The sequence below is a fragment of the Klebsiella sp. 141251 genome (genome assembly GCF_050600725.1).
Taxonomy (GTDB): Bacteria; Pseudomonadota; Gammaproteobacteria; order Enterobacterales; family Enterobacteriaceae; genus Klebsiella; species Klebsiella aerogenes.
Genome location: NZ_JAQIRG010000001.1, coordinates 1 through 57671, shown reverse-complemented (window position 1 = coordinate 57671; position 57671 = coordinate 1). Strand labels below are relative to the sequence as shown.

The 57671-nt window shown below is 55.1% G+C and carries 46 protein-coding genes, 2 tRNA genes, 1 rRNA gene and 2 pseudogenes; 23 read left to right on the top strand and 28 right to left on the bottom strand.

Annotated elements, in window-relative coordinates; all coding sequences use genetic code 11:
• Positions 1-339 precede the first annotated feature (339 nt).
• The 12 genes from PGR09_RS00255 to PGR09_RS00200 are packed head-to-tail and all read left to right on the top strand — an operon-like array spanning position 340 to position 13946.
• Positions 340-1743, top strand: a complete 1404-nt coding sequence (locus PGR09_RS00255) for an undecaprenyl-phosphate glucose phosphotransferase (RefSeq protein WP_047046076.1) — start codon at positions 340-342, stop codon at positions 1741-1743.
• A complete protein-coding gene (locus PGR09_RS00250) occupies positions 1733-3019 on the top strand; it encodes an outer membrane beta-barrel protein (RefSeq protein WP_430915712.1) in 1287 nt (428 codons plus the stop codon). The genes PGR09_RS00255 and PGR09_RS00250 overlap by 11 nt, the downstream gene beginning before the upstream one ends.
• A complete protein-coding gene (locus PGR09_RS00245) occupies positions 3016-3570 on the top strand; it encodes a polysaccharide biosynthesis/export family protein (RefSeq protein WP_020079549.1) in 555 nt (184 codons plus the stop codon). Before PGR09_RS00250 ends, PGR09_RS00245 begins: the two co-directional genes overlap by 4 nt.
• Position 3571: 1 nt before the next feature.
• Complete coding sequence (locus PGR09_RS00240; protein WP_430915711.1) at positions 3572-5659, top strand: GumC family protein; 2088 nt, start codon at positions 3572-3574, stop codon at positions 5657-5659.
• A 5-nt stretch (positions 5660-5664) separates the two neighbouring features.
• Entirely contained in the window at positions 5665-6882 is a 1218-nt protein-coding gene (locus PGR09_RS00235) for a lipopolysaccharide biosynthesis protein (RefSeq protein ID WP_045391116.1), read from the top strand.
• Positions 6873-8255 carry a capsular biosynthesis protein gene (locus tag PGR09_RS00230; protein WP_430915710.1) on the top strand — a complete coding sequence of 461 codons (1383 nt, stop codon included), beginning with the start codon at positions 6873-6875 and terminating at the stop codon, positions 8253-8255. The genes PGR09_RS00235 and PGR09_RS00230 overlap by 10 nt, the downstream gene beginning before the upstream one ends.
• The gene (locus PGR09_RS00225; protein WP_045391122.1) at positions 8248-9273 is read left to right on the top strand and encodes a glycosyltransferase family 2 protein; all 1026 of its coding nucleotides are present in this window, start codon (positions 8248-8250) and stop codon (positions 9271-9273) included. Before PGR09_RS00230 ends, PGR09_RS00225 begins: the two co-directional genes overlap by 8 nt.
• Positions 9254-10468, top strand: coding sequence for a glycosyltransferase family 4 protein (locus PGR09_RS00220; RefSeq protein ID WP_320482337.1), 1215 nt, complete (start codon positions 9254-9256; stop codon positions 10466-10468). Before PGR09_RS00225 ends, PGR09_RS00220 begins: the two co-directional genes overlap by 20 nt.
• Positions 10465-11565, top strand: a complete 1101-nt coding sequence (locus PGR09_RS00215; RefSeq protein ID WP_063414182.1) for a glycosyltransferase family 4 protein — start codon at positions 10465-10467, stop codon at positions 11563-11565. Before PGR09_RS00220 ends, PGR09_RS00215 begins: the two co-directional genes overlap by 4 nt.
• A gap of 11 nt (positions 11566-11576) precedes the next feature.
• A complete protein-coding gene (locus tag PGR09_RS00210) occupies positions 11577-11990 on the top strand; it encodes a hypothetical protein (protein ID WP_015704480.1) in 414 nt (137 codons plus the stop codon).
• A gap of 7 nt (positions 11991-11997) precedes the next feature.
• A complete protein-coding gene (locus tag PGR09_RS00205; protein ID WP_430915709.1) occupies positions 11998-13413 on the top strand; it encodes a DUF4832 domain-containing protein in 1416 nt (471 codons plus the stop codon).
• Positions 13414-13424: 11 nt separating this feature from the next.
• Positions 13425-13946: a serine acetyltransferase gene (locus tag PGR09_RS00200; RefSeq protein ID WP_045391132.1), complete on the top strand. Its 522-nt coding sequence runs from the start codon at positions 13425-13427 to the stop codon at positions 13944-13946.
• Positions 13947-14033: 87 nt separating this feature from the next.
• Here the strand turns inward: PGR09_RS00200 and crl are convergent, their stop codons facing one another.
• From crl to gpt, 3 genes are all read right to left on the bottom strand, one after another.
• Positions 14034-14432, bottom strand: coding sequence for a sigma factor-binding protein Crl (crl, locus tag PGR09_RS00195; RefSeq protein ID WP_045380819.1), 399 nt, complete (start codon positions 14430-14432; stop codon positions 14034-14036).
• 57 nt (positions 14433-14489) lie between these two features.
• Positions 14490-15734, bottom strand: coding sequence for an esterase FrsA (gene frsA / locus PGR09_RS00190; RefSeq protein ID WP_047067962.1), 1245 nt, complete (start codon positions 15732-15734; stop codon positions 14490-14492).
• 107 nt (positions 15735-15841) lie between these two features.
• Positions 15842-16300 (bottom strand): xanthine phosphoribosyltransferase, encoded by a 459-nt coding sequence (gene gpt / locus PGR09_RS00185; RefSeq protein ID WP_002889733.1) that lies wholly within the window; start codon positions 16298-16300, stop codon positions 15842-15844.
• A 257-nt stretch (positions 16301-16557) separates the two neighbouring features.
• On the opposite strand from gpt, the gene pepD reads away from it, so the two are divergent.
• Positions 16558-18015: a cytosol nonspecific dipeptidase gene (gene pepD, locus PGR09_RS00180; RefSeq protein WP_015368040.1), complete on the top strand. Its 1458-nt coding sequence runs from the start codon at positions 16558-16560 to the stop codon at positions 18013-18015.
• Between the two features lie 303 nt (positions 18016-18318).
• Here the strand turns inward: pepD and PGR09_RS00175 are convergent, their stop codons facing one another.
• Positions 18319-18780, bottom strand: coding sequence for a GNAT family N-acetyltransferase (locus tag PGR09_RS00175; protein ID WP_320482340.1), 462 nt, complete (start codon positions 18778-18780; stop codon positions 18319-18321).
• Positions 18781-18782: 2 nt separating this feature from the next.
• Entirely contained in the window at positions 18783-19838 is a 1056-nt protein-coding gene (gene dinB / locus PGR09_RS00170; RefSeq protein ID WP_015704475.1) for a DNA polymerase IV, read from the bottom strand.
• A gap of 158 nt (positions 19839-19996) precedes the next feature.
• Here dinB and PGR09_RS00165 point away from each other — a divergent pair, with 158 nt between their 5' ends.
• Positions 19997-20857: a glycerophosphodiester phosphodiesterase family protein gene (locus PGR09_RS00165; protein WP_063414188.1), complete on the top strand. Its 861-nt coding sequence runs from the start codon at positions 19997-19999 to the stop codon at positions 20855-20857.
• Positions 20858-20912: 55 nt separating this feature from the next.
• Here the strand turns inward: PGR09_RS00165 and nqrM are convergent, their stop codons facing one another.
• The 7 genes from nqrM to PGR09_RS00130 are packed head-to-tail and all read right to left on the bottom strand — an operon-like array spanning position 20913 to position 26976.
• Positions 20913-21128 (bottom strand): (Na+)-NQR maturation NqrM, encoded by a 216-nt coding sequence (nqrM, locus tag PGR09_RS00160; protein WP_015368113.1) that lies wholly within the window; start codon positions 21126-21128, stop codon positions 20913-20915.
• 2 nt (positions 21129-21130) lie between these two features.
• Positions 21131-22354, bottom strand: coding sequence for an NADH:ubiquinone reductase (Na(+)-transporting) subunit F (gene nqrF / locus PGR09_RS00155; protein WP_316423072.1), 1224 nt, complete (start codon positions 22352-22354; stop codon positions 21131-21133).
• A 12-nt stretch (positions 22355-22366) separates the two neighbouring features.
• Positions 22367-22963, bottom strand: coding sequence for an NADH:ubiquinone reductase (Na(+)-transporting) subunit E (gene nqrE, locus PGR09_RS00150; RefSeq protein WP_015368115.1), 597 nt, complete (start codon positions 22961-22963; stop codon positions 22367-22369).
• Positions 22964-22969: 6 nt separating this feature from the next.
• Positions 22970-23608 (bottom strand): NADH:ubiquinone reductase (Na(+)-transporting) subunit D, encoded by a 639-nt coding sequence (locus PGR09_RS00145; RefSeq protein ID WP_002889716.1) that lies wholly within the window; start codon positions 23606-23608, stop codon positions 22970-22972.
• The gene (locus PGR09_RS00140; protein WP_015704472.1) at positions 23601-24395 is read right to left on the bottom strand and encodes a Na(+)-translocating NADH-quinone reductase subunit C; all 795 of its coding nucleotides are present in this window, start codon (positions 24393-24395) and stop codon (positions 23601-23603) included. Before PGR09_RS00140 ends, PGR09_RS00145 begins: the two co-directional genes overlap by 8 nt.
• On the bottom strand, positions 24388-25626 hold the full coding sequence (locus tag PGR09_RS00135) for an NADH:ubiquinone reductase (Na(+)-transporting) subunit B (RefSeq protein WP_015704471.1): 1239 nt from the start codon (positions 25624-25626) through the stop codon (positions 24388-24390). Before PGR09_RS00135 ends, PGR09_RS00140 begins: the two co-directional genes overlap by 8 nt.
• Before the next feature lie 3 nt (positions 25627-25629).
• Positions 25630-26976, bottom strand: coding sequence for a Na(+)-translocating NADH-quinone reductase subunit A (locus PGR09_RS00130; protein ID WP_063414190.1), 1347 nt, complete (start codon positions 26974-26976; stop codon positions 25630-25632).
• 409 nt (positions 26977-27385) lie between these two features.
• Here PGR09_RS00130 and dpaA point away from each other — a divergent pair, with 409 nt between their 5' ends.
• On the top strand, positions 27386-28126 hold the full coding sequence (dpaA, locus tag PGR09_RS00125) for a peptidoglycan meso-diaminopimelic acid protein amidase (RefSeq protein WP_015704469.1): 741 nt from the start codon (positions 27386-27388) through the stop codon (positions 28124-28126).
• On the opposite strand, the gene PGR09_RS00120 is transcribed toward dpaA, so the two are convergent.
• Together PGR09_RS00120 and lpcA are read right to left on the bottom strand one after the other, a co-directional pair.
• The gene (locus PGR09_RS00120; RefSeq protein ID WP_015368120.1) at positions 28097-28864 is read right to left on the bottom strand and encodes a class II glutamine amidotransferase; all 768 of its coding nucleotides are present in this window, start codon (positions 28862-28864) and stop codon (positions 28097-28099) included. The two genes, dpaA and PGR09_RS00120, sit on opposite strands and share 30 nt — an antisense overlap.
• 209 nt (positions 28865-29073) lie before the next feature.
• Positions 29074-29655, bottom strand: a complete 582-nt coding sequence (gene lpcA, locus PGR09_RS00115; protein WP_004099149.1) for a D-sedoheptulose 7-phosphate isomerase — start codon at positions 29653-29655, stop codon at positions 29074-29076.
• A gap of 240 nt (positions 29656-29895) precedes the next feature.
• Here lpcA and fadE point away from each other — a divergent pair, with 240 nt between their 5' ends.
• Together fadE and PGR09_RS00105 are read left to right on the top strand one after the other, a co-directional pair.
• Entirely contained in the window at positions 29896-32340 is a 2445-nt protein-coding gene (gene fadE, locus PGR09_RS00110; RefSeq protein ID WP_430915708.1) for an acyl-CoA dehydrogenase FadE, read from the top strand.
• A 169-nt stretch (positions 32341-32509) separates the two neighbouring features.
• The gene (locus tag PGR09_RS00105; RefSeq protein WP_045391172.1) at positions 32510-33280 is read left to right on the top strand and encodes an amidohydrolase; all 771 of its coding nucleotides are present in this window, start codon (positions 32510-32512) and stop codon (positions 33278-33280) included.
• Positions 33281-33310: 30 nt separating this feature from the next.
• Here PGR09_RS00105 and eamB read toward each other — a convergent pair whose 3' ends face one another.
• Positions 33311-33901: a cysteine/O-acetylserine transporter gene (gene eamB, locus PGR09_RS00100; protein WP_045391154.1), complete on the bottom strand. Its 591-nt coding sequence runs from the start codon at positions 33899-33901 to the stop codon at positions 33311-33313.
• 103 nt (positions 33902-34004) lie between these two features.
• Here eamB and PGR09_RS00095 point away from each other — a divergent pair, with 103 nt between their 5' ends.
• Both PGR09_RS00095 and PGR09_RS00090 read left to right on the top strand, forming a co-directional pair.
• Complete coding sequence (locus PGR09_RS00095) at positions 34005-34931, top strand: LysR family transcriptional regulator (RefSeq protein WP_430915834.1); 927 nt, start codon at positions 34005-34007, stop codon at positions 34929-34931.
• Between the two features lie 512 nt (positions 34932-35443).
• A complete protein-coding gene (locus tag PGR09_RS00090; RefSeq protein ID WP_315712713.1) occupies positions 35444-35581 on the top strand; it encodes a SymE family type I addiction module toxin in 138 nt (45 codons plus the stop codon).
• 45 nt (positions 35582-35626) lie between these two features.
• On the opposite strand, the gene PGR09_RS00085 is transcribed toward PGR09_RS00090, so the two are convergent.
• The 6 genes and pseudogenes from PGR09_RS00085 to dnaQ form a co-directional block, all read right to left on the bottom strand.
• Complete coding sequence (locus PGR09_RS00085; protein ID WP_289578239.1) at positions 35627-35941, bottom strand: hypothetical protein; 315 nt, start codon at positions 35939-35941, stop codon at positions 35627-35629.
• A 632-nt stretch (positions 35942-36573) separates the two neighbouring features.
• A pseudogene (locus PGR09_RS00080) lies at positions 36574-43989 on the bottom strand (hemagglutinin repeat-containing protein); the annotation flags it as partial.
• Positions 43990-44850: 861 nt separating this feature from the next.
• Positions 44851-45654: pseudogene (locus PGR09_RS00075) on the bottom strand (filamentous hemagglutinin N-terminal domain-containing protein); the annotation flags it as partial.
• 12 nt (positions 45655-45666) lie between these two features.
• Positions 45667-47328 (bottom strand): ShlB/FhaC/HecB family hemolysin secretion/activation protein, encoded by a 1662-nt coding sequence (locus PGR09_RS00070; protein ID WP_213797323.1) that lies wholly within the window; start codon positions 47326-47328, stop codon positions 45667-45669.
• Positions 47329-47804: 476 nt separating this feature from the next.
• Positions 47805-47881, bottom strand: a tRNA-Asp gene (locus PGR09_RS00065).
• A gap of 133 nt (positions 47882-48014) precedes the next feature.
• Positions 48015-48746 (bottom strand): DNA polymerase III subunit epsilon, encoded by a 732-nt coding sequence (gene dnaQ, locus PGR09_RS00060; protein WP_015368125.1) that lies wholly within the window; start codon positions 48744-48746, stop codon positions 48015-48017.
• 64 nt (positions 48747-48810) lie between these two features.
• Here dnaQ and rnhA point away from each other — a divergent pair, with 64 nt between their 5' ends.
• Entirely contained in the window at positions 48811-49278 is a 468-nt protein-coding gene (rnhA, locus tag PGR09_RS00055) for a ribonuclease HI (RefSeq protein ID WP_015368126.1), read from the top strand.
• On the opposite strand, the gene PGR09_RS00050 is transcribed toward rnhA, so the two are convergent.
• Entirely contained in the window at positions 49275-49997 is a 723-nt protein-coding gene (locus PGR09_RS00050; protein ID WP_430915707.1) for a class I SAM-dependent methyltransferase, read from the bottom strand. The genes rnhA and PGR09_RS00050 overlap by 4 nt on opposite strands.
• A gap of 33 nt (positions 49998-50030) precedes the next feature.
• On the opposite strand from PGR09_RS00050, the gene gloB reads away from it, so the two are divergent.
• Complete coding sequence (gene gloB, locus PGR09_RS00045) at positions 50031-50786, top strand: hydroxyacylglutathione hydrolase (RefSeq protein WP_430915706.1); 756 nt, start codon at positions 50031-50033, stop codon at positions 50784-50786.
• 71 nt (positions 50787-50857) lie between these two features.
• Positions 50858-52225: a murein transglycosylase D gene (gene mltD / locus PGR09_RS00040; RefSeq protein WP_045397918.1), complete on the top strand. Its 1368-nt coding sequence runs from the start codon at positions 50858-50860 to the stop codon at positions 52223-52225.
• A gap of 54 nt (positions 52226-52279) precedes the next feature.
• On the opposite strand, the gene PGR09_RS00035 is transcribed toward mltD, so the two are convergent.
• The 3 genes from PGR09_RS00035 to PGR09_RS00025 all read right to left on the bottom strand — a co-directional run bounded on the left by PGR09_RS00035 (position 52280) and on the right by PGR09_RS00025 (position 55228).
• Positions 52280-53050 (bottom strand): class I SAM-dependent methyltransferase, encoded by a 771-nt coding sequence (locus PGR09_RS00035; protein ID WP_430915705.1) that lies wholly within the window; start codon positions 53048-53050, stop codon positions 52280-52282.
• 86 nt (positions 53051-53136) lie between these two features.
• Positions 53137-53934 carry an endonuclease/exonuclease/phosphatase family protein gene (locus PGR09_RS00030; protein WP_015704463.1) on the bottom strand — a complete coding sequence of 266 codons (798 nt, stop codon included), beginning with the start codon at positions 53932-53934 and terminating at the stop codon, positions 53137-53139.
• Positions 53935-54037: 103 nt separating this feature from the next.
• Positions 54038-55228, bottom strand: a complete 1191-nt coding sequence (locus PGR09_RS00025; RefSeq protein ID WP_047078712.1) for an MFS transporter — start codon at positions 55226-55228, stop codon at positions 54038-54040.
• Positions 55229-55332: 104 nt separating this feature from the next.
• Between PGR09_RS00025 and yafC the strand changes: the two genes are divergently transcribed.
• Entirely contained in the window at positions 55333-56235 is a 903-nt protein-coding gene (yafC, locus tag PGR09_RS00020; protein WP_430915704.1) for a DNA-binding transcriptional regulator YafC, read from the top strand.
• 49 nt (positions 56236-56284) lie between these two features.
• Here the strand turns inward: yafC and dkgB are convergent, their stop codons facing one another.
• From dkgB to rrf, 3 genes are all read right to left on the bottom strand, one after another.
• Complete coding sequence (gene dkgB, locus PGR09_RS00015; RefSeq protein WP_430915703.1) at positions 56285-57088, bottom strand: 2,5-didehydrogluconate reductase DkgB; 804 nt, start codon at positions 57086-57088, stop codon at positions 56285-56287.
• Between the two features lie 167 nt (positions 57089-57255).
• Positions 57256-57332: transfer RNA gene (locus tag PGR09_RS00010), tRNA-Asp, on the bottom strand.
• A gap of 56 nt (positions 57333-57388) precedes the next feature.
• A 5S ribosomal RNA gene (rrf, locus tag PGR09_RS00005) occupies positions 57389-57504 on the bottom strand.
• Between the last annotated feature and the right edge of the window lie 167 nt (positions 57505-57671).

Genomic DNA, 57671 nt, shown 5'->3' with positions numbered 1-57671 from the left:
GCATTTTGAGTTGGCCGGGGGCTAAGAATTCTCACTCTCCCGCTTTCGATTGTTTCACCTGCAATTAACCCTACACCCTGCATTTCTCTCTGCTTTTACGCTCAACAACACATAATACTTCGGTAGTAATACTTTTCTCTGCCGCTTAAATAAGTCTCATAAAGAACATTAAAAAGCAGTTTTATTTTTAAACTGAGATTTGTCGACACTACTCAACTCATAGTCTACAATGATGATTGATAACCATTTATTGCAAATGTGAATGATTATCAGGCTTTCCAGTTAGTTAAAAACAATAGCATAACGATGTTTAAATAACTCATTTTAAACGAGCAAAAAATGGCAGATAACAATATAAAAATTTATCACTCCCGTTATAGCAAGTTGATAAAACTACTGGACTTCCTTACCGTCAACATTTTGATTTTCATCTATTTAAAGTATTTTTACACCGAACCCTCTACCGCTTCCGCGCTCGTTGGAATTATCTATTCATTAGTATTCATAAGAATTAATGAGTATTTTCAATTGTACTCCGGGCAATTTAAAGGCCACTATTTCGCAAAATCAGCCGCGCTCATATTAAGCGTATGCCTAAGCAGTATTGTTTCATTTTTATTTTTCGTCGTTGCCGAGTGGTTAATTAACACGCAACCAGTGGTTAATTTTATCCCGCTGGCCGTCAGTCTGGCGAAATGCTCAATATTTATATTTCTGATTGTCTTCGTGGTGCGGGCAATCACTGCCCATTATCTGTTTAACTCGGTGTTACGGGTGGCGATTCTTGGTATTACGCCCGCGGGCCTGGCCATCGAGCAGGCTTTACAAAAAGAGTACTCACAGCGCGGTATCATCATCAGCTATTTTGAAGACCGCAACAACCATCGCGATAGCCGGTTGATGAGTATTGAAAGAAAAGGTAACTCGCGCGATCTGCTGGCCCTGGCGAAGACAGGCGGCGTTGATGAAATTTATATCGCGCTCCCCATGGTTGCACAGCAGCGTATTAAGCAGTTTCTAAATGAATTCTCTGATACGACAGTCGATGTATTCCTGGTACCGGATCTATTCTCTTACAGCTCGCATATTTCCCAGCTGCGCATGTTCGGCAATCTGCAGACCATCAGTATCTTCACTTCGCCTTTTGATGGCGAAGGGGCGATCATCAAGCGTATTGAAGATATCATTCTCGGCTCTTTCTTTACCTTAATTAGCCTGCCGGCGATGCTGTTCGTGGCGATTGGTATCAAGCTCACCTCGCCGGGGCCAATTTTATTTAAACAGAATCGTTATGGCCTCAACGGCAAGCAAATAGAAGTGTGGAAATTCAGGACCATGCGGGTCATGGAAAATAGCGCCGTGGTCACTCAGGCGACCCGCAACGATCCGCGCATCACCAAATTCGGCGCTTTTTTGCGTAAAACCTCACTGGATGAACTGCCGCAGTTTTTCAACGTGCTTCAGGGGCGGATGTCGATCGTCGGCCCGCGCCCGCACGCGGTGGCGCATAACGAGCAGTATCGCGTGCTGGTGGAGAACTACATGATTCGCCATAAGGTTAAACCAGGGATCACGGGGCTTGCGCAGATTAACGGCTTCCGCGGCGAGACCGACACGCTGGACAAAATGGAGAAGCGAATTCAGTACGATCTGGCCTACATCCAGTCGTGGTCGCTGTTCCTCGATCTCAAAATCGTCTTTTTGACTTTCTTCCGGGGCTTTGTTGGCAAAAATGCGTTCTAGGTTCGCCGTTCTGGCCGGTTTGCTGTCTGTGCCTTACGCACACGCCGACCTGCAGGCAAAACCGCATACCGGGGTTGCCGGCATCGATTTCGAGAGCCAGTTGGGTTATGACATCGGTTACGATGACAACGTGACCTGGCAGCGCTACGACCAAAATAAAATCGGTTCCAGCTACCAGAATATTAAACCTATCGTCAAAGCCATCGGCGAACGTTATGAAGACCGCTACCTGTTGATGTATTCCGGCGATTACCGCAACTATGGCAACGATAGCGCGGATAATCGCAACAACCATTTTTTTATGTTTAACGGCAAATGGCGATTTGGCAGCATGCACGGGCTGTCGCTGGATCTCAATGAGACGCTGGGTCATGAAGAGCGCGGCCGCGACACCACCGAAGGCTTTTTGCCCGAGCAGTTTAAAGAGTTTGGCATCAACAAGCCGATCGACACCCGCTTCTTTAACAGCGAATTGCGTTACAGCTACGGCGCGCCGGAAGGCCGCGGTAAAGTTGAAGTCGCGCTACTGCATAAACAATTGCGCTTTCGCAACCTCGACAGCATCAAAGACGCCAGCGATGACTTTAACTATTACATGCACGATCAGGAGTGGCATGAAAACAGCCTGGTGGCCGAACTGTTCGACCAGAAAGCCAAAACGCTGCGCTATCGCTATAGCTTTATCACCAACCAGCGCCGCTACGAGCTGAACCCGTTAAAAGACAGCAATGAGTATTATCTGCTAGTCGGCATGAAGAATCGCCTGTCGGGTAAAACGGAGATTAACGGTAACGTCGCCTGGCTCTACAAAGACTTTATCCATAACCCGGACTCGCAGGGTTTTAACGGCCTGAACTGGGATATCAACGCCGACTGGAAACCGCTGGAGCAAATGAAAGTTAATCTACACAGCTCCCAGCGCATCAAAGACCCCACCGACTCCGGCGGCTATATCCTGGTGTCGAATTTCGGCGTCGGCTATGAAAATCACTGGCTGGTGGATCGTTTCTCAACTCTGGTCGATTATTCATATATCACCGAAGACTATAAGCATCAGAGTAATAAGCGCAAAGATAAGTCCAATCTGCTGTCGCTGACCTTTAACTATGATTTCCGACCATCGGTTAACTTTAAGCTGAAGCTGCAATGGAACACCATGCACTCAAATAAAGATACGGACACTTTTTATATTGGCCCGGACTACTCGCATGTGGTTGACCGCACCCTGGGCTACGACGATTCGGCCATTATTTTTATGACGCAGGTACAACTATGACCTTTTTAAACAGGACCCTGGCGATGCTTCCACTGCTGGCGCTACTGCTGGCGGGCTGTTCGACGCCGCCGCAGACCATTAAAACGCCGCCGGACGCCGTCTACCTTTTGGACCAGGGCGATGAAGTGAATATTGCGGTCTCCGGGGAGCAGGATCTGACGATGCGGGTAAAAATCGATAATAGCGGCAGCATTGATTACCCCTATATCGGATCGCTGCTGTTAAAAGGCAAAACGCCAGAACAGGTGAGTAATGAAATCGCCGATAAACTGCGCGGTAACTACCTACAGGCGCCGATGGTCACGGTGAGCATCGCCGAATACCGCAAAGTTTATCTGCTCGGCGAAGTGAAAAAACCGGATGGATATGCCTGGGAGCCGGGTTTAACGGCGGAAAAAGCCATCGCCCTGGCCGGCGGTTTTACCGACCGTGCCGACCGTCATGATATTCAAATTCGACAGGCCCGCGGCGGAAGGCTGCTGGAAAATGTCGCCGCCGACTCCTCCGTGCAGGCAGGAGATACCATCATTATTGGCATGAGTTTCTTCTGATATGGCAATTTCACTGGTCGAAAACGCGAAAAAGAAAGAAGGCTTTATCGACTTCACGCCTTATTTCAACAAAATTAAGCACAAGCTTATCTGGTGCCTGGCGGTGGTGATTGTCGCCGCCGTGGCGTCATTTATTCTGACGCGCTTTATGTCCTCCAGCTACACGGCGACCGCTACCGTGCTGTTCAAAGCGCAGTCGCAGGACGTCTCTCCTCTGCCGCGGCTGGAAAACTACGATTCCACGCGCAGCGATTACTACGAGACCAAGTACGCGTTAATGGGGTCACGAGTAGTGCTCGATGCCGCGGTGCGTAAATTAAAGCTGGAGCAGGATAGCGAATTTAACGGCGGCGATAATCTTGATGAGGCCGCGCGCATCAATAATGCCATTCAGGCGCTGCAAAAAAGCCTGACCATTTCCGGCGTGCGCACCACCCAGCTGGTTGCCGTATCGATGGAAGCGAAATCACCGCAGAAAGCCGCCGATATCGCCAACGGCGTCGCCCAGGCCTTCATCGATTACAGCCTGCAGCAGAAGCAAAATACCTTGCTTCAGGCGCAGGGCTGGAACGAAAAAATGATGGACGACCTGAAAACCAAAATGGATCAGCAGAAGGCGGACATCGATAACTTCCTCAAGCAGAACGGATTACTAACCTTCCGCAGCATGGATGGTTATGAGACCGAGCGGCTGGGGATTGTGATTAACCATCTGGCCGACGCCACCCAGCGTCGTCTGAAAGCGCAGACGGTATGGGACAAGGTCCGTCGTCAGCAGGGTAAACCGGTAGAACAGATTATCTCGCTGCCGGAAATCTCTGGCCATCCGCAGGTGCAGGATTTACGCATTGCGCTCATCCAGACGCGGCGCAATCTTTCCGAAGCGGCGAAACACTACGGCCCGCAGCATCCGAAATATCTGCAGGCTCAGGCGCAGCTGCAGGCGGTCAATGCCCAGCTTGGCCAGGTGCTGGGCGAGCTGTTTAACGGCCTGCGCCAGCAGTATCAAATCGCCCTCGACGATGAGCAGCACTACCAAAAAATGCTCAACGATCAGAAGGCTGATTTCCAGGCGCTCGGCGCCAAGCGCGACCAGTACAACACCATGACCACCGCGCTGAATAAAACCGAAGAGCTTTATAAGTCGCTGTACCAGCGCGCTAACGAGCAGAAATTATCGGAGACCTTCTCGGTAGCGGATGAAGTCATTTACGACGCCGCCGTGCCGCCGGACCGCCCGTCTAAACCCCAGCGCGGCCTGTTGATCGTGATGATTACCCTGATGGCGCTGGCGCTGTATATCATGTACCTGATCGTCAGTACCGCGCTGGATAAAACGGTGAATAGCCTCAGCGAGCTCAAAGCGAAAACCGCCCTCGAGGCCAGCGGCGAATTTCCGCTCCTGACGCATCTGGAAAACGCGCAGCAGATTTTCCATAACGTGCTCTACGCCGATATGATCCACAGCCTACGGCTGGCGTTGCTCAATCAGCGCGATAAACCCGCCACCATCCTGGTGACTTCGGTGCAATCCCGTTCCGGCAGTTCGTTTATTGCCGAACTGCTGGCCTGCTCAGCCAGCAAATCGCGTAAAACGCTGCTGATTGACCTCGACTACCTGGCCACTCAGGGATTATCGGCGAGATTTCCTCTGCATACAGCGGGCTTCAGCCAACTGTTGAACGGCGAGTGCTTGCCGGAGCAGTCCGTCGTCAAACTGGATGATCAGCTGGACTTTATGCCTCGCGGCAAACTCAGCGACTCTTCGCTGCTGTTGCTCACCTCTGAACGCCTGCCGGCGCTGCTGGCAACGTTGCATCAGACTTACGATACGCTAATCATCGACGCTCCGGCGCTCAATCAGGCGCAGGATAGTCTGCTGCTGGCGGCACAAAGCGATATGACTCTGCTGGTGGTGAAGGCCGGCGAGCTGGCTCCGCGGATCCGTAAAGCGGAACAACGTCTGCAGAGCGCGGGCAATAGCCGGGTGGCAAACGTGCTCAACCAGGTGCGCGAAGAACATCTGGAAACGCAGGAAGGTAAACGCCTGCTTGAGCGCCAGATGCGCGAACTCATTGCTCCGAAATAGCGCCTATGAATCTGATTAAGAGTATTTCATCCATCGCCAGTTCATCGGTGCTTTCGCAGCTGATCGGCGCCTTTTCGGTCTGGCTTATCTCTCATCGCTACGGTATGGCCGAGGTCGGCCATTACGCGATGATCTACAGCAATGTGCTGATCGGCGCGCAGGTTTGTACCTTTGCCTCGCAGTTGCTAATCCCCCGTCAGGAGGATCACGAGCTTGGGCAAAACGTGGTGTTCTGCCTGCTGCAGAGCCTGGTGATGGCCCTCCCCTGGGCGGTCATTACCGGGCTTATCTTCGAACTTAACATTGCGTTTCTCTATTTGCTGACTTTTGGCTATGCGCTGGTGCTGGTGGCGGAAAACCTTTCCCTGCGCGGCGGCAACTATCCTTTCCTGACTTTCCAGCGCATTGCGGTGTCGCTGGTAGTGGCCATTGCGCTGCTGGTAATGCCCAACCCAACGCTGTTTTATCTGGCGTGGATGGTCGGGATCCTGCTGCTATTGATCGCCTGCCTGATTCGCCTGTTTAACTTCAAAAGCTTAACGCTGCGCCACTTTTCGATTGCCACGAATCTGCGTTTTTTACGCGAGCACTGGCAGCATATTAGCCGCGTCGGCAGCGCCGAGGTGCTGGCGATGGCCAGTAATAACCTGCCGACGATGCTGATTAACATCTGGTTCTCGCCGCTGGTCGCCGGCTACTTTTCGGTGGTCAGCCGTTTCTGCCTGTCGCCGGTGATGATTATCGGTAACGCCGTGCGCAACTCCATCTTTTCTAAATGGTCGATGGATTTTCGTAACCACACCTTTAACTATCCGGAATATAAAAAGGTTCGCCTGCTGCTGCTGGGCGCCGCCGCGGTGTGCATCCTTGGTATCTGGATTTTCTATCCGCTGGTGATGCGCCTGGGCTTTAGTGAGGAGTGGCTGAATTCGATCCCCACCTCGCGCTACATGCTGCCTTATCTGTTCGCCGCGCTGGCGGTCAGCCCGCTGACGGTGATCGAACTGATCTTCGGCTCCCGACGCTACTTCCTGCGTATTCAGATTGAGCAGTTGCTGATTATCGTCATCGCCTTCATCGCCTTACCGTACTTTGGCGTCAGTTATGAAATCGCCCTGCTGGCCTTCTCGTTCCTGACCTTCGCGCGTTACTTATTCATTTTGCTCAAAATGAATCAGCGGGCGAAAACGCTTTCGCTGCAGGAGCAGAAAATATGCAGCTAAACACCGGCCGCTATCTCGAAGCCTATGCCCTGATGACGCTGGTGTTTTGCGGTACGGTCCAGTATTTCACCGGTATCGCGGCCGTGCTGTGGCTGCCATTTTTTCTGGTGCTGGTGATGGCGGTGCTGCTCCTGATGCAGAGCCGCCCGCAGCCGTTGGCGCTCACCGGGCGGGAAAAGCTAATACTGGCGCTGTATCTGACCTTTATCGTACTCGGGCTGGTCTCAACGGTACTGCAGTCAGGGGTCGTCACCGCCATCGTCGGCTTTAAAAACGAGCTGGCGCTGTCGCTGCTGATGTTTTGCATGCTGCTGGGGATGTTTAGTGAATCACAACTGTATCGTCTGACGCGGCTTTTCTACTGGATCTACTATGTGCAGATCCCGGTCGCTATCTATCAGGTGATTTTCGTGGTGCCTAAACGGGTGGCGTTTCGCGGCGAAGATGAGAAATGGGACTCGGTGGTCGGCACATTCGGCGGCGATCCGATGGGCGGCGGCAACACCGCGGCGATGGGGATGTTCTGTCTGCTGATCATGCTCATGAAAGTGTCAGAGTTTAAGCACGGCATCTGCTCATTTAAATCGCTGGTGATCCACATCGCGCTGGGTTTCTTCCTCTGCGTGGTGGGGGAAGTAAAATTCGTCATTCTGCTGTCGCCGTTCCTGCTGGCCCTGCTGTGGGTCCTGCCCGGCTACGTAAGCGGCGTAAGTAAAGTTAGCCTGCGATCGCTGCTGATCATCGCCGCCGGCATGGCGCTATTAATTTTTGTCGCCATTACCGTGCTGGCTTCTAACTATTCCTCAGCCTTCGGCGGCGACCCGACCAAAAGCGCGCTATCGGTATTTATCGATTCGCTGGGCTATATTTTTGATACTAACTACATTATGCCAAGCGGCGAACTGGGGCGTTTTACCACCCTCTTCTTCTGGCTGCAGCATAACGAACTGTTCGGCCCGGGCGGCATGCTGTTTGGTTACGGCCTTAACGCCACCAACAGCGGCAGTACCGTCTCGCCGGGCTATATCGGCGCCTGGTATCACCTGATCCTCGACTCCACCGCTTTAAGCATGCTGCTGTGGGAAGTGGGGATTATCGGCATCATTCTGTTCATTGGCACCATCGCCTCCATCCTGGTCGCCATGCGGCCGAAAGAGACCTTTTCGCGCCACGATCTCAAGCTTGAGGATCTGCAACTCCTTAGCTCGGCGCCGGCGTTCTACGTTTTTGTCATCGGCTGTCTGCTCAGCCTGCCGTACAGCCAGATCCTGATGATCATTCCCATGCTACAGTTTTTATTATGGTTAGCCCTCGGGGCGCTGATTGTCATCCACCGCGCTGTCCGTCTTAACTCCGGTACCCACTATGAATAAAACGCCATCAATTACCGTCAGCATCAAGACTCTGAATGAAGCGCAGGGCATCGAAAAAACCATCGATAGCGTGCGCAAACAGCTGCAACCGTACCCACATCAAATCATCGTCGCCGACAGCTTATCAACGGATAACACCCGCGAACTGGCTATCGCTAAAGGCGCGATGGTGGTGTGCCTGGATAACGCCGCCGACCGCTGCTGCGGTATCGGCCACCAGCTGGGCTGGCTCTATAGCGAAGGCGATTATCTGCTGCTGCTGGATGGCGATATGGAGCTGGAGCCGGGTTTTCTCGATACCGCGGTCGAATTCCTGGAGACGCATCCGGAGTACGCCGGAGTCGCCGGCAGCGTCGAGATGGATGATGCCTCGAACTACGAGTTCAAATCGCGCAAGCAGCGCCTGCATCTGATCTATCCGCAGGGCGACACCGATCATCTGGGCGGCGGCGGCCTGTATCGTCGTGAAGCGATCGAGAAAATCGGCTATTTGACCAACCTCAACCTGCACGGCTACGAAGAAGCGGAGCTGGGCATTCGTTTACAGGCCGCAGGTTACAAGCTGCATCGCCTGGCGGCGCCCTACTTTAGCCACGCCTCTTACACCATGCCGACCTTTAAAATGCTGGCCTACCGTTGGAAAAACGGTTTCCTGTGGGCGCCGGGCGAGTTGCTCCGAAACTGCTGGGGTAAAGCCCATTTCCCGGCGGCGCTGCGGATTGTACGTAATGAGCTGATCTTCACCCTCTATCTTCTGGTCTTACTGATCTGCCTGCTGACCTTCAATGGCAAGGTTATCGCCATTGCCCTGCTGCCGCTGCTGGCGTTTATCGCTCTGAAGGCCATCAAAAATAAATCGCTGCGCGATGGCGTGCAGAGCGCCATTAACTTATCGCTATTTTCAGCGGGGCTGCTGCGCGGGGTGATTAATTCCGTGCGCGATCCGATGAAACGCCCGGCGGTGACCGTCTCGAATCCACAGCATATTGATACTGAAAATGAAAATTCTCTTCGTTAACAAATTCTTCTTTATCAAAGGCGGCGCAGAAACCGTTTATTTTCAGGAGCGCGACGCGATGCTGCAAGCCGGCTACCAGGTGGTCGACTTCAGCATGCAGCACGCGGAAAATAAACCGTCGCCGTGGGAGGAATTTTTCGTCCATAACGTCGATTATCACGACAGTCACGGCCTGATGAGCAAAATCAAAGCCGGGGTGGACTTTATTTATAATGCCGAGGCCTGCACGAAGCTCAACACGCTTTTGTTGCGCGAACGGCCGGATATTGTTCATTTTCATAATATCTATCATCAGCTTACACCTGCCGTTATCGGCGTGGCGAAACGCTTTGGCTGCAAAACGGTACTCACCGCCCACGATTACAAAATCGTCTGTCCTTCCTACACCATGCTGCGAGATGGTCATGTCTGCGAAGAGTGTCTCACCGGGTCGGTGATCAACGCCTTTCGTCACCGCTGCCAGCAGGGCGATACTTTTAAAAGCCTGCTACTGTCGCTGGAAGCCTACTGGCAGAAGTTCGCCAGGAATTACGCCATGCTCGACTGTATCATCGCCCCGAGCGAGTTTATGCGCCAGACCCTGCTGCGTAAGCTGCCCGACGCCCGCATTGAAGTGATCGTCAACGGTATCGATGCCGACAGCACCGTGCCCGGCGACACCGCAGGCGACTATTTTCTCTATATTGGCCGCCTGAGCCGGGAAAAAGGCGTGCCGACGCTGGCGCAGGCGCAGCAAAAAATGCGGGAGGCGATGCCGCTTAAGATTGTCGGCGACGGCCCATTGGGCGCAGACCTGCGCGCGCGTTTCAGCGGCCCGCAGTTCCTTGGCTATATGAAACACGGCGAGGAGCTGAATAACCTTATTCGCGGGGCCCGCGCGGTAGTCGTACCCTCTGAATATTATGAAAACTGCTCCATGTCGGTGCTCGAAGCCATGGCTTTTGGCCGCCCGGTGATCGGCGGCAATATTGGCGGTATCCCGGAACAGATCCGTGACGGCGTCGACGGCTATCTGGTTGAACCCGGCAATAGCGACGCGCTGGCGCAACTGATGGACAAACTGGCTGCAGACCCTGAGCTGGCCCGCAATATGGGAATTAACGCCCGCCGGCGGCTGGAAGAAAAATACGATCTCGCCCGCCACATGCAGGTGCTGCAGGCGCTTTATCAGCAACTTGTCGGGGAGAAAAAATGACCATCAACGTCACGGTTCTAGGCACTCGCGGGATCCCCGATGTGCAGGGCGGCGTCGAAACGCACTGCCAGAATTTATACCCGGAAATCTATCGCCAGGGCAGTGCGGAAGTCTGCGTGATCGCCCGCTCGCCGTATGTGAACTACCGCCGCAGCGAATATCAGGGCGTTAAACTCAAGAGCCTGTGGGCGCCGAAAAGCCGTAAATTCGAGGCTATTATTCACTCGACGCTGGCGGCGTTCAGTACCTTATTCGACGGCTCCAACGTGGTTCACGTTCACGCCGTTGGCCCCGGCCTGGTGGTGCCGTTGCTGCGTCTGCTGGGAAAACGCGTCGTCTTTACCCATCATGGCCCGGATTACGATCGGCAGAAATGGGGCCGGATGGCCAAAGAGATGCTGCGCCTTGGCGAAAAATGGGCGGTGAAATACGCCCATGAAGTGATCGTCATTTCCGAGGTCATCAATAATCTGATTAAACACAAGCATGGACGACATAACGCCCACGTTATCTACAACGGCGTACGCCAGGTCGAACTGCCGCCCGCGGATCGGCAGGCGGAGATCCTCGATAAATACGGTTTAAAACCGGGCCAGTATATCGTTGCCGTGGCCCGTTTTGTCGAAGAGAAAGGACTGCACGATCTCGTTGCCGCCTATGCCGCCGCCGGGTGTTCGGTACCGCTGGTGCTCATTGGCGATGCCGACCACGCCGATGAATATAGCGAGCGCCTGAAGCAACAGGCGGCCGCTACGCCAAACATCATCCTCACCGGCTTTATCAGCGGCGCGCCGCTGCATACGCTGTTCTCGCAGGCCGGGCTATTCGTGCTGCCCTCTTATCATGAAGGATTACCAATCGCGCTGCTGGAAGCCATGTCGTGGTCGCTGCCGGTGGTGGTCAGCGACATTCCGGCCAACCTTGAAATTGGTCTGCCGCCAGCGGACTACTTTCCCGTCGGCAACGTTCCGGCCCTGACGCAGAAACTGCAGCAGTGGGTCGCAGGAGAAAAAGCGGATTACGGTGAGTTTATGCCGAAGTACCGCTGGCCGGAAATTGCCGCGCAAACCGCGCAAGTCTATCAGCGCTTAACGTAAGCAGGTTACTCGTGCCGAAATCTACAGCTGAACTGGTGGTCGAGCGCTTTTATGCCGCGCTTGACCAGGAGGTGGAAACCTCATTAACCGCGGAGCAGAAACGGGGAATCGAGCAGGCGCTGGTGCGCGCCAACCTGGCGTCACGCCATCGCATCGATTTTCGCCACAGCTTTCCGTTCCTGCATCGCCGCTATTTTGTGGTGTTTCTTTTTGGTCGCGATCTACGCAAAGTTTCGCGTGAAAGCACCCTATTCGGACGCATCTTCGCGACTCTGCTGATTACGCTTGGCGTGGTATTCGCCCTGCTGTCGATCCTGCTGGCGCTCTATATGCTCAAATCAGCATTAGGCATTGATGTATTTAAAAATTTCCACGTCGGTATCTGGACGTGGTTTGTTAATCTTCATGACCACATGACAAAGTGAATTGAGTATGGCGATATCATCTTTGCGTAGCGCTCCTCTGTTTCGCGCCCTGCTGCTGGCCAGCACGCTGGCGTCAGCGTCCGTTAGCGCGCAAACCACGGTCATCACCCCGCCCCCATTCGACGGTCTGCTCACCAATCCGGGCATCGGCGTCGCCAGCTTTCATGATGGCTATGGTGAAAAACCAACCCGCGCCGAGTATCCCGATACTGGTTTTGAGTACGATCGCTTCTACTGGAGCGAGCTGGAACCACAGGAAGGGGTCTACAATTTCGCCCCGATCGATAACGCCTTTAGCGTCGCCGCCAACCATCAGCCAGCCATGAACGTCGGCCTGAGGGTGATGGCGCTTGACGATCCGCAAACGGGATCGAAAATTCCCGACTGGCTGATCGCCAAAGGGATCAAAGGACAGTGGGTCGCCGACGGCAAAACCTTCGTGCCGGATCTCAGCGATCCAACTTTTATCGCCTATGCGCAGAAACTGCTGAATGCCCTCGGTCAGCGCTATGACGGCAATCCGGAACTGGCCTTTATCGATATCGGCATGGTCGGCTCCTGGGGCGAATGGCACAACTCCAACTTTAGCGAGATTCCACCGTTAATGGAGAAGTACACGCCGGAGCAGCTCAATCGCTATGTTGATATGCATTTCGATAGCTTCCCGAAAACGCCGAAAGTCATGCTGATTAGCGGCGGCGATTCGCTGGCCTGGGCCAGCCGCCGCGGCGCGGGCTGGCGGGCGGACTGCTGGGGCGACTGGCATAACTTCTCCAGCGAGTGGAGCCATATGCGCGATGATTATCCGCAGCGTCTGGCCGCCGCTCAGGTCGCGGCGCCGGGGTTTGTCGATAGCTGGAAACGGGCGCCCGTCAGCCTTGAGATCTGCGGCTATATGAGCGAATGGCAGAGCGTACAGCACTACACGCGTGAAGAGGTGCAGGCCACCTTCGACTGGGCGCTGCAGCAACACGCCAGCAGCCTGAACCTGAAATCGCGACCGATTCCGGCGGAATACCGCGATATTGTCGATAAAGCCTTACTGCGAATCGGCTACCGTTTCCGGGTCAACAAACTCGCCTTCGAAACGCCGGTTAAGGCTGGTAAGCCGTTAGCGGTCAGTGTTACCTGGCGTAATGATGGCGTCGCCCCGGCCTACCTGTTCTACCCGGTACAATGGCGGGTGGTCAACGCCACCGGCGCCACGGTTACCCAGGTAAAAACCCAGGATGACGTGCGCCGCTGGCTGCCGGGGGAAATGCAAAGCACTGTCACTCTCACGCTACCCGCCGCGCTGCCCGCCGGCGATTACGCGTTGCAGACCGCCATCACCGATGCCCAGGGCAAGCCGCGGCTGCTGCTGGCCAACCAGGGTAAAACCGCCGACGGCTGGTATCAACTAACCACCTTTTCCCTTAAGTAAACGGAGAATTCATGCCTAATGCCATCAGTCAGGTCCGCCGCGAGATCAAACATACCGGCAGTATGAAGGCGAAAATCGCGATTCTGCTCTATCGCCTCGCGACGCTGTATCGCAGCCGCAACCCGTTTTACAAGCTGCTCGGCATTCCATTCGTTATTCTCAATAAACTGATTAACGAGTGTCTGTTTTGCGTCGAACTCCCCTGGCAGACGCGGATCGGCTACGGGTTGAAGCTATATCATCCGCACTGCATTGTTCTCAACCGCGGCACCGTCATCGGTGAAAACTGTATTCTGCGTCAGGGGGCCACCATCGGCAGCCTGACGGATAGCGAAGGCCGCGAAGGGGCAAGCCCGGTAATTGGCAATAACGTCGAGTTCGGCGCCCACGTGGTGGTCATCGGCCCGGTGACGTTGGGTGATAATGTTAAAATTGGCGCGGGGACCGTGGTGACGAAAGATCTGGCCGCCGGTCAGGTAGTGGTCGGCCAGCCGTTCCGGGTGTTGTCAACTCATCGCGAAGCGCAGGAATAACGGCTGAAGCGCCGTGACCTGATGACCAGAATGATCGTTGGCGGTCATCCGCTTCCCACAGCAGGAAGCGGATGCCAAAAGTAGAGCTTACGCGCGCAGGCGAACCGGTTCGCTGAAATCGTCAGCCGGTTCGAGTTTTAGATTGAACGTCGTCAGCAGCGCCGCGGCGCGCTCGTGGAACTCACGCAGCGTTTTTTCGAGTCTTTCGCGAACCTCGGGATCGTCGATGGCGACCGCTTGCCAGTTGCCCTCTTTATCAAACAGGCCGAACTGGTAGCTATAAGTGAAACGAGATTCCTGTGCTTCCATTTCCATCCACCAGCCCCAGAATTCCCGCTTCTCCGGCGCTGGTTTAACGTTGACGCAAACTGCCAGGCAGTCGAAAAAAAAGCGGTTCTCTTCACACTGCCCTTCACGGATATAGGGGCCTAGCGCCGTGAATTTTTTAATCAGCTTACTTTTCAGGTGTCCACTCGGTAACGTCATTGCGATCTCCTTTAGTGATGCAACTGTTTTACCAAACCAATAAAATTTAGCAATATATTAACCAAATCTATGATTGATCCAGCGGGCAATCTGACGCAATGCGTGATCGAAATTACGGTAAACCGGCTTAAACGGTACCTCAAGCAGCTTCCCATCCGACGAAGACGAGGTGATTAACCGCGACTCCTCTTCGGGGCTAAAGGGATCGTCTTTCCAGTAGCCGGAGAGCATCGGCGTAGGGCAACGGCGGCCCAGCAAGCCCTGAGTTTTTAATGAATAACGGTTAAGTTCGACACGCAGCGCTTCGTCAGAAGCATCGTGCATACCAAGACGCGATGCCAGCACATCGAGGAACATCTCCGGCACCCGCGCCATCAGCTGCGGATCCACCAGCAGGTTATGCACCACCGGCCCCAGACAGGCCACCGCCTTCAGTCTCTGCGATTCCAGATACCCCAGACGAACCGCAATATTGGCGCCGAAGCGGAAACCAAATGCCGCCACCCGGGTATGGTCAACCCAGGGGACATTCTGCAGATGCTGCAGCACGTACTGATGCAGCATGCTGGTGTCCTGGCTCAGCGTCCACTTGGTTGAGAAACCGATGGACGGCATGTCCAGCGTCAGCATGGCGATACCCAGCGGGGCAAAATACTTCTCATACAGGCTGTAATAATCGGTTTGCAGCGAATCCAGACCGCCGCACATCAGCACCGTCGGGAACGGGCCTTCGCCTTTCGGCATATGCAGGAAGCCCGTCACCGGGGCGCCGCCGGGGATAGCGAACTCCAGTTCACGCAGCTCGCCCGGCAGGCGTTGCGCCGCCTCTTCATAGGCGCGATTGGCCAGCGTCTGCGCCTGATCGGCTAGCCCATCGCCCTTAATATGGGGATAGGCGGCGATGCTATAGAGGTTGGAGGCGTGCAGCCAGTGGCGACCGCTCTGCAGAGGATCGGCTTCCTGAGTCGCTTTTTGCTGCCACATCATCGCTTGTTTAGTCCACTCATACACCCAGTTGCCACCGCGATAGCCGATCACCGTATCGTAGAGTTCCGGGTCGGAGCGCTCGGCGTCGCTCATCACGATGCGCGCCTGGACATCCCATATCTCCTGCGGCGAAACGCCGCGCCAGATCCACATCAGGCGATTGATTAAGCGATACCAGTGATCGACGTGATTACCGCTCAGCGCGGTCTGCATGCCCTGATGCTGGCCGGAGGAAAACCGACGGACCAGCGTTGAGGTTTCCGGGTATTTGAATCGGGGTTTAAACAACGTTTCGCTAAGGTTAGCCTGTGACATGTGCCGCCTCCATCATGTTGCTGCTTTCGCTATTGTAACCTGCGTCAGGGTAAAAAAAACCACGCCCGGCATAACCGGGCGTGGTAATTATTCACTATTGGCGGGAATTAACGGCCAGCGATTGGCGGGACGAAGACGACGCCCATATCCCACGGCTGTTCAATCCAGGTATCCTGCGGGATATCAACCACATAATCATCAACCAGCGGACGGCCAGCCGGCTTGGCGAAAATGGTGACAAAGTGCGCTTTAGGATACATTTCGCGAATAGCGACGGCGGTGCCGCCGGTATCGACCAGGTCATCAATAACGATGAAACCTTCGCCATCGCCTTCAGCGCGCTTCAGTACTTTCAGCTCGCGCTGGTTGTCGTGATCGTAGCTAGAGATACATACGGTATCAACATGACGAATACCCAGTTCACGCGCCAGTAAAGCTCCCGGTACCAGACCGCCACGGCTAACGGCAATGATGCCTTTCCATTGTTCAACCGGCAGCAGACGGCTTGCCAGTTTGCGGGCGTGAATCTGCAACATGTCCCAGGTGACAACGTATTTTTCGCTCATGTGAATTGTCCCAGCCTGTGTATAACGGCTTAAATATTGTTCGAGGGGGAAAATGGTTGCGCGAGATTATAGAGACCTGACGCACTAAAAACCAGTATTAAGCGCCTCCGGCAACGCTTTTTGCGTGCTTTACACTAGCAGAGCGCGCGGAAAGTGGTATTCTCAACCACATCGCGCAAGCCCGAGCTTGTAGTGAATCTTATTGCTAACCCTCGACCTGTAAACGACTTTTGCAGGTGACTGTAAGGAGACTCATCGTGTCTGAATTGTCTCAATTATCCCCGCAACCGCTTTGGGATATTTTTGCCAAAATTTGCTCCATCCCGCACCCGTCCTATCACGAAGAACAGCTCGCCGAGCACATCATGGGTTGGGCAAAAGAAAAAGGCTTACACGCGGAACGCGACCAGGTTGGCAACATTCTGATTCGTAAAGGCGCGACCGCCGGTATGGAAAACCGCAAGCCGGTGGTTCTGCAGGCGCACCTCGATATGGTGCCGCAGAAAAATAACGATACCGTCCACGATTTCACCAAAGACCCGATCCAGCCGTACATCGACGGCGAGTGGGTCAAAGCGCGCGGCACCACCCTGGGCGCGGATAACGGCATCGGTATGGCCTCCGCGCTGGCGGTGCTGGCCGACGATAGCGTTGCCCACGGCCCGCTGGAAGTGCTGCTGACCATGACCGAAGAAGCCGGCATGGATGGCGCGTTCGGTCTGCAGGCCAACTGGCTGCAGGCGGATATCCTGATCAATACCGATTCGGAAGAAGAAGGCGAAATCTACATGGGTTGCGCCGGCGGTATCGATTTCACCTCTAACCTGGCGCTGACTCGCGAAGCGATTCCTGCCGGTTTCCAGAGCTTTAAACTGACCCTGAAAGGCTTAAAAGGCGGCCACTCCGGCGGTGAAATCCACGTCGGCCTGGGCAACGCTAACAAGCTGCTGGCGCGCTTCCTGGCGGGCCATGCCGATGAACTGGATCTGCGTCTGGTCGATTTCAACGGCGGTACGCTGCGTAACGCTATCCCGCGTGAAGCCTTCGCGACCGTCGCCGTCGCCGCGGACAAAGCGGATGCGCTGAAAGCGCTGGTGAATACTTACCAGGATATCCTGAAAAACGAACTGGCGGCCAAAGAGAAGAATCTGGTCGTCCTGCTGGAAGCGGTCGCGAACGATAAAGCGGCGCTGACTCAAGCTTCCCGCGACGGTTTCGTGCGCCTGCTGAACGCGACGCCGAACGGCGTGATCCGCAACTCCGACGTCGCCAAAGGCGTGGTTGAAACTTCGCTGAACGTCGGCGTCGTCACCATGACCGACGACAACGTGCAGATCCACTGCCTGATTCGCTCGCTGATCGATAGCGGTAAAGACTATGTTGTCAGCATGCTGGATTCACTGGGCAAACTGGCCGGGGCGAAAACCGAAGCCAAAGGCGCTTACCCAGGCTGGCAGCCGGATGCCAACTCTCCGGTTATGCACCTGGTGCGCGAGACCTATCAGCGTCTGTTCAACAAGACGCCGAACATCCAGATTATCCACGCTGGTCTGGAATGCGGTCTGTTCAAAAAACCGTATCCGGATATGGACATGGTCTCCATCGGCCCAACCATTACCGGCCCGCACTCCCCGGATGAGCAGGTTCATATCGAGAGCGTCGGCCAGTACTGGACGCTGCTGACCGAACTGCTGAAAGCGATTCCGGCGAAGTAAGCCATGCACCGGCGGCGTGATGCCGCCGGTTGTTCCTCCGGGCCCCGGTTATGACCTGTATTGTCTGGTGGTGGCTAACGCCTTATCCGGCCTACCGTTAATTTGTTCACCACGCAGCCTCAAAATCCCCGGTGGCGCTACCGCTTACCGGGGCTACAGTAATGTGCAGTTTGGTAGCCCGGACAAGGCGCAATGCGCCGCCTCCGGGAAAATCCCTGCCGGCGACTGGACCACAACAGACTCTCAGCGTTATGAGATAAAAGCTTTTCTCAAGCTAAAACAGCCGCAAACCGATAACAGTATCTATTCAGCCTTCCCCGAACCGCGTTTTTCCATTCGATAGTTGGTGAACCACTCTCGACGCGATTCAACTCGCTGCTCAGCGACGACACGAAATCCCTGACGAAGAAAACTGGATCGTGCCGTTATGCTCGCATCGACCGACAGTACCTTTCCCGGATGGCTGGCGCAGACCGCGCCGATGAGCGCATGACCGATTCCACGACGGGCATAATCCGGCGAGACGAATAAAAGGTCGATATAATCATTAACGGCGGTGATAAATCCAACCGGCTGATTATCAATAACCGCCACCAGCACTTGCGAATCGGCAAGTTTCTGCCGCCAGCGGGATTCATCAACCTGCGCCCAGGCGGCAATTTGCGCGGGAGAATAATCCCGGCTGGCGGTCTCTCTCACCGCGCGCAAAAAAATGGCGCACAGCGCCGGAAAATCATCTTCTGAATACGCCCTGATCGTTAACATCGTTATAGTCCAAGCACCAGTTGTCGTTCGAGCTGTGGGTCGAGCAGCGTCACGTGTAACCCCACTAGCCGCACGCCGCGGCTGCCCCGACGTTCGAGCCAGGCGTTGCGCGCGGTCGCGATTAAATCCTCTTTGTTTAACCGCGGCCAGACGTGCTCCTGAGTAGTGAGCTGAAAATCGTTAAACTTCAGTTTAATGCCCTGACGCGCGATCAGCAGATCCGGTTTTACCTTCGCCAGACGACGTTCCAGCTCGGGATAGAGATTTTCGATAATAGCTTCGCAGTCTGACCACTCGTGAATATCTTCCGCCAGAGTGCGCTCGACGCCGACCGATTTGCGCTGACGATCGTTATGGATTTCGCGCTCGTCAATGCCGTGGCTGCGCTCCCACAGGATACGGCCAAACTTACCAAAGCGTTTAAGCAGCATCGCCAGATCGCTGTTCTGCACGTCGCCACAGGTACGCAGCCCCATATTTTCCAGCTTCGCCGCCGACACCTTCCCGACGCCGGGGATTTTCGCCAGCGGCAGAGACCGCACAAATTCCGCCACCTGGTGCGGGGCAATGACGAACTGGCCATTCGGCTTGTTCATATCTGAGGCAATTTTCGCGAGGAATTTTACCGGCGCCACGCCAGCCGAAGCGGTGAGATTCAGTTCACGCTCGATGGTCTGGCGGATCTCCTGGGCCATCAGCGTGGCGGAGCCGTGGCAGTGTACGCTGTCGCTCACGTCAAGGTAGGCTTCATCCAGCGACAGCGGCTCGATTAACGAGGTATAGCGGGAGAAAATTTCGCGGATGTGGTTCGAGGCTTCTTTGTAGGCATCAAAGCGCCCCGGCAGCAGCGTGAGGTGCGGACACAGTTTAAGCGCCGTCGCCGTCGGCATCGCGCTGCGCACGCCAAACTTACGCGCAGGATAGTTCGCGGTACTAATCACGCCACGCTGTACCCGACTGCCGCCAATGGCAATGGGGATATCGCGCAACGCCGGGTTGTCACGCATTTCCACCGCTGCGAAGAAGCAGTCCATATCGACATGGATAATTTTACGCATCGCCTTGCCCAACACTGTATACCCATACAGCATAGCAAAACTACGCGCAAATTTTATCTTTTTTTAATTCAACCGCCAAAAAAGCTGTTACAACATAAAAGTGAAACAAATCACCTTTATTTTCATACATTTAAATAATGAATCAGGAAGATACAATCATGAAGAAAATACTCACGGTACTCTGCCTGCTGGCGACCGGCAGCGCTTTTGCCAACCCGCAGTTGATTGCCCACCGCGGCGGTACCGGCGATGCGCCGGAAAATACCCTACCGGCCATCAAACTGGCGCTGGAAAACCACGCGCAGGCCATCTGGGTCACGGTACAGCTAAGCCGCGACGGCGTACCGGTGCTCTATCGCTCAAGCGATCTCTCCGCCCTGACCAACGCCGAGGGCAAGGTCTCAAGCTTAACCGCCGCCGAGCTGGCGAAAGTCGATGCTGGCTGGAAATGGGGCGATGACAGCCATCCGTGGCGCGGCAAGCAGGCCACGATCCCGACCTTACAAAGCGTGCTGCAGCAGTGGCCGCAGACCTTCTTCTACATCGATATAAAATCACCGGATGCCGATCCAACGGTGATGGGCGAACGCCTGCTGGAGGTGTTAAAAAACACCCATAGCCTCGAGCGGGTGCGCGTTTATTCCACCGAAGACCGCTATATCGCCGCTCTGCCGCAACCAATCCCACGCTTTGTTAGCCGCAGCGAAACCCGAACCAGGCTTGCAAACGTTTCGCTCAGCCACCAGTGTCAGAAAGACAGCCAGCGCGATGGCGATAAGTGGTACGGGCTGGAACTGAAGCGCAAGGTGGAGGTAGTCGAGAAGTTTACCCTTGGTGAAGGCGTTTCTCCGGCGACGCTCACCTGGGATAAAGAGGCGATGGATTGCTTCCGCTCGCAGGGCCAGGCCCACATCATTTTCTTCGGTATCAATAGCGCGGAAGATTATCGTACGGCGAAAGAACTGGGCGCCGACGGCGTGATGGTGGACTCTCCGGCGCAGGCGAAAAACTGGCAGTAAGATAAAAAAGGCCGCGAAAGCGGCCTGAAAACGCAAGCGTAGCGCCGTCGGCGCATTAGAGAATGCGCTGCTGCTGGCGCTGCGCCTCGCGGGCGAGACGTTTCTTACGCGCGTCGCACGGTTCCGGACAGTCGCAGACTTTCTCCAGCCCCAGCGAGGAGATCCCGCCGCAGCTGCCTTGAATACTCTTACGCTTCACCAGGTAGCCCAGGGACATGCCAAGGATCACCAGCGCAAAAATCACAAAGGTCGCGACAAATACCGTCCACATCATCAGCCTCCAAAGTCGTCGAGCATGATGTTCTCATCTTCGACGCCCAGGTCTTTGAGCATTTTAATCACCGCGGCGTTCATCACCGGCGGCCCGCACATATAGAACTCGCAATCTTCCGGCGCCGGATGGTCGCGCAGATAGTTTTCATACAGAACATTATGGATAAAGCCCGTATGCCCGGTCCAGTTATCTTCCGGCAGCGGATCGGAGAGCGCGACGTGGAAGGTAAAATTGGGGTTTTCGCGCGCCAGCTGTTCAAACTCATCGTCATAGAACATTTCGCGCAGCGAACGCGCGCCGTACCAGAAGCTGATTTTACGCGTGCTGTGCAGGCGCTTAAGCTGGTCAAAGATGTGCGAACGCATCGGCGCCATGCCCGCGCCGCCGCCGATAAACACCATCTCGGCGTCGGTCTCTTTGGCAAAGAACTCGCCAAACGGCCCGGAAATCGTCACCTTATCGCCAGGCTTCAGCGACCAGATATAGGACGACATTATCCCCGGCGGCGCATCCGGAACCTTCGGCGGCGGCGTGGCGATACGCACGTTGAGCATAATGATGCCCTCCTCTTCCGGATAGTTAGCCATCGAGTAGGCGCGCAGGGTCGGCTCTTTCACCTCAGAGACATAGCGGAACAGGTTGAACTTGTCCCAGTCTGAGCGATATTCATCGGGAATATCAAAGTCGGCATAGGCCACTTTATGCGACGGGCATTCGATCTGAATATAACCGCCGGCGCGGAACGGCACCGCTTCACCATCCGGCACCCGTAATTTGAGCTCTTTAATGAAGGTCGCTTTGTTATCATTAGAGACAACTTCGCACTCCCATTTTTTCACGCCGAAAATCTCTTCCGGCAGCTCAATTTTCATATTCTGCTTCACCGCCACCTGGCAGGCCAGGCGGCACCCTTCTTTGGCTTCGCGTTTGGTGATATGCGAAAGCTCGGTCGGCAAAATATCGCCGCCGCCTTCTTTGATGGTCACCCGGCACTGGCCGCAGGAGCCGCCGCCGCCGCAGGCGGAAGAGACGAAGATACCGTTGCTGGAGAGCGTGTTCAGCAGTTTGTCGCCCGCCGGCGTGCGGATCTGTTTATCCGCTTCGTTATTGATTTCAATAACCACGTCGCCCGCGTTCACCAGCTTCGAGCGCGCCACCAGGATGAGCCCCGACAGGACCAGCACGATCAGCGTGAACATCACCACGCCAAGAATAATTTCCATACTTTTCCGCCCTTATAGCTGCACACCGGAGAATGACATAAAGCCCAGCGCCATCAGTCCGGTGGTGATAAAGGTGATCCCTAACCCGCGCAGACCGGCGGGCACGTTGGCGTACTTCATTTTTTCGCGGATCCCCGCCATCGCGACAATCGCCAGCATCCAGCCGATGCCGGAACCAAAGCCGTAAACAATCGATTCCGGGAAGTTGTAATCGCGCTGCACCATAAACGACACGCCGCCGAAAATGGCGCAGTTAACGGCGATAAGCGGCAGGAAGATCCCTAACGCGTTATAGAGTGCCGGGAAGTACTTATCGAGGATCATCTCAAGTATTTGCACCAGCGCCGCAATTACCCCGATAAAGGTGATGAAGTTAAGGAAGCTGAGGTCTACGCCTTCCATCAATGCGCCGTCGCGCAGCACCAGGTTATAGACCAGGTTGTTGATCGGTACAGCAAGACCCAGCACCACCGTGACCGCAACGCCGAGGCCAAAAGCGGTGGAGACCTTTTTCGACACCGCGAGGAAGGTACACATCCCGAGGAAGAAGGCCAGCGCCATGTTCTCAACGAACACCGCGCGGACAAACAGGCTAATGTAATGAGCCATAATCGGTTACTCCTTTTCCTGCTGTTCAGGCTTCCAGCTACGCAGGGCCCAAATCAGCAAACCGATAATGAAGAACGCACTCGGCGCCAGCAGGAACAGGCCGTTCGGCTGATACCAGCCGCCGTTCTGCACCGTTTCCAGTACGGTGATACCGAACAGCTTGCCGCTGCCGATAAGCTCGCGCAGGAAGCCGACGATAATCAGGATCGCGCCGTAACCGAGACCGTTACCGATACCATCCATAAAGCTGGCCAGCGGCGGCGATTTCATGGCATAAGCTTCGGCACGCCCCATCACGATACAGTTCGTGATGATAAGCCCGACGAATACCGACAGCTGCTTAGAGGTCTCATAGGCGAAAGCCCGCAGCAGCTGATCCACCACGATTACCAACGAGGCGATGATCGCCATCTGCACGATGATACGTACGCTATTGGGAATATGGTGGCGAATCATAGAGATAAACATGCTGGAAAACGCCGTCACCAGCGTCACCGCAATGGTCATCACGAAGGCGGTTTCCAGTTTGGTAGTCACCGCCAGCGCGGAGCAGACGCCGAGCACCTGCAGGGCGATGGGGTTATTGGCGATAAGCGGCCCCACCAGCACGCGCTTCACCTCTTTCATATCGCTCTGTTCAGCCATTATTCAGCTCTCCCTCACGAACCTTTTTCAGGAACGGACCAAAGCCCAGTTCGCCCATCCAGAAATCAAAGCTATGCTGCACGCCGTTTGACGTCAGCGTGGCGCCGGATAAACCGTCAACCGCGTGGAGATCGCCTGCGCGCGCGCCACCTTTTACCACCTTCAGCGACGGCATGCCGTTGTCATCCAGCACCTGTTTACCGACAAACTGCTGACGCCAGTTCGGGTTTTCCACCTCGCCGCCCAGCCCCGGCGTTTCGCCCTGGTCGTAGTAAGTAATGCCTTTCACCGTACGCCCATCAACGTCCAGCGCCACGAAGGCGTACATCATGGACCACAGACCGTTGCCATAGATAGGCAGCACAACTTCCTGAATCTGCTGCTGCGCGTCGCGCACCAGGTAAATCTCCGCCAGGTTGCTGCGGCGTTTAATCCCGGCCGGATCCTGGCTGGCGTCGAGCGCGATGCTCTGCTGCGGATCTTTCAGCGCCTGGGCCTGATTAAATTTGCCCGGGTCTTTATCCAGCAGTTCGCCGGTCGCCAGATTGACCAGCCGAGGGGTAATGCGCGCGGCGAAGGTTTCCGCCACCGCGTCAGCATCCATCCCCTGCTGCATCAGGCCGGCGACGGCTAGGATATTGCGCTGTTTATCCAGCGCGCGTTGTTCCTGCTGACGCGACTTGAGGCCCACGGCGGAACCGGCGACCACAATGGAGCACACCAGACAAAGCACCAGCACCACCAGCAGCGTTTTGCCGATGCTATCGTTACTTTTCTTCTCAGCCACGCGACTTCCTCCGCTTGATATTGGCCTGCACCACCAGGTAATCGAACAGCGGCGCAAACAGGTTGGCGAACAGAATCGCCAGCATCATCCCTTCCGGATAGGCCGGGTTGACGACGCGAATCAGCACGCACATCACGCCAATCAGCAGGCCATAGCTCCATTTACCTTTATCGGTAAAGGAAGCCGAGACCGGGTCAGTCGCCATAAACATCATGCCAAAGGCGAACCCGCCGAGCACCAGATGCCAGTACCACGGCATCGAGAACATTGGGTTGGTATCGGAACCAATGAAATTAAACAGCGTGGCGGTGGCGATCATACCGACCATCACCCCGGCGACGATGCGCCAGGAAGCGATACGGGCAAAGATAATGAACGCACCGCCGATGAGGATCATCAGCGTCGACACTTCGCCAATCGAGCCGGGAATATTGCCGAGGAAGGCGTCCATCCAACTCACCGGGATGCCGGTGGCGACGTTAACCAGCGCTTCACCACCGCCGCTGGCCCACTGGGAGAGCGGCGTCGCGCCGGAGAAACCGTCTGCCGCCGTCCATACCAGGTCGCCGGAAATCTGCGCCGGGTAGGCGAAGAACAGGAACGCGCGCCCCGCCAGCGCCGGGTTGAGGAAATTGCGCCCGGTGCCGCCGAAAATCTCTTTGGCAATCACCACGCCAAAGGAGATCCCCAGCGCCGCCTGCCATAGCGGCATCGTTGGCGGCACAATCAGCGCGAAGAGAATCGAGGTAACGAAAAAGCCTTCGTTGATCTCATGTTTGCGCACAATCGCGAAAAGTACTTCCCAAAAACCGCCGACGATGAATACGGTGAGGTAGATAGGCAGGAAAAACACCGCCCCCAGCGTCATCATGCTAAGCCACCCGGCATCGGCGCTGAAGCTCACCCCTAACCACTGGGCAACGCTATAGTGCCAGTTGTTGGCAATGACCTGCTGCAGCTGTTCGGCGCCGTATAGCTTGTGCAGCGCCGGAATTGTCTGCAAGCCGACGTTGTACATGCCCCAGAACATCGCCGGGAACACTGCAAACCAGACGAGGATCATCATCCGCTTGAGGTCAATGGCGTCACGTACGTGCGCGGCGCCGCGGGTGACTAAACCCGGGGTGTAGAAGATCGTCGCCGCCGCTTCATACAGCGGGTAATATTTTGCTAACTTGCCGCCGTGCGTGAAATGCGGCTCAAGTTTCTCAATCAGGTGCTTTAAGCCCATCTCTTATCCTTCCTGCTCAATCTGGGTTAACACGCTGCGCAGCGCCGGGCCGTATTCATATTTGCCCGGACAAACGTAGGTGCAGAGCGCCAGATCTTCTTCATCCAGCTCCAGACAGCCCAGCGCCTGGGCGCTATCGCTATCGCCGGCAAGCAGATCGCGCAGCAATATGGTCGGCAGAATATCCAGCGGCATTACCCGCTCATAGTTGCCGATCGGCACCATCGCCCGCTCGCCGCCGTTAGTATCAGTGGAAAAATTAAAGCGCTTGCGCTTAAAGAAATGACCAAGGGTGGTGCGGGTAATCGAGAACTTCTCTTTGCCCGGCATCACCCAGCCAAACAGCTCTTTTTCACGGCCTTCTCGTACCACGCTGACCTGCAAATGGTAGCGCCCGAGGAAGGCGTGAGGGCCGCAGGCGTGGGTGCCGCTCAAGACAGAACCGGAAATTACCCGGTTTTCATCATCCACCAGCTCGCCCGCCAGCAGTTCATCGAGGCTGGCGCCGAGACAGGTTTGCAGCAATCGCGGCTGTTTTACCTGCGGGCCGCCAAGGGCAATGACGCGTTCGCTGTACAGCTCGCCGTCGAGGAACAGTTTGCCAATGGCGATGACCTCCTGATAGTTGAGATGCCAGACCTGTTTGGTCAGGCTGACCGGCTCAAGGAAGTGAATGTGCGTACCGGCAAGCCCTGCCGGATGCGGGCCGCTAAACTGGTTGAATGTCACCTGCCCGGCGGGATGGCCGCCCAGCTTGCCGCCGCTGGCCTGACAGACGTGGACTTTACCGTCCGTCAGGCGCGTCAGCACCGTCAGACCGGCGTCAAAGGCTTCACGCTGGGCCAGGATAATCGGCTGCGGTTCAGCCGCCAGCGGGTTGGTATCGATAGCGGTGACGAAGATAGCCGCCGGAACGCTGCCCGGCGCGGGAATTTTACTGAAAGGACGGGTACGAAACGCCGTCCACTGCCCGGAGTCCAGCAACTGTTGCCGCACCGCTTCCCGTGGCAAATCGTTAAGATCGTCTAATGCATAGCGGGGAAACGACACCGCCTCATTGCTGCCGTCGACATCAATCACCACCGATTGCAGCACCCGGCGCTCGCCGCGATGAATGGCGCTAACTACCCCGCTGGCTGGCGCGGTAAAACGCACCCCGGCGTTCTTTTTATCTTCGAACAGCACCTGGCCTTTTTGCACCCGATCGCCTTCGCTCACCGCCATCGAGGGGCGCATGCCGACGTACTCCTCGCCGAGCAGCGCGACGCGTTTCACCGCAGGCCGGGACGAGATCTGCTGTAATGGCATGCCAGCTATGGGCAAATCCAGCCCTTTCGTGATTTTAATCATATCGTTAGCAGGTATCCGTAACCTAAACCCCAGCTCAAGCCGAGGCCAGCATTATTGATGGAATATCAGAATAAGAAAGGGATAGCGGTGCCACGGGGGCACAAGACGGGAGAGAAGCATCCTTTCTTACCCTGGTCATAAACGGCGGGAGTGTAACATTTTGTGAGTGTCAGAAGTAGGAAAAGAGCCAATAAGTGCTTCTAAAATGCGAGCTATTGCGCAAAGTTCTCACTGCGCTTTGCGGCAATATTCGCTATAAAGGAACATTAAATTGTAAACGCAGCCACACCGTGCTTGCGAAAAACTGCCGTGATGCTAATGTGAGCGCTCTAAATCCAGAAAACTCTGATTTCGGGTATCTCTTGCCGTCCTGGCATGTGGTTTTTTGTTTTATCAAGGAACAAGCAGTATGCGCAAAATCGCATTCTTTATTGCGATGCTTCTGTTGCCGTGCGTGTCATTTGCTGGGTTACTCAGCAGTAACAGCCCGACAACGCCGGTTAGCAAAGAATATAAACAGCAGTTAATGGGCTCCCCCGTTTATATTGAGATCTTCAAAGAAGAGCGGATGCTCGATCTCTACGTCAAAATGGGCGAAACCTACCAGCTTCTCGATAGCTACCGGATCTGTAACTACTCCGGCGGCCTCGGGCCGAAGCAACGCCAGGGCGATTTCAAAAGTCCGGAAGGATTTTATAACGTCTCGCGCAGTCAGCTAAAACCAGACAGCCGCTTTTATAAAGCGATCAATATCGGCTTCCCGAATGCCTACGATCGCGCGCACGGCTATGAAGGTAAATACCTGATGATCCACGGCGCCTGCGTTTCCGTCGGCTGCTACGCGATGACCGATACCGGCATAGACGAGATCTTCCAGTTTGTCACCGGCGCGCTGGTATTTGGCCAGCCAAGCGTGCAGGTCAGCATCTATCCGTTCCGGATGACCGACGCCAACATGGCGCGACATAAGTTCTCGTACTATGCGGATTTCTGGAAGCAGCTGAAGCCAGGCTATGACTACTTCCAGCAGACCCACAAACCGCCGGTGGTTTCGGTGATGGATGGCCGCTATATCGTCAGCAAGCCGCTCAGCCACGAGGTTATCCAGCCGCAGCTGGCCTCAAACTATACGCTCCCCGAGGCAAAATAACGCCCACTCGCCTGGCATGATTTTATTCCAGGCCTCATTGCCGGTCAGCGGCTGAGTGGCGATAACGGAGACCACATCGTTTGGTGTGGTCTCACGTTGAAAATCAATTTCCACATCCTGATCCAGCAGCTTCGCCACGCCAAACGGCGCCCGACGGGTGATCCAGTACAGGTTGGTTGAACAGTACGCCATTACATAGCGTCCGTCCGATAACAGCATATTAAACACGCCCTTCTCGCGCATTTCGCCCGCCAGCGTCGCGATGTACTTAAACACGCCGACCATATTGCCAGGCGTGCGCGGATAGCGCTCGGTTAAACGGTGCAGCAGCCAGCAGAAAGCCGTTTCGCTGTCGGTCTCGCCCACCGGGCGGAAATTTCCGGTCTTCAGCGATTTATAACCCTTGAGCTGGCCGTTATGGGCGTAGGTCCAGTGACGGCCCCACAGTTCGCGGGTGAACGGATGGGTGTTCTCCAGCGCCACCTCGCCACGGTTGGCCTGACGGATATGGGCAATGACGGAACAGGATTTGATGGGATAATCCTGTACCAGTTTGGCTATCGGCGACTGAAAGCTCGGCTGCGGATCTTTAAATGTGCGACACCCTTTCCCTTCGTAAAAGGTAATACCCCAGCCGTCTTTATGCGGCCCGGTGCCGCCCCCGCGCTGAACCAGCCCGGAGAAGCTAAAACAGATATCGGTCGGCACATTGGCGCTCATCCCGAGCAATTCGCACATAGATCACCTCATACAACTTACTGAAACATAAAAGGCGTTATTGGTGCAGTCAGTTTGGACACGGCCAGCGCGCAAAAACCGGAGCGTACTTCATGTACGTGAGGATGATTCGCTACGCTCCCCCTTCGGGCCGCCCTGAAGGGCGTTCAAAACTCGGTGAGTTTTGTCTGAGCACTGGCCGGGTTCAAAATGGCTAACAAAATAGCCTTTTAAGCTTTAACCATCTCTTTTTCGATCAACATAATCAGAATATGAATCACCTTAATGTGAATCTCCTGAATGCGATCGGCGTAACCGAAATGCGGTACACGGATTTCCACATCGGCGGAACCCGCCATTTTGCCGCCGTCTTTACCGGTCAGGGTGATCACTTTCATTCCCTGCGCGCGAGCGGCTTCAATCGCTTTGATCACGTTGCCGGAGTTGCCGGAGGTGGAAATCCCCAGCAGAACATCGCCTGCGCGGCCAACCGATTCAACGTAGCGGGAGAAGACATATTCATAGCCAAAATCATTACTCACGCAGGACAGATGGCTGACGTCAGAAATAGCGATCGCCGGATAACCAGGGCGGTTCTCGCGATAACGCCCGGTCAGCTCTTCCGCAAAATGCATCGCATCGCAATGAGAACCGCCGTTGCCGCAGGAAAGCACTTTACCGCCAGCCTTGAAGCTATCCGCCAGCAGTACCGCCGCGCGCTGGATAGCGTGAATGTTGGCCTCGTCCTGCAGAAAGTTGGCCAGCGTTTCCGCGGCTTCGTTCAGTTCGTTACGAATAAGATCCTGGTACATGAGGATAATCCTTCAGTATTGGTTGGAATAACCCTGGCAGTGTACCGGATAGCCGCCGAAGCGAGAAGCAGCAGGCGACGTTATCCCCCGTCCTTTTGATTTTACGTGCCGCTTTTCCAGCCAACAATGTGAGCAAGGTTGTAATTATTTTGTAAACACATTGCTAAAACAAATTACATCCACTACAACCAATACATCACAAGTGGTCAGACCTCCTACAAGATAAGGGAGCATTTCTCTATGATGATTTTGAGTATTGTTGCAACCGTAGTGTTACTCGGCGTGCTCTTCTATCACCGAGTCAGCCTGCTTCTCAGCAGCGTGATTTTGCTCGCCTGGACCGCGGCGCTCAGCGTGGCGGGGCTGTGGAATATCTGGCTGCTGCTGCCGCTGGCGATTATTCTGCTGCCGTTCAACTTTGCGCCGATGCGTAAATCGCTTTTCTCCGCCCCGGCGTTTCGCTCCTTCCGTAAAGTAATGCCGCCGATGTCGCGTACGGAGAAAGAAGCCATCGATGCCGGCACCACCTGGTGGGAAGGCGATCTGTTCCGCGGTAACCCGGACTGGCACAAGCTGCATAACTACCCGCAGCCGCGCCTCACCGCCGAAGAGCAGGCTTTCATCGACGGCCCGGTAGAAGAAGCCTGCCGCATGGCGAACGACTTCGAAATTACCCATGAAATGGCGGATCTGCCGCCGGAGCTGTGGGCGTACCTGAAAGAGCACCGCTTCTTTGCGATGATCATTAAGAAAGAGTACGGCGGCCTGGAGTTTTCCGCCTATGCCCAGTCTCGCGTACTGCAAAAACTGTCCGGCGTTTCCGGGATCCTGGCGATCACCGTCGGCGTGCCTAACTCCTTAGGGCCGGGCGAACTGCTGCAACATTACGGTACCGAAGAGCAGAAAAATCACTACCTGCCGCGCCTGGCGCGTGGTCAGGAGATCCCATGCTTCGCGTTAACCAGCCCGGAAGCGGGCTCCGACGCCGGCGCGATCCCGGATACCGGCGTAGTCTGTATGGGCGACTGGCAGGGTCAGCAGGTGCTGGGAATGCGCCTGACCTGGAACAAGCGCTACATCACTCTCGCGCCAATCGCCACCGTACTGGGCCTGGCTTTCAAACTCTCTGATCCGGACCGTCTGCTGGGCGGCGAGGAAGAGCTCGGTATCACCTGCGCGCTGATCCCCACCTCAACGCCGGGCGTGGAAATTGGCCGTCGTCACTTCCCGCTGAACGTACCGTTCCAGAACGGCCCCACTCGCGGTAAAGATATTTTCGTACCGATCGATTACATCATCGGCGGCCCAAGCATGGCCGGCCAGGGCTGGCGTATGCTGGTTGAGTGCCTGTCCGTGGGTCGCGGCATTACTCTGCCGTCCAACGCCACCGGCGGCCTGAAATCCGTCGCTATGGCGACCGGCGCCTACGCCCACATTCGCCGTCAGTTCAAAATTTCGATTGGTAAAATGGAAGGTATCGAAGAGCCGCTGGCGCGTATCGCAGGCAACGCCTACGTAATGGACGCCGCCGCTTCGCTGATTACCTACGGTATTATGCTTGGCGAGAAGCCGGCGGTGCTGTCGGCAATCGTTAAATATCATTGTACCCACCGCGGCCAGCGTTCAATTATTGACGCCATGGATATTACCGGCGGTAAAGGCATCATGCTGGGCGAAGGCAACTTCCTTGCCCGCGCTTATCAGGGCGCGCCGATCGCCATTACCGTTGAAGGGGCGAATATCCTCACCCGCAGCATGATGATCTTTGGTCAGGGGGCGATTCGCTGCCATCCGTATGTCCTGGATGAAATGGCCGCCGCGCAGAACAATGACGTTAACGCCTTCGACAAGCTGCTGTTTAAACATATCGGCCACGTTGGTAGCAACAAAGTACGCAGCTTCTGGCTGGGCCTGACTCGCGGCCGCACCAGCAGCGCGCCGACCCGTGACACCACGCGCCGCTACTATCAGCACATGAACCGCCTGAGCGCCAACCTGGCCCTGCTGTCGGATGTATCAATGGCGGTACTGGGCGGCAGCCTGAAGCGTCGCGAACGTATCTCCGCGCGTCTCGGCGACGTGCTGAGCCAGCTTTACCTGGCATCGGCGGTGCTGAAACGTTATGACGATGAAGGCCGTAATGAAGCGGATCTGCCGCTGGTCCATTGGGGCGTGCAGGATGCGCTGTATCAGGCGGAGCAGGCTATCGATGACCTGCTGAAGAACTTCCCGAACCGCTTTGTCGCCGGCGCGCTGCGTCTCGCCATCTTCCCGACCGGCCGTCACTACGATGCGCCGTCCGATAAGCTGGATCATAAAGTGGCGAAAATCCTGCAGGTTCCGAGCGCGACCCGCTCTCGTATCGGTCGCGGTCAGTACCTGACGCCAAGCGAACATAACCCGGTTGGCCTGCTGGAAGAGGCGCTGCTGGATGTGATGGCGGCGGATCCAATCCACCAGCGCATCTGCAAAGAGCTGGGTAAAAATCTGCCGTTCACCCGCCTGGATGAGCTGGCCACTAATGCGCTGGCGAAAGGGTTAATTAATCAGGAAGAAGCCGCAATCCTGACCCGTGCGGAAACCAGCCGTCTGCGCAGTATTAACGTTGATGATTTCGCGGCGGATGAACTGGCGACCAAACCGGTAAAGCTGCCGGAAAAAATCCGCAAGATTGAAGCGGCATAATAAAAGCAATACTGCACATCACGACAAAGGCGGGGAATTTCCCCGCCTTTTCTTTTGCCGTTACTCGCCGTAGATAGCATTTTTTTAACAAAATATTCCATGCCGCCTCCGGCTGCTGATATGGTATTAAAATTAGCTTAATGCCCTCTTCATAATGGAGTTCACCACTGTGCCTGGCTTGAAAATTACGCTGTTGCAGCAACCGCTGGTGTGGATGGATGGTCCCGCCAACCTGCGCCATTTCGATCGTCAACTGGAAGAAGTGAGCGGGCGCGACATTATTGTGCTGCCTGAGATGTTTACTACCGGATTTGCCATGGAAGCGGCGAAACAATCGATGCCGCAGGGAGAGGTCGTTGAGTGGATGCTGGCGAAAGCGGAGCAGACCAACGCGCTGATTGCCGGTAGCGCGGCCTTGCAGACCGAACGTGGCCCGGTGAACCGTTTTCTGCTGGTAGAGCCCGGCGGTAAAACGCACTTTTACGATAAGCGTCACCTGTTCCGCATGGCGGATGAGCACCACCATTATGAGGCAGGTACTGAACGAGTGGTCTTTGAATGGCGCGGCTGGCGGATTCTGCCGCTGGTGTGCTATGACCTGCGCTTCCCCGTCTGGTCGCGTAACCACAACGATTACGACCTGGCGCTGTATGTTGCTAACTGGCCTGCCCCGCGTTCGCTGCACTGGCAATCGCTGCTGGTCGCCAGAGCCATTGAAAACCAGGCCTACGTCGCCGGCTGCAACCGCGTCGGCACTGATGGAAACGGCCATCACTATCGGGGCGATAGCCGTATCATCAGCCCGCAGGGAGAGATTATTGCTACCGCCGAACCGCATCAGGCGACGCGGCTCGATGCCGATCTGTCGTTGGCCGCGCTGCAGGAGTATCGCGAGAAATTTCCGGCCTGGCAGGATGCCGATCCTTTCACGATCGGCTAAACACTTTTCGGGAGCCGCTGCGCTCCCTTTTTATTCCACCACGATCCGCAAAGCGCAGTAGACTAATAACGCTGCCAGCCCCCAGTTCAGTTGGCGCCCGTACAGCAAAAACAGGCGCTGAAACAGATGCCCCGCCAGCGCCCAGCACAGGTTTCCCAGCGCGCCAATCGCCGCCAGCAGCAGACTCACGCTGATAAGCCAAACCGGCTCGCGGGTAACGGGCAGGACAAAGGTAGAGAGCGCGGTGATGCCATAGAGGATAATTTTTACGTTGACGAACTGCAGCCCCAGGCTCGCCCAGAACCCCACCGGCTCTGTACTCAGCGCGCCTGCCCCCGGTTTGCTTTTGGCTATCTGCCAGGCCAGCCACAGGATATACGCCGCGCCAATCCATCCCAATATCCGGGTAAATCGCGAGTCGAGTTCCACCAGCGAAAAGGTTAACGCCGCGCAAATCAGCATGGTGATAATAAAACCGACGCTCATCCCCGCCAGCACCCGCAGGCTGCGGCGTAAGCCATGGGAGGTGACGCTGCTGAGGGCAAGAATATTATTAGGGCCGGGAGTCAGCGCGGTTATCAGGGTATAAGTCAAAAAAGCACTAATCAAAGCTGGGGTCACTTGTCTTCTCCTTCGTTTTGGCAGACAGTACCCGATGCCATTCATTTAAAAAAATGAATGTTTTTTGATTCTGAATTCGATGTTTTCGATAGTTGGTGGCGATATGGATCTGCGGCGTTTTATTACTCTCAAAACGGTAGTGGAAGAAGGCTCGTTTTTACGCGCGGCGCAAAAGCTATGCTGTACGCAATCCACGGTGACCTTTCATATTCAACAGCTTGAGCAAGAGCTTGCCGTTCAGCTGTTTGAAAAAATTGGCCGCCGCATGTGCCTGACCGAATCCGGTAAAAAGGTGCTGCCGCACGTCCATGAACTGGCGAGGGTGATGGAAACTATTCGTGAGGTGGCTTGTGAAGATGGAGAACCGGCTGGCGAGCTGCGCGTTGCCTGTGGGGAAACCCTGCTGGCCTATAAAATGCCGCAGGTGCTACAGCGCTTTAAACAACGGGCCCCGCAGGTACGCTTATCGCTGCAGTCGCTCAACTGTTATGTCATCCGCGACGCACTACTCAACGATAGCGCCGATTTGGGCGTGTTTTATCGGGTTGGCAACGATGACGCGTTAACCATGAAAAGCTTTGGCCAGCAGTCGCTGACGCTGGTCGCCTCGCCGCAGCATCCGGCGGTCGATTTTACCCACTGCGGGCAACATATTCCGCTGAGCTTTGTTATCAATGAGCCACAGTGCGTATTTCGGCAAATTTTTGAAAGCACGCTGCGCCAGCGCGCTATTACCCTGGAAAATACCATTGAGCTCTGGAGTATCGAAAGTATTAAGCAGTGCGTGGCGAGCAATCTTGGCGTCAGCTATCTGCCACGTTTCACCGTTGAGGAAGAGCTTAAGCGCGGTACGCTGGTTGAACTCCCGTTCAGCGATATTCCACTCACTATTAACGCGATATGCGCCCATCACGCCGGTAAAGTGGTCAGCCCGGCAATGCGGGTATTTATGCAGTGTGTTGAGGAGGTATTATCAAGCGGAACAACAGGCCACAGCGATAGAGCAGTAACTGACGGGTGTATAAAGTAAAATGCTGGCACGATGACCGGGATTTTCTGAAAGTAATATCATGAGTAAAAAAGATATCAGCAAGTTAGCTGCAAGTCAGACCACTGCTGACGCTGTTCTGCGTACTGTCGTAGTGGTCGCTGTCCTGCAGCGCTATCCTATGCCTGAACTGCACCTGGATAGAAGGGTACCGGCTGATAGCTGAAAAATCGGAAATCTAAAAAAGCGCGTGGAAGTTAAACAGATGTGCTTACAATCCCACCACCGACTTTCAGCGGATCGCCATCTGCACCTTCAATCCCGACTCTCAGCATCGGGTTTATGTCAAAGATCTTATCCTTGCTCAGCGAGTTATTCTCAACAACAACTTTGTCCGTTGCGAAGTCAGCTATCTCAACGCAACTTTCACTTTACTATCAGCACCTTACTAACAATTCCCTTGATGTTTTTACCGTACCGGACGCAACACCACGATACGCGGTTTTGCTCCCCGTTTTCCATTTTCCCCGAGCTGTTAAAGGGCATGTACCCGCATAACCACTTGTTATCCCATCAGCCCTGGCCTGCGCCTGAACGGCAACTGGCTGGAAGAGGCGGGATTCAGCACCGACACGCCGATCATAGTCAGCGTGGAACAGGGACGGCTGGTGATCGAGCCGGTCAGGGGCTGACGGTTAAAGAGAAGCTCCCAGCTCGGAGGCCGGGATCTTTTACAGTTAATAAAAATCGGGATCAATCAGACCTTCAGCTTTCACGATTTCAAGGAAGCGTTTATAGGCCGTTTCATCCAGTTCAAGAAGATCGTCCAGCAACTCTTCTTTTATCAAAGCCCAATGATGAATGCTTTCTTTGAAATATATTGAATTAAAATTTATTTCAGGGTTGATTATTGTCACCTGAGTGGCTCTATATGACATCAGCCCGCCATATCCTTTTGGAAGCCCATAAAAATATGTCTCATCACCAAACCAGTAAACGCTAAAAACATCAACAACCCTACCTAAGGGATCTCTATGATCTCTTATCTTCATTTTTTTACCCCATCAGTTATTGAAGGACCTGGCTGCAGTGGATTCCGCTGTGGAGTAACAATTTTCATATCGTATGCTTTACCAGTATTAAAATTGTACTGATAATGTACTGATATAGATGTTCCATCAGGCAGATAATGCGTCGCCTCCATTTTCTGGAATCCAGCAGAAGTAGGAAATCTAGGGTCATTATTCATATCCCGCAACTTATTGCCTTGTGAAGGATTTGATTCAACCTGTTTCCAGAACGTTTGCTCATTCAAATCCCTCGGCGCTGTAAATTGTTTACCCGGCTTCGCCGTCGATATTTTCTCTGCTGCACTAATCAGGATTTTGTTATCGATAATCCCGGCTGCTTTACCCGCTAACGATAACGCTTTTTCTGCCGGGATCGAGGTCAACAGCGCCAGCGCGTAGTCCTTCGCTTCCTCTGCTGTCAGCAGGGCCATTACCGTATCCGATCCCGGGTTATTACTCAGGATGGCTTTGATAATATCCGCGCTTTCCGGCAAATCACCGCGCACAATATCCTTTAACCCGGCCTGTACCTGCTCCGGCGAAAGATTGTTGTCCTGTGCATAATGTGCGAATGACTGTACCGATTGACCATAATCATTCAGTCCCTTCGGCAGGCTCAGCGCATTATTCTCAACCGCGTTCTTTCCGCCCTGCGCCCCCGCCACCGCTGATGCCGTACTGTCCCCGGCCAGACCGCCTGCCATTCCTGCTGAAATAGTTGCCAGCGTACTGACCGTCTGCTTCTGCGCTTCCGTCAGCGTGGACAAGTCCGTCACGCCCGGATACAGCATACCAGCAATCGCCCTCGCGGCCAGCTCACCGGTTGCCGCACCCGCCGCACCCGCTGCCGCACTATTTCCCTGAAGCGCAGCAACCGCACCTCCAAGGATCGCGTGTGCTATGGCATTGACCGCAGGGTTATCTTCTGTCGATTTCAGCAGATGCGCCAGCTCCGGTGCTGAAGCCCCCGCCAGTGCACCCGCTAAATTACCGCCCGCGAGCCCCTGAAGCGCTGCAGTTGCTGCCTGGATACCGCGCTGAATGTCGCTGCCGGTGCCATACTTTTCCTGTTCCTTTTTGTATTCCGGCGTATCACGCAGTTTTGCCAGATATGCCTGCCGCTGTTCTTCCGTCGCATCCGCAGGAACAGGCCCGTATTTATCCTGCGCAGCCTTCAGCGCATTCAGTTCCCCCTGCGTCCGCGCGATATCCGCCACCTGACCGCCGATATCGCTGATCATCCCGATTTCCTTCAGACGGTTCTGCTCCTTCTCCTTGTCGAAGATTGGGCTGATGCTGTCGTTGGCATGTTCGGTGTCGCGGCTCAGGTTCGCCACATCCTGCTTCTGATTATCCTTGTCGCGAATGATGATGGTGCCGTCAGCCACAGCGGCCTGAGTCGTGCCTTCGGCATGCCCACTGTTGCCCGCCGCCGCAATCATCCCGCCCGGCATATTGCCCTTGAACTGGTCGCCGAAGCTGCCCGCGCCGCTGATACTGATGCCCGAGTGCTGGGTTTTGAAGTCCGCTTCGTTGTGCAGGTCGCTGAAGCCCAGCGTACCGGTATCGAGGCTGTTTTTGTCCGCCGTGGCCGTGGAGGCAATCACTGCGCCATCCAGTTGGGTATGGTTGCCCGCGGTGATATCAAAGCCGCCATCACCGGCGAACATCCCGGTTTGTTCGGCAACAGAGTCAAAGCGGCTCTTCATCTTGTCCTGGGAGGCAGAGATATAGCCGGAGCCCGTCATGCTGCCGAAGGTGAAGCTGCCGCCCGCCGCCACGCTGCTCTGCTTGCTGTCGTATTTGTTGCTGTCCTGCTGGCTGCTCATCAGCAGGTCGTGCCCCACATTGGCGACAATTTTATTGCCGCTAACCTGTGCCCCATTGAGCACGGTGTCATTCCCGCTCTTAATGGTGACGGTCTTGCCGCTGTCGATGGTGGTTTCAGTCCAGTCGGTACCGTTGCCTTTATCTTTGCCATTGGCTGCGTTGACATTGGCAAACACGCTGATACCGGCGCCTTTACCTGCACCAATACTTACGCCGACACCGCCTCCGCTGCTGCTGTTCTTGCCGCTGGACTGTTGAGTGTTAGCAGCCCCGCTGAGAATGACGTCATGCCTGGCGTCCAGCAGCGTGTCGCCGCCCGCTTTCACCTGGCTTCCGGCAATAACGATATCGCCGCTGTTCGGGCCCTTGCCTTTTCCATTCGCGGTAATGGAGAGATTGTTGCCTGCATTCAGCGTGCTGCCCGTTATCGTATCGCTCTCAGCGTGCTGCTGCGATTTGGATTTCTGCGTGGTCAGCGAGAGGCTGACGCCCATCGCGTTCGGGTCGGCCGTCAGGTCAGCCGCCTCAGCCGCCTGTCCGGTCTGCACAGCGGAGAGCACAGTTTTAGTGGCCTGAAGCGCTTTGAGCCGTCCGTCACTTTCCTCTTTGGTATCCTGTGTCGCCGTAACCGCATTATTAATCGCGCTGCCGACAGTGCCCGAAAGCGCCAGCGTCAGCCCACTTTTCTTCTGCTCGAAGGTTTCATCGCGGGTACGTTTGTCGTGGCCCGGGTCAATGATGACGCTACTGCCGCTGAGACTCATGTCCTTCCCGGCAATCAGGTCTGCGCCGCCGATGTGCGCCTGGTTTCCGGCAGCGATAACCACGTTACCGCCCGTAGATCCGACGGTGCTGAAGCTCTGGCTTTGCGTGGTGCCCGCCTCGCGTAAATCGTGGGTAGTCTTGCTACTGCCGATACTGATCCCGATACCCCCGGTACCCATCAGGCCGGATTTTTTCTCTTCCTTAAAGCGCCAGGAGGTATCCGTGTTGGTCGCGGCCACGATATCGACGTTATTACCTGCGTCGAGCGCCACGCTGTTATCGCCCACTACGGAGGAGCCTTTCACCAGCAGGTTGTTGCCCGCCTGCACGGTGACGCTGTCGCCGGAAAGCAAGGTACCGGCTTCACGGGTCGCACTGTCTTCCTCTATGGTGTGAGTCGTTTTCTTGCTAAGGAACCCTTTTTTGGTCTTTGTCTCTTCTCTGTAGTGGTAATCACTTTCCGTCGCCGTGGTCAGGTTCACATCGCGGCCCGCCGCCACGCCGATATCCCCGCTGGCGGTCACCTGCGCCGCTTCGGCGTTGACGTCGCGTCCGGCGACGATGGTGGTGTTGCCGGAGCTGGCGATTTCGGTCCCCTGCTGGCGCACGGATTCATCAATAACGGTTTTCTTTTTCGAGTGTGAGCTGCTGCCGGTCACGGACTCTTCCGCCAGCAGATTAACGTCGCGCCCGGCCTGGATCCCGACATTCCCTTCCGCCGCGATGCCTGCCGCCTGGCTGGTCACGTCCCGTCCGGCAACCAGCGTTACGTTGTCGCCCGCTGAAATCGTTGTTCTGTCGGCGCTGCCCTGATGACTTTCACTGCCGCCCGTGCGGCTGGTCTGCCCGCTGTCCGCCGCGTTCAGGTTCAGATCATTTTCCGCCACCAGCTGCGCGGTTTTACCCGCATTGATAGCGCTCGCCGTCACGTTCAGATCGTTGCCAGCCTGCATTACCGCGTTACCGCCAGCCGTAATGCTGCTGCCCTGATTTGAGGTGGAGGATGTACTGGTATTTTTCTGGCCCCAAACACCTGATCGGCTGCTGCTGTCGGTTATCTGGTTAGCGGCGATATTGATGCTATTGCCGGCATCCATGGCGAGGTCACCGCCCGCGTTTACTTTCGCGCCGGTGATATTGATGTCGTTCGCCGCTGCCATATAAAGACCATCGCTGGCGCTGATGGAGGCGGTTTGTCCGACATCGGTGCCACTTATGTGGACGCTTTCGCGACGGCTGTCACCGCCCACGCTCCACAGCTGCGTACGGGTGATGTTGTTGATGCTGCCATCGGTGCTTTCCAGCTGTACCGTCTTACCGCTGATGACGGAGCCGATATTGTTAATATCGGCCAGCGCGCTCAGGTCCAGCCCGCCGCCAGCCCGGATGAGACCCGCGTTGAGGTTGTTAATGCTGTTGCTGCTGTCGATGGTAAGGCCATTCTGCGCCAGCAGAGCACTGCCGCTGTTGGTAACGTTGCCGCCCGCTAACTGCACGTTATTGCCGCTAATCACGCTACCGCTCTGCACCGTCACATCTTTTGGCGACAGATAGACTTTTGGCACCATCACCGTCTGTCCATTAATCGTGGCGCTTTCATACCAGAGAATACTGTGGTCGAGCGCCGCCACCTGGTCGGCGGTCAACGCCACGCCAAACGTCAGACCGAGCGAGCGTTGCGCGCTGGCGGCGTTGTCCATCAGGTAACGCATCTGGTCGAGGTCTGACCCCAGCCCATTGATGTAGCGCTGCCCGGTCTGGTTCAGTACATAGTTTGACGCATAGCGGGTATCAAACGCCGCGTCGCCAAGGAAGCGGTAATCCTTGTCCGGATTCAGGTTGAGGCGGCCAAGCATGTACGAAGAACCGAGGAACTGACTGACATCGGTATACTGGCTACCCGTCTCACGTGGGGCCATGCCCGGGTTCATGCCGAGCAGGTTGTACAGGTCGCCAAACAACGACGGATCGAGCTGACCCAGACCGTCGAGTTTTGGGTTAACGGTGATGAGATACGGACTGTCCGGATCGGTCGACGGCACAAAGTAGCCATTATTACCGGAAGGCAGTGGGTAGTTGCTATCCATGCCGCCGGGGGCGAGTACGGTACCTTCGCCGATAGTTTGGCTGGCGGTACTGTCTTTCCAGTCTGGAGCGGTGATAGCCGGGGTTGCAGCCTCCACAAGCGCCTGCTGGCTCGCGTCGCTACCGATGCTTTGCGCTGAAGGCGTATTCAGGTTTGGGGCAACGATGGTGTTGCTGATCTTGTCGGCATTAGACATCGTATTGGTATTGCTGATGTCACTGTTGAAGTTGGCTGAGACGTTGCCGCCCGCCTGAATAACCGCGCGGTAAATTTCGCCGAGCTCTGTACTTGAATCATGTCCTTTAAGCGTAAACGCAATGGACGTGCTTTCAGGCATAACATCATGATACTTATTTCCGTCCGTCGGATAACGCCCCCCCGGCTCGACTGCGTATCCATATCGGCGTGAATCGTACTGATAGACGAACCAGTCAGTAACTGTACCTGACTGCCAACTCTGGTTATTAAGGGTGCCCCCGGTCAGACTGACATTACCATTCGCCAAAATATTACTGGCAAAATTCTCCAGTGAGCCTGCATCGATCGTGAGATTTTTGCCGGAGCCAATTCTGGATGCTCCGCCGTTGCTGGTAACGTCAGTTCGCGTCTGACTACTGATGAACTTTTGCTCTGCCGAACCGGCATACATTGCATAGTAAAACTGATTCCAGTGGACATAGTTACAGGCTCCATGGCCGTTACATGGCCCCACCTGTCTTTCTGCCACCCGGCTGGTCATTCCATAAGTACCGTCGGCAAGCTGGCTAATATCGACGTTAATCATCGAATTCCCCATCCCCGGAATACTCTGTCCACCATCGATATGCGTTGTTTTTGTCGTTAGCCCATCCCGCGTATTCAGCAAATGCCCGGTCTTGATGGTGATATCACCGTTAATCGTCTCAATATTACCGGAGCTATTAATCACTTCGGCATTCGCCGCGCCGCTGGCGTCTTTCTGCATCACCAGGTTATTGCCTGCCAGCATATCGCCATGCAGGTTCTGGATGCTGTTGGCGTAAAGGGCGAGATTATTACCCGCATACAGCAGGGCAGTATTGACGATCGCACCTGTCGCGTTCAGGAGCAGATTGCCCGCCGTGCCGGTAAAACCGTCGAGGATGATACTGCCCCGGCTGGTCAGACTGACGTCCCCACCCGCCTGCAGAGTGCCGCTGGCGTTCATGGCAATCTGGCTGCCGGAAAGCGAAGTGGTACCACCGCCTGCCGTAAGCTGGCCGTTATTCGTCAGCTTACCCGCTGCGTCCAGGGTAATGCCGTCACCCTGCAGGGTGGCATTGTTGGTGATATCCCCCCGGGTACTGACAGAAAGCTGTTTGTTCGAGGCCACAACCCCCTGTGACGTCCAGCTGTTGACCAGCTTCAGCGCCAGGTTACCGAGCGCCACAATCTGGCCCGCGCCGCTGAGGGAGACCGTTTCGGCCAGCAGGTCACCGCCGCTGAATAATTTGCCATTCTCATTATTGATGGTGCTGGCGTTGATGCTCAGCCCCTGATTACCCAGCAGCGTGCCGCCGTTGTTGACGAACTGCGCGTTTACGTTCAGCTGTGCGGCCTGGAAGGTACCGCTGTTGGTCAAACTGTCACCTGTGAGCGTCGCCTGGTTCGCCGCCAGCACGGTACCGCTGCTGGCAAACTTCGCCACGTTCAGCACCAGGTTCGTGGCCTGTAGCCAGCCGCTGCCGCTGTAGTCCGGCGTGGTGAATACCAGGCCACCGCCGGAGAGAATTTTGCCGTCGTTGCGGGCCTGCGTTGCCGCGCTGAGCGTGGTTTTACCGTTGCCCTGAATCGTGCCGTCATTCATGAGCGATGGCGCAGTGATGCTGAGCGCGTCCTGGCTGAGGATAACGCCGTTCGTCTGGTTGGTGAGTGCGTTCAGCAGAGTGAGCGTCAGAGCGCTATCGCCCTGAATGCGACCGCTGTTGATCAGTGTACTGGCGCTGAGTTGGGTATCAGCCCCCTGAAGCTGCCCGCTGTTGCTGATGTTACCGGCTTTCAGCGCCAGCTTACCGCCAGTCAGCAGTTTGCCCTGCTGCTGCAGGCCGCTATGCAGCGTGACGCTCAGGCCGTTAACACCGCTGATTTCACCGTCGTTGCTGAGCGAATCCCCTTCCACCTCCAGCGTTTTCGCACTGATTAATCCCCGGTTACTCAGCGCCTTACCAGTCAGGCGAGCATCGCCCAGGGCGGTGATTTTACTGCCGGTAACGGCAGTGATGTCATCGCTCAGGGTCAGCGCTAAATCGATCGCGCTCTGGATGGCCCCGTGGTTAGTCAGCCGGGCGCCATCAAGAAGGATGTTCTGCCCCTGTATTCGTCCGCCGTTGGTGATATCGCCGGCGGAGAGAGTCAGCTCCCCTTGACTCAGTAAATCGCCAGTATTAGCGAATGCGCCAGCACTGTTCAGCGACAGCGCGTTCAGCCCGATAATGGTCCCCTGGTTACTGATATCGTCCTGGGTCAGGCTCAGGGTTTTCCCCTGAAGCGTACCATTGCTGCTGATCTGGTTACCGCTAAGCGCCATGTCGCCGGATGCAAGCAGGCGACCATGGTTCGTCAGCGCCGGCGCAGTCAGAGCGAAACGCCCCTGACTCATCAGGTCGCCGTTATTGTTCAAGGAAGCGGTGAGCGTGCCTTCAAGTTCGCCCGTTGCCAACGCCGATCCGCTGTGGGTCCAGCGGTCTGCATCAACCGAGACATCCCTGCCCTGGGTTATCCCGCCGGTGACCAGCGTGTTGCCATCAAGGGATAAATGACCCGCCGTCAGCCAGCGTCCGTTTGCCCCCTGCGAAAGGCTGTCGCCGGAAAGGGTCAGTGCGTGACGGCCCTGAAGCAGGCCGTCACTGCTCAGCGTGGTCGCCTGAATGTCCAGCGTGTCAGCGATGATTTTGCCTGAATGACTTAGCGCGTCCGTCGTCATTGTCAGACCGCTGTCACTGCTAATAAGCCCGCTGTTGCGAATATCCGGCACAGACAGCGCCAGGTTTGCCGCGCTGTACAGCGTGCCGTTCAGCTGGTTGTCCAGCGCTTGCGTGTTAATCAGCAGTGCGCTGGCGCCCTGGATCAGCCCGCTGTTGGTCAGGGTTTGCGACTGCGTGTTCATGCTGGAAGCAACGAGTACGCCGCTATTGGTCAGCGCAGGCGCATTCAGGTTGATTTCGGCCGCGCTGCTTTTGCCGCTGTGGTTGAGCTTTTCGCGGGCATTCACCGTCATGGTTTTTTGTGCCGCCTGCGTGCCCGAAAGCACCATTTCCCGCGCGCTGAGGCTGAGATTATTACCGCTTTGAAGTTGCCCGCCCGCCGCGGTAGCAAGCCTGTCGCCCTGCAGCAGAAGATCGCTTCCGGCGCTGGTTTCACCGTCTAACGTCGCCGTGGCGGTATTCAACGTCATGGCGGCATCGCTGTGGATCAGCGAATTTTTGCCGGAGGTCAGATTCTGCGTAGCGATCGTCAGCCCCTGGGCACCGGACAGCACGCCGTTCTGCGTCACATCCTGCGCCTTCAATGCCAGCACCGCATCGCTCACCAGCGAGCCCGTGTTGATAAGCTTCCCGCTGGCGGTGATGTCCGCTTTTCCCTTCGCGCCGATACTGCCGCTTTGGGTAAAATCGTGAGTATTGACGGTCAGGTCGCTACCGCTCAGCAGCGAACCGGCGTTGCTGAGCGTAGAGCTGCCCACGCTCAGGGAAGCGCCCTGAACGGAACCACTATTATTCAGCGCGCTGGCATTCAGCTGAGCGCTGTTACGCGCCAGCAGCTTGCCCTCTACCGTCAGGGTGTTGCTGCTTACCGTCAGGTTTTGCCCGGCTATCATCTGCCCTTGCGTTTTCAGCGTATCGCTGGCTTTAGCCTCGATATGGCGGGCGGCGTTAATCTGACTGGAGGTATCCTGGCTAATATTTTTCGCGGTAAGCGTCGTATCGCGCCCGGCAGTCAGCTTTTCATTAGCGTTTGAAATCGCGCCATTGGCATTCAGTACCAGGTCGCCGTCGCTATTGAGTGAACCGTTGCTCAGGGCAATGTCGCCCTGGCTGCTCAGCGACATATTGCCGCTGGCTTTGTGATCGCCCGTCAGGGTCAGGTTTTCACCTTTAGCGGACAGCGCACCGCCGGCGAGGCTTTGGTGTACGCTGAGACTGCCGCTGGCATCCAGGGTGATATCGCCCTGGCGCGCGTTAAGATTGCCGAGGTTAACCCCGACACCTTTCTCACTCGACACCATCCGGATCCGATTGGCGTACATACCGCCAAGTGCGCCGGTATCGACCGCCACCGATGGCGCTTTACCTTCTCCCAGCTGCGCCTGTACGCTGCCGTCTGTACCAACGCGGTTGGCCCCGGCCACCACGTTTAAATCCTTAGCATGAATGGCGGCATTCACTTCGGTTGCGCGTGAAATGATCGACAACGCATCGCTGCCGCTGGCATCAAGCCCCTGCCCCTCAATGGTGATGCTGCCTTTTTTCACGTCCAGCGCCTGTAAATTGCCGCTGGCGTCAAAAACAGGTTTTCCCGTGGTCAGCGTTGCCTGGGGGGTATTGATAAACCCGCAGCCATTACAGGTGATGCCATACGGGTTAGCGACCATGACATTCGCCGCTTTGCCCGCGACTTCCGTATACCCCTGCAGATGTGAGCGGTTGCCGCCGGTCACTTCGTTGATGATGCCCTTTGCTTCTTTGCCCGCTTTCAGGTTGGCGTTACCGTTAATCAACCCGCCAAGCTGCGTCTGATTGAGCTTACCCGTGGCGTTATTGAGGATCAGTCCCTCTTTGCCGACGTTGTAATCCTTAAACCGGTTGTGCGAAATTCCGGCCCCGTTCGGTGTGGCAATATTCACGACCGGCACGCCATTCGCCGCTTTATCCGTGGAGGTATTGCCCGTTGGCGTCAGCGTGGCGGAAATCGCAGGTAGCAAAGGTTGTCCGGCGAGCAGGACGCTTAATACATAGCTGAGCACGCGGTAGGCAAAGCGGACGGGAGGCTGTTTCATGGCGATAATCCCTTAAAACGCGACGGCAACGCGATAGTAAATATTGACGTGATCCGGGCCAAGCCAGTCCGGGTAAACAAGGGGCAGTCCGACGGTAAACGCGGTGGAAACGTGGCCATTGGCGGTATTGAGCCCAACAGCCGTGCCCCACAGAGTGCCAGCTGAATAGCGATCCAGCTTGTCGGAATGCAGCCAGCCGCCATCAACAGCAGCCAGCGCGCTGACCTGGCCTATCACCGGCAGTATGAACAGGGTGTAGTTGAGCTCATTTCGCCAGTACGCGCCGTTATCGCCGGAGATACTTTGTTCTTTAAACCCGCGCACCGAGCTTTCGCCGCCGATGGTCATGCGTTCGCTACCGTAGAGGCGGTCCGGTGACCACTGCCCGTAGGCGCTCGCCAGCCACCACAAGTTTTCAGCTACCGGGCGCTGGAAGCTGGTGTTCAGGCTCCATTTACGGAACTGCGCTTTCGGTAAATCACCATTTTTACTGCCGTCGCTGTCGGCATCCAGCCATGGCATACCGCGGCTGAAGGTAGGGTTAAACGTGGCTATGCCACCAAATATTTTCTGAGTATGGTTCAGGCCAAACAGCAGGCTGGTCAGTTTGCGACTGCTGCTTTGCAACAGGACATCGTCCAGATAATTATGATTGATGCGATGGCTCAGGCCCAGGGAGATACCCGTCTTGATATTACCGTTGCGGAACAGCACGTGTGACAGATTCACCCGGTGTGTTTCGGTATCGCCGGTCGAACGCCAGCGGTAGCCGTTGTTATCGATGGTGCTGAGATAGTTGTTCCAGCTGTAGCTATAGTCCAGCAGGCTGTAGCCGTAGGGCACGCTGACGCCCGCAGCAAAATTTTGTGCATCTTTTGTATTCGAAAACGCGCTGCTGCGTCCACCGTAAACAAACCAGTTATCGGCCAGACCTAACAGGTTGTTACCGCTCAGCCCTGCGTTAATTTGCCCGACGCCCGTATTCTTCTGGCCGCTATTATCAAAACTGACTGAGCCGGAAAGAGGAAATTCTGGCGTGGCGGTCAAATGAACAATCGACCATCCCTGCTTATCGCCCGGTAATATTTCAATCTGCACCGGCGTGGTACGGGTGCGGTTAATTTGCTCCATACCCTGTTCAATATCACGCAGATTAAGAATACGCCCTTCCAGCCCTGGAAAGGTCATTTTCAGCTCACGCTCGGGCGCGCCATCCATGTGTATTTTCTCCAGCCGACCTTCCAGAATAGCCAGATGCAGCTCACCAGAACGTAAATTCTGTTCCGTCAGAAAAGCACGGCTGGTTATATATCCGCGGCTGATATACCAGTCCGAAACTGTATTAGTAAGCTGATTAATACGGGCCATATTCAGGCATTGGTTCACCCAGGGCGCAAGGAGTTTTCGCTGCCTGCGATCATCAATAAGGGTGGTCCCTTCCAACACAATGCGATTGATGGTGAAACATGGCCCGGATGCTGGCACAGGCGGTTCAGCCGGAGAGGGGCGAGCCAGCGGCGCTGTGCGCTCCAGCGATTCACGCTGCTGTTGGTTCTGAAGAAGCAATTGCTGCTGCTGCTGTTCGATGCTGTTGCGGTCTGCTGGCGATAACGGGGCTGCGAAAACTGGCTGACTCAGAACCAGCAATATCCCTGCCAGATATAAAACCTTCATCCCTGTTCCTGTATGCCTTTGTTATTTACGTTATGATTGTATTTTGTGACATTAACTTACATTTCTGGTCACATTACACCCAATGGCGGATGAATAAAACAGCAAGAGCGCAAACTTGTACTATTTTCAGAATATTGCAGTCTTTTCTCAGAACTATTCTTAATAAAAATAAAAACGGGTTATTGAAAACGGAATATATTCGGGACAGAGCCGAAATGAAGGGGCATGAACAGAATGAATATATCGACAGGTCGTCACTTCTGAAGCGACCGGCAAATATCAACCTGGTCACTTCCATAAATCAGGTAAAGCAAGTGCTATGAAAATGGGAACGTTGTGATTAACGGCTTTCAGATGAGGCGGCCTATCTTAAACAGCCAAAGCGGGTCGATACACTGAATGCTCTGCTGGAGGCCATATTAGAAAGCGTTAGAAAGCAAAAAGGCCATGCTAATGAATAGCATGGCCTCGAATAGTGGCGGAACGGACGGGACTCGAACCCGCGACCCCCTGCGTGACAGGCAGGTATTCTAACCGACTGAACTACCGCTCCGCGTTGTTGTTCCGTTGGGAACGAGGCGAATATTACGGTTTCCCTACATCGTCGTCAACGCTTTTTCTTCACTTTTGAATCGTTTGCTGCAAAATTAGCCCACCCGCCTATTTTTAGCGCATATTGTCGGCAATCAGGCGCGCCACAGGCAGCTTCCGCCCTTCTTCTGCACCAGATCGAGACGCGATTCATGGTCCGCCAGCTCGCTGTCAGAAGCATAAACCACGCGTAATTTACTGGCGGCGCGGACAACGCGCTGTATTCCAATATCGCCGGCCTGCTGTTGGCCTTCCCCTTCCATCGAAAACGCCATGCTGGTCTGCCCGCCGGTCATCATCAGATAGACGTCAGCCAGAATCTGGGCATCGAGCAACGCCCCGTGCAGCGTACGCTTGCTGTTGTCTATTTCATAACGTGAACAGAGCGCATCGAGGCTGTTACGCTTGCCGGGGAACATCTTACGTGCCAGCGCCAGGCTATCGGTGACCTTACAAAAGGTTTCCGTTTTCTCAATGCCGCGGTTCAGCTTTTTGAATTCATAATCCATAAAGCCGATATCGAACGATGCGTTATGGATGACCAGCTCCGCGCCGCGGATATACTCCATGAACTCATCGGCAACGTCGGCAAATGTCGGCTTATCCATGAGGAACTCATCGGCAATACCGTGAACGCCGAAGGCCTCCGGGTCCACCAGCCGATCGGGCTTCAGGTAAACATGGAAGTTATTACCGGTGAGGCGACGGTTGATCACCTCTACGGCGCCGATCTCGATGATCTTATGCCCTTCATAATGGGCGCCGATCTGGTTCATACCGGTGGTTTCGGTATCGAGAACAATCTGTCGTGTAATTGCAGTGCTCATAGCGGTCATTTATGTCAGACTTGTCGTTTATATATCGATTTCAATTACAGGAAGTCTACCAGAGATGCTCAAACAGGTAGAAATTTTCACCGATGGTTCTTGCCTGGGGAATCCAGGGCCTGGCGGCTACGGCGCTATTATGCGCTATCGCCAGCATGAAAAAACCTACAGCGCGGGCTACCGCCTGACGACTAACAACCGCATGGAACTGATGGCTGCCATCGTCGCTCTCGAAGCGCTTAAAGAGCATTGCGAAGTGGTGCTAAGCACCGATAGCCAGTACGTCCGCCAGGGGATAACCCAGTGGATCCATAACTGGAAAAAACGCGGCTGGAAAACCGCGGACAAAAAGCCGGTTAAAAATGTCGATCTGTGGAAACGTCTTGATGCCGCTCTCGGCCAGCATCAAATTAAGTGGGAATGGGTCAAAGGCCATGCCGGGCACCCGGAAAACGAACGCTGTGACGAACTCGCGCGCGCTGCGGCGTCTAACCCCACGCTGGACGACGTCGGCTACCAGCCGGAAAGCTAATTTCCCCCGTCGCGCCACTGCCTGGTGGCGCCAACGGCCGGACGCAGCTGCGTCTTCACCTTCCCGGACTTCATCGGATTTAGCGTCAGCGGAATGGTTCTTTTCCGCGCGACGATCATCTGCAAACACCCCAAAGCTGGCAGATGTGTACTTAACATTTTTCCCCCCAGCTTCGACCAGGGCAGCACCTGATAGCGACCGTAGTGCAGCACTTCAAAATTGAGCAGCGCCAGCCAGTCAAGCTGTCGCGTCATGGTAAACATGCGGCTGTTATAGGGGATAGTTTTTCGCAGAATCGGCGTCACCTTGCGCAATCCGACGAGGCTCATCGGATTAAAGGCGGTCAAAATCATCCAGCCATCGTCAATCAGCACGCGGTCAGCTTCCCGCAACAGCCGGTGCGGATCGCTGCACCATGGCAAAGTATGCGCCAGTAAACAGGCATCCACAGATTTGGCGGCGAAAGGAAGATACAGCGGGTCGGCTTTGACCTGGATAGGACTTCCCCCCAGCGAAACGTTCACCTGATGGGAGATCGCGCAGGCTTCGGTATTGATTTCCGCGCTCAGATTGCCAATCTTAAGTAGATGAAAGCCATATAATTTAGCCAGCCACGGTTTCATATGCCGTTCCAGCGACTCGCGATAGTATTCACCCCACGGCATACTGGACCAATGCTCTGGAGCTGTAATTGTATGAGGTATCCTTGCCGGCTTCATCGCAACCTTCCGCAACGCTTTGAGAGGTAATTTATGAATCTTATCAGTATTCCTGCATTTCAGGACAACTACATCTGGGTTCTTAGCGACGATAGCCATCGTTGTGTGATAGTCGACCCGGGCGAAGCCGCGCCGGTACTCGCGGCCATTGAAGAAAACGACTGGCAGCCAGAAGCGATTTTGTTAACCCACCACCACCACGATCATGTTGGCGGCGTGAAAGAACTGCGGCAAAAGTTCCCGCAACTTGTGGTTTACGGGCCGGCAGAAACCCAGGATAAGGGAAGCACGGATATTGTATCTGATGGCGATAGCATTACTGTTTTGGGCCGCGAATTTTCTATTTTCTCCACTCCCGGTCACACATTAGGACATATCTGTTTCTACAGCGAACCTTATCTATTTTGTGGCGATACAATGTTTTCCGGAGGCTGCGGCAGGCTGTTCGAAGGTACAGCAGAACAAATGTATCAATCATTTACGAAAATAAACGCCCTTCCCGCTGACACTCTAATTTGTTGCGCACATGAGTACACTTTAGCAAACATGAAGTTTGCATTGAGTATCCTGCCAGATGATATGGATATAAAGGATTACTACCATAAAGTTAATGAGTTACGCGCAAAAAACCAAAAGACACTACCCGTTACTCTGAAAAATGAACGCCGTATAAATTTATTTTTACGTACGGATGACAATGATTTAATTAAAGAAATAGCCAAAGAAACAAATTTGCAACACTCTGCGCAGAGATTTGCATGGTTAAGGTCAAAGAAAGATGACTTCTGAGATTTAACGCTTGTCATCCTCGGCCTTCACCGTTATCCTTGCTCGTCTTTTAAGCAACTATTGACACACACATGAAGGCACGAGCGATATTACTCGCCTCTGTCCTGCTGGTAGGGTGCCAGGCGTCGAAGCACGACGGCACCGTAGAACAGCGAGCACAGAGCCTTTCTGCAGCTGGTCAAGGGGAAGCAGGCAAGTTCACAAGTCAGGCGCGATGGTTAGATGATGGAACCCTCTACGCGCAAGACCAGGATCTGTGGACTTCCATAAGCGACGAGCTAAAGATGGGAATTCCGGAAAACCCCCGGATTCGCGAACAGAAACAGAAGTACTTACGTAATAAGAGCTATCTCCACGATGTAACTTTACGGGCTGAACCGTATATGTACTGGATAGCCGGGCAAGTTAAGAAACGTAACATGCCAATGGAACTGGTATTACTACCCATAGTGGAGAGCGCTTTTGACCCACACGCGACGTCTGGCGCCAATGCCGCAGGCATTTGGCAGATCATTCCGAGCACAGGGCGCAATTATGGTTTAAAACAGACCCGCAGTTACGATGCGCGTCGTGATGTCGTCGCGTCTACTACCGCGGCGCTGGACATGATGCAACGTCTGAACAAAATGTTCGACGGCGACTGGTTACTGACCGTCGCAGCCTATAACAGCGGCGAAGGCCGGGTGATGAAGGCCGTGAAGGCGAACCGTTCGCGTGGTAAACCCACCGATTTCTGGTCGCTCTCGCTGCCGCATGAAACCAAGGTCTACGTACCAAAAATGCTGGCTTTGAGCGATATTCTCAAAAACAGCAAGCGTTACGGCGTGAAGCTGCCAACGGCTGATGAAAGCCGGGCGCTGGCGCGCGTTCGCCTCGATAGTCCGGTTGATATTTCTCAACTCGCGGACATGGCAGGAATGCCGGTTAGCAAGCTGAAAACCTTCAACGCTGGCGTAAAGGGGTCAACGCTTGGCGCTAGCGGGCCAAAGTACGTCATGGTGCCTCAGAAGCACGCAGCTCAACTGCGTGAATCTCTGGCCTCTGGCGACATTGCCGCCGTACAGCCGACGCTGCTTGCTGACAATACGCCGCTGACCAGCCGTAGCTATAAGGTACGTTCTGGCGATACGATTTCCGGGATTGCTTCGCGTCTCGGCGTCACCACCAGGGATCTACAGCAGTGGAACAACCTGCGCGGTTCTGGGCTTAAAGTCGGGCAAAATCTGGTTGTCGGCGCAGGCAGCAGCGCGCAACGTCTGGCGAACAACAGCGATAGCATCACCTATCGTGTTCGTAAGGGCGACTCGCTGTCGAGCATTGCAAAACGCCACGGCGTCAATATCCGCGACGTTATGCGCTGGAACAGCGATACAGATAACCTGAAGCCAGGGGATCAGCTGACGTTGTTTGTGAAGAACAACGACAGACCTGAATCCTGATTTCAGGATAATGAGAAAGGCACCGATTCCCCGGTGCCTTTTTTATTGCCAGCGTTACACTGCTTTATGCGCTTCAAACATGATGGTATCGCTGGTAAACGATCCGTCCTGCTGTAATTCGAAGTAGGCTTTAACCTCCGCCGATGCGCTCTGCTGATATAAGCGAATCGCCTCCGCCAGCGCCTCGGGCGTGCGCATCCGCGCGACCCAGGAGCTAAACTCCAGCGGCAGACGGTCGGTCAATAAATGATTAATCGCCAGACCTGCGTCGTTGGCCAGCGCCAGCCACTCGCCGCTGGAGTAATTACGCACGTGCGAAGTGTCGCGCAGGGCTTCTACGGTTTGCAGCCAGACATCACGTACCGGATGCCCCGGAGACATCACGTCCATGATGATCATCACCCCGCCCGGCTTCAGCACGCGTCTCACCTCGCGCAGCGCCTGGCCGACATCATGCCAATGGTGAGCGGAGTAGCGGCTAATCACCACATCAAAACTGGCGTCGGCAAACGGCATCTTTTCAGCATACCCCTGCTGAGTCACAATGTTGGTAAAGCCTTTGTCTTTTGCCGCCTGAGCGACAACCTCCAGCATCTGGCTCGATAAATCATACGCGGTAACCTGCGCTACCTGGCCGGCAGCGGTAAAGCTGGCGTGCCCTGCCCCGCATCCCATATCCAGCAACGTTGCCTGCGGGAAATCCGCCAGCCGTTCCGCCAGACGCTGCAGATCGCGACCGGAGGCGTGCACGGCGCTGGTCAGATAGGCGCTTGCCTGTGAGCCAAACTGCTTTTCGACGTTGTCATGATGAGAGCGTGTTGTCATTGTGTTGTCCTTCGGTGGTTTGAGTAATAAAGGGCAGCATCGTGCTGAACGCAGACCTGCCCGATGGCAGGCCTGACATACCTTAATTAATCAGGCTTGCCGGGACTGAATTCAACTAGTAGCGGGTTGTGATCGGAGGCGCGGGTCACCAGCACGGAAGCATCGTGCACGCTTAATCCACGGTAGAACACAAAATCGAGCGGGCGACCAAACGCGCGGCGGCGCTGATCGTCAGAGAAACGAACTTCGCGTAACGACATCTCACGCGCAAAGCGATACAACGCGTTCATCCGCGGGCGGCTCCAGGCGTTGAAATCACCAGCCATGATTACCGGCCCGCTGTGATGGGCAATCTGATCGCCAATTGGCAGCAGCTGTTTACTATAAACATCGACGCCGAGACTAAAATTAACCGCGTGAATATTCACCACCATCAACAGCCGCGCATCGGGCAGCGGATAAACGGTCACTAACGCCGATTTAGGCAAACGTAAAATAGGTTCGCGCTCGCGCAACGGACAGCAATAGATAGGGTGAGCGGAGGCCAGCGTCATCACGCCGGAAGGATGCTGCGGCAATACCAGGGCCGGCACCTGATCGGCGGCCAGATAGTTTGAAGTCGCGAACCTGACCAGTTCCGGGGTAGTTTGCGCCTCCTGCAACAGGACCAGATGCGCGTCTTTGCCGAAATTTTTGAGTACCGACTGCCATTCAGCACGCTGCTGCTTAAAAATATTCCACACCAGCACGCGAATTTTCTCATCGCTGCTTAACGGCGCGCCGGCGGGATAAACCGGACTGACGCCCGCAAACGCCCCCGGAGGCAAGATTCTCTCCGCAGGTTGTCCGGCGACATAGCGCATGGCATAGGTATTCTTTCGCAATTTGGGCATTGAACCTCGATAACAGGAAACCAGCCCGACTGCGGCTGGTTCTTCTGTTATAGGGATTTTCCCATACACTTTCAATGCAATTTGCGAGAAAGCCTTATCCTTCGACAGAAACGGCTGCCGAACGGCGTGGAGATTTATCTAAACGACCGCTCAGTACGACCAGCAGCAATGCGACCAACACAATTACCGCGCCGATCCACGGCGTCTGGGCCAGACCATACCATTCAACCGCCTGTCCACCAATGACCGACCCAAGGGCAATACCGATATTGAAGGCGGCGATATTCAACCCAGAGGCGACATCAACGGCGCCCGGCGTGTACTGTTCTGCCTTTTGCACCACATAGACCTGCAGACCCGGAACGTTGCCGAAGGCGAAAATCCCCATCACCAGCACCGTTGCCAAAGCAGCGTAGTGCAGGCTGGCGGTAAGCTGGAAGACCAGCAGCAGCACGACCAACGCAGCGAAGATAAATTTCAACGCGGCGACAGCGCCATGTTTATCAGCCAGTTTACCGCCCCATACGTTACCGATAGCGACGGAGATACCGTAACCCAGCAGGATCCAACTGACCGCCGACGGGCTAAAACCAGCCAACTCCTGCATCATCGGCGCAAGGAAAGTAAATGCGGTAAACACGCCGCCATAGCCCAGCGCGGTAATCGCGTAGATCATCAACAGGCGTGGATGGGTCAAGACTTTCAGCTGATCGCGAAGGCTGGCGCCGGCGCGGCCCGGAATATTATTTGGCACCAGAATCAAGCTGCTGATAAGCGCAATGACGCCAAGAATCGATACCGCGAGGAACGTTTCCCGCCAGCCAAAATGCTGACCGATGAAAGTCCCGAAAGGCACCCCGGTTACCAGCGCGACCGTCAGGCCGCCGAACATGATAGCAATGGCCGAGGCGGCTTTCTCTTTTGGCACCAGGCTAGTGGCAATCGTCGAGCCGATAGAAAAGAACACGCCATGCGCCAGGCCGGTCAGCAGGCGGGCCACAATCAAAGTACCATAACCCGGTGCCTGCCACGCCAACAGGTTGCCGGCGGTAAACAACACCATTAGCGCCAGCAGGAGTTGCTTACGCGGCATACGGCCGGTCAGCGCGGTCAGTACCGGCGCGCCAACGGCCACACCCAGTGCATAGATGGAAACCAGCAGGCCCGCAGACGGCAGCGAGATAGCCAGTTGTTCGGCAATGGTCGGTACCAGACCGACGATCACAAATTCGGTAGTGCCAATAGCAAAGGCACCGATGGTTAATGCAAGTAGCGCCAGTGGCATAATTTACTCCGTAGCATCAGGATTAAGATGACACGTAGTATGCAGGGATGTTTAAATAACAAAAACCATCAAAATCTCAATAGAATTTTGCTATAGGTGCAACAATGAGAGCCACGTCAGAAGAGATCGCTATCTTCGTCGCCGTAGTGGAAAGCGGCAGTTTTAGCCGGGCGGCCGAGCAGCTCGGGCAGGCAAACTCTGCCGTCAGCCGGGCAGTCAAAAAACTAGAATCAAAGCTAGGCGTTAGTTTATTAAACCGGACCACGCGCCAGCTGAGCCTGACAGAAGAAGGCGAGCGTTATTTCCGCCGCATGCAGGTGGTGTTGCAGGAGATGGCGGCTGCTGAAAATGAGCTTTTAGAGACCCGTACCACCCCTCGCGGCTTGCTCCGCGTGGATGCCGCTACGCCGGTGATGCTGCATTTTTTAATGCCGCTGGTAAAACCGTTTCGTGAACGTTATCCGGAAATGACGCTCTCGCTGGTTTCCTCGGAAACCTTCATTAATCTTATAGAGCGTAAAGTCGACGTCGCGATCCGCGCAGGTACCCTAACCGATTCCAGCCTGCGCGCCCGCCCGCTATTCAATAGTTATCGCAAGATCATCGCCTCACCTGATTATATCGCCCGCTACGGCACGCCGGTGAATGTGGAAGATCTTGCGGATCACCTCTGTCTGGGGTTCACCGAACCCGTCTCGTTAAATACCTGGCCTATCGCCGCCAGCGATGGCCAATTACTGGAAGTCGGTTGTGAAATTACCTCAAACAGTGGTGAAACGCTAAAACAGCTCTGTCTTAGCGGCAATGGTATTGCCTGCCTATCGGATTATATGGTGGATAAAGAGATTGCCAGCGGGGAGTTTGTGGAGCTACTTGCCGACAAGCGCTTGCCGGTGGAGATGCCTTTCAGTGCGGTGTATTACAGCGACAGAGCCGTCAGCACGCGCATCAGGGCATTTATTGACTTTCTTAGTGAGCACGTCAAACAGCTCCCGAAGGAGCTGTAAAATAACTATCGTCCGGCAGCGGCATCAACCGCCTGCCGGAATCGGTGGATTAATCCCACCTCGGCGCCAGACCTTCCGGACTTACCAGACGGTCATTGCAATCCAGTGCGGCAATCGCTTTACGATCTTCATCATCCAGCTTCAGATCCAGCGCTTTCAGGTTGCTCGCCAGATTTTCACGCTTGGTGGAAGATGGAATAACCGCATAACCTTCGCTCATCGCCCACGCCAGGATAACCTGTGCCGGGGTCGCATTATGTTTCGCCGCGATACGGGCAATCACTTCATCTTTCAGCGCCTTACCGTAGGCCAGCGTCATATAAGAGGTGATGTGGATACCGTGTTCACGCGCCCAATCCACCACTTTACGGTTCTGCAGGTACGGAGACAGTTCAACCTGATTAGTCGCGATATTTTCAGCGCCAACGGCGGCGATCGCACGCTCCATCAGCGGAATGGTGAAGTTAGAGATACCGATCTGACGGGTCAGACCCAGTTTCTTCGCTTCCATCAGCGCAGCCATAAACTCTTCGACAGCAACCGCATCGTTCGGCGACGGCCAGTGAATCAGCGTCAGATCAACATAATCGGTGCGCAGCTTCTGCAGACTTTCTTTAAGGCTGGCGATCAGCTTGTCTTTGCTCAGGTTTTCGATCCAGATTTTGGTGGTGATGAACAGTTCATCACGCGGCACGCCGCTTTCCGCGATAGCCTGACCAACAGCGGCTTCGTTTTCATAGATCTGTGCGGTATCGATAGTACGATAGCCCAGCTCCAGCGCCATTTTTACAGAGTTGATGACTACGTCGTCTTGCAGACGGAAAGTGCCAAGACCAAATGCAGGGATTGCCATGATAGATGTTCCTCGTTAATTATTCGTTTCGCTTAACTGAGGCCATTATGGTTGAAGGTTGGGTTGGGAAAAAGATCGATAAATGCAGAGGATTTTTGCTGATTTAGCAATAATTGGAGATGAAGAAACAAAAAAGCCCTGAGCAAATGCTCAGGGCTTTTAATAAGTGGCGGAACGGACGGGACTCGAACCCGCGACCCCCTGCGTGACAGGCAGGTATTCTAACCGACTGAACTACCGCTCCACCGAATTTTTTCTACATCTACCGGTTTAATGCCCCGGTTTTACTGCAAATTTGATGCCTGGCAGTTCCCTACTCTCACATGGGGAGACCCCACACTACCATCGGCGCTACGGCGTTTCACTTCTGAGTTCGGCATGGGGTCAGGTGGGACCACCGCGCTATCGCCGCCAGGCAAATTCTGTTTTACCAGCCCGTCATTACGACGCACTGATTAATCTGTATCACGCTGAAAATCATCTCAAATCGCCAAAACAGCTTCGGCGTTGTAAGGTTAAGCCTCACGGTTCATTAGTATCGGTTAGCTCAACGTATCGCTACGCTTACACACCCGACCTATCA

Coding starts and splice junctions, on each gene's coding strand:
- PGR09_RS00255 (WP_047046076.1), top strand. CDS start 340: ATGGCAGATAACAATATAAAAATTTATCACTCCCGTTATAGCAAGTTG.
- PGR09_RS00250 (WP_430915712.1), top strand. CDS start 1,733: ATGCGTTCTAGGTTCGCCGTTCTGGCCGGTTTGCTGTCTGTGCCTTAC.
- PGR09_RS00245 (WP_020079549.1), top strand. CDS start 3,016: ATGACCTTTTTAAACAGGACCCTGGCGATGCTTCCACTGCTGGCGCTA.
- PGR09_RS00240 (WP_430915711.1), top strand. CDS start 3,572: ATGGCAATTTCACTGGTCGAAAACGCGAAAAAGAAAGAAGGCTTTATC.
- PGR09_RS00235 (WP_045391116.1), top strand. CDS start 5,665: ATGAATCTGATTAAGAGTATTTCATCCATCGCCAGTTCATCGGTGCTT.
- PGR09_RS00230 (WP_430915710.1), top strand. CDS start 6,873: ATGCAGCTAAACACCGGCCGCTATCTCGAAGCCTATGCCCTGATGACG.
- PGR09_RS00225 (WP_045391122.1), top strand. CDS start 8,248: ATGAATAAAACGCCATCAATTACCGTCAGCATCAAGACTCTGAATGAA.
- PGR09_RS00220 (WP_320482337.1), top strand. CDS start 9,254: ATGAAAATTCTCTTCGTTAACAAATTCTTCTTTATCAAAGGCGGCGCA.
- PGR09_RS00215 (WP_063414182.1), top strand. CDS start 10,465: ATGACCATCAACGTCACGGTTCTAGGCACTCGCGGGATCCCCGATGTG.
- PGR09_RS00205 (WP_430915709.1), top strand. CDS start 11,998: ATGGCGATATCATCTTTGCGTAGCGCTCCTCTGTTTCGCGCCCTGCTG.
- PGR09_RS00200 (WP_045391132.1), top strand. CDS start 13,425: ATGCCTAATGCCATCAGTCAGGTCCGCCGCGAGATCAAACATACCGGC.
- crl (WP_045380819.1), bottom strand. CDS start 14,432: ATGACGTTACCGAGTGGACACCTGAAAAGTAAGCTGATTAAAAAATTC.
- frsA (WP_047067962.1), bottom strand. CDS start 15,734: ATGTCACAGGCTAACCTTAGCGAAACGTTGTTTAAACCCCGATTCAAA.
- gpt (WP_002889733.1), bottom strand. CDS start 16,300: ATGAGCGAAAAATACGTTGTCACCTGGGACATGTTGCAGATTCACGCC.
- PGR09_RS00175 (WP_320482340.1), bottom strand. CDS start 18,780: ATGTTAACGATCAGGGCGTATTCAGAAGATGATTTTCCGGCGCTGTGC.
- dinB (WP_015704475.1), bottom strand. CDS start 19,838: ATGCGTAAAATTATCCATGTCGATATGGACTGCTTCTTCGCAGCGGTG.
- PGR09_RS00165 (WP_063414188.1), top strand. CDS start 19,997: ATGAAGAAAATACTCACGGTACTCTGCCTGCTGGCGACCGGCAGCGCT.
- nqrM (WP_015368113.1), bottom strand. CDS start 21,128: ATGTGGACGGTATTTGTCGCGACCTTTGTGATTTTTGCGCTGGTGATC.
- nqrF (WP_316423072.1), bottom strand. CDS start 22,354: ATGGAAATTATTCTTGGCGTGGTGATGTTCACGCTGATCGTGCTGGTC.
- nqrE (WP_015368115.1), bottom strand. CDS start 22,963: ATGGCTCATTACATTAGCCTGTTTGTCCGCGCGGTGTTCGTTGAGAAC.
- PGR09_RS00145 (WP_002889716.1), bottom strand. CDS start 23,608: ATGGCTGAACAGAGCGATATGAAAGAGGTGAAGCGCGTGCTGGTGGGG.
- PGR09_RS00135 (WP_015704471.1), bottom strand. CDS start 25,626: ATGGGCTTAAAGCACCTGATTGAGAAACTTGAGCCGCATTTCACGCAC.
- PGR09_RS00130 (WP_063414190.1), bottom strand. CDS start 26,976: ATGATTAAAATCACGAAAGGGCTGGATTTGCCCATAGCTGGCATGCCA.
- dpaA (WP_015704469.1), top strand. CDS start 27,386: ATGCGCAAAATCGCATTCTTTATTGCGATGCTTCTGTTGCCGTGCGTG.
- PGR09_RS00120 (WP_015368120.1), bottom strand. CDS start 28,864: ATGTGCGAATTGCTCGGGATGAGCGCCAATGTGCCGACCGATATCTGT.
- lpcA (WP_004099149.1), bottom strand. CDS start 29,655: ATGTACCAGGATCTTATTCGTAACGAACTGAACGAAGCCGCGGAAACG.
- fadE (WP_430915708.1), top strand. CDS start 29,896: ATGATGATTTTGAGTATTGTTGCAACCGTAGTGTTACTCGGCGTGCTC.
- PGR09_RS00095 (WP_430915834.1), top strand. CDS start 34,005: ATGGATCTGCGGCGTTTTATTACTCTCAAAACGGTAGTGGAAGAAGGC.
- PGR09_RS00085 (WP_289578239.1), bottom strand. CDS start 35,941: ATGAAGATAAGAGATCATAGAGATCCCTTAGGTAGGGTTGTTGATGTT.
- PGR09_RS00070 (WP_213797323.1), bottom strand. CDS start 47,328: ATGAAGGTTTTATATCTGGCAGGGATATTGCTGGTTCTGAGTCAGCCA.
- dnaQ (WP_015368125.1), bottom strand. CDS start 48,746: ATGAGCACTGCAATTACACGACAGATTGTTCTCGATACCGAAACCACC.
- rnhA (WP_015368126.1), top strand. CDS start 48,811: ATGCTCAAACAGGTAGAAATTTTCACCGATGGTTCTTGCCTGGGGAAT.
- PGR09_RS00050 (WP_430915707.1), bottom strand. CDS start 49,997: ATGAAGCCGGCAAGGATACCTCATACAATTACAGCTCCAGAGCATTGG.
- gloB (WP_430915706.1), top strand. CDS start 50,031: ATGAATCTTATCAGTATTCCTGCATTTCAGGACAACTACATCTGGGTT.
- mltD (WP_045397918.1), top strand. CDS start 50,858: ATGAAGGCACGAGCGATATTACTCGCCTCTGTCCTGCTGGTAGGGTGC.
- PGR09_RS00035 (WP_430915705.1), bottom strand. CDS start 53,050: ATGACAACACGCTCTCATCATGACAACGTCGAAAAGCAGTTTGGCTCA.
- PGR09_RS00025 (WP_047078712.1), bottom strand. CDS start 55,228: ATGCCACTGGCGCTACTTGCATTAACCATCGGTGCCTTTGCTATTGGC.
- yafC (WP_430915704.1), top strand. CDS start 55,333: ATGAGAGCCACGTCAGAAGAGATCGCTATCTTCGTCGCCGTAGTGGAA.
- dkgB (WP_430915703.1), bottom strand. CDS start 57,088: ATGGCAATCCCTGCATTTGGTCTTGGCACTTTCCGTCTGCAAGACGAC.